At 38.7% G+C, this 57,671-nt stretch carries 54 protein-coding genes and 1 pseudogene (1 of these 55 running past the window's edge); 29 read left to right on the top strand and 26 right to left on the bottom strand.

Annotated features, from left to right (window positions below; translation table 11 throughout):
- A protein-coding gene (locus J0M15_13305; protein ID MBN8538026.1) for a hypothetical protein crosses the window boundary here: on the bottom strand, positions 1-268 show its 5' portion. It extends 176 nt beyond the left edge of the window; only the first 268 of its 444 coding nucleotides appear in the window; it begins with the start codon at positions 266-268; the stop codon falls past the left edge of the window.
- Positions 269-497: 229 nt separating this feature from the next.
- On the opposite strand from J0M15_13305, the gene J0M15_13300 reads away from it, so the two are divergent.
- Positions 498-1,559, top strand: coding sequence for a hypothetical protein (locus tag J0M15_13300; GenBank protein ID MBN8538025.1), 1,062 nt, complete (start codon positions 498-500; stop codon positions 1,557-1,559).
- 31 nt (positions 1,560-1,590) lie between these two features.
- Here the strand turns inward: J0M15_13300 and ttcA are convergent, their stop codons facing one another.
- From ttcA to sohB, 9 genes are all read right to left on the bottom strand, one after another.
- A complete protein-coding gene (gene ttcA, locus J0M15_13295; protein ID MBN8538024.1) occupies positions 1,591-2,406 on the bottom strand; it encodes a tRNA 2-thiocytidine(32) synthetase TtcA in 816 nt (271 codons plus the stop codon).
- The gene (locus tag J0M15_13290) at positions 2,390-3,445 is read right to left on the bottom strand and encodes a mechanosensitive ion channel family protein (GenBank protein ID MBN8538023.1); all 1,056 of its coding nucleotides are present in this window, start codon (positions 3,443-3,445) and stop codon (positions 2,390-2,392) included. The genes ttcA and J0M15_13290 overlap by 17 nt, the downstream gene beginning before the upstream one ends.
- Before the next feature lie 127 nt (positions 3,446-3,572).
- The gene (locus J0M15_13285; protein ID MBN8538022.1) at positions 3,573-4,274 is read right to left on the bottom strand and encodes a YebC/PmpR family DNA-binding transcriptional regulator; all 702 of its coding nucleotides are present in this window, start codon (positions 4,272-4,274) and stop codon (positions 3,573-3,575) included.
- A 54-nt stretch (positions 4,275-4,328) separates the two neighbouring features.
- Positions 4,329-5,450 carry an ABC transporter permease gene (locus J0M15_13280; GenBank protein MBN8538021.1) on the bottom strand — a complete coding sequence of 374 codons (1,122 nt, stop codon included), beginning with the start codon at positions 5,448-5,450 and terminating at the stop codon, positions 4,329-4,331.
- Positions 5,451-5,640: 190 nt separating this feature from the next.
- On the bottom strand, positions 5,641-6,612 hold the full coding sequence (locus tag J0M15_13275) for an ABC transporter permease (protein ID MBN8538020.1): 972 nt from the start codon (positions 6,610-6,612) through the stop codon (positions 5,641-5,643).
- A gap of 3 nt (positions 6,613-6,615) precedes the next feature.
- Complete coding sequence (locus J0M15_13270; protein ID MBN8538019.1) at positions 6,616-8,307, bottom strand: peptide ABC transporter substrate-binding protein; 1,692 nt, start codon at positions 8,305-8,307, stop codon at positions 6,616-6,618.
- A 9-nt stretch (positions 8,308-8,316) separates the two neighbouring features.
- Entirely contained in the window at positions 8,317-9,306 is a 990-nt protein-coding gene (locus J0M15_13265) for a dipeptide ABC transporter ATP-binding protein (GenBank protein ID MBN8538018.1), read from the bottom strand.
- Positions 9,307-9,320: 14 nt separating this feature from the next.
- Entirely contained in the window at positions 9,321-10,334 is a 1,014-nt protein-coding gene (locus J0M15_13260) for an ABC transporter ATP-binding protein (protein MBN8538017.1), read from the bottom strand.
- A 118-nt stretch (positions 10,335-10,452) separates the two neighbouring features.
- Positions 10,453-11,481, bottom strand: coding sequence for a protease SohB (sohB, locus tag J0M15_13255; GenBank protein MBN8538016.1), 1,029 nt, complete (start codon positions 11,479-11,481; stop codon positions 10,453-10,455).
- A 204-nt stretch (positions 11,482-11,685) separates the two neighbouring features.
- On the opposite strand from sohB, the gene J0M15_13250 reads away from it, so the two are divergent.
- Both J0M15_13250 and J0M15_13245 read left to right on the top strand, forming a co-directional pair.
- A complete protein-coding gene (locus J0M15_13250; GenBank protein ID MBN8538015.1) occupies positions 11,686-12,336 on the top strand; it encodes a hypothetical protein in 651 nt (216 codons plus the stop codon).
- Positions 12,337-12,579 carry a hypothetical protein gene (locus J0M15_13245; GenBank protein ID MBN8538014.1) on the top strand — a complete coding sequence of 81 codons (243 nt, stop codon included), beginning with the start codon at positions 12,337-12,339 and terminating at the stop codon, positions 12,577-12,579.
- Here J0M15_13245 and J0M15_13240 read toward each other — a convergent pair.
- On the bottom strand, positions 12,564-14,084 hold the full coding sequence (locus J0M15_13240; GenBank protein ID MBN8538013.1) for a hypothetical protein: 1,521 nt from the start codon (positions 14,082-14,084) through the stop codon (positions 12,564-12,566). The genes J0M15_13245 and J0M15_13240 overlap by 16 nt on opposite strands.
- 301 nt (positions 14,085-14,385) lie before the next feature.
- Here J0M15_13240 and J0M15_13235 point away from each other — a divergent pair, with 301 nt between their 5' ends.
- Together J0M15_13235 and J0M15_13230 are read left to right on the top strand one after the other, a co-directional pair.
- The gene (locus J0M15_13235) at positions 14,386-14,691 is read left to right on the top strand and encodes a hypothetical protein (GenBank protein ID MBN8538012.1); all 306 of its coding nucleotides are present in this window, start codon (positions 14,386-14,388) and stop codon (positions 14,689-14,691) included.
- Entirely contained in the window at positions 14,681-15,040 is a 360-nt protein-coding gene (locus J0M15_13230; protein ID MBN8538011.1) for a hypothetical protein, read from the top strand. The genes J0M15_13235 and J0M15_13230 overlap by 11 nt, the downstream gene beginning before the upstream one ends.
- A 400-nt stretch (positions 15,041-15,440) precedes the next feature.
- Here the strand turns inward: J0M15_13230 and J0M15_13225 are convergent, their stop codons facing one another.
- Together J0M15_13225 and J0M15_13220 are read right to left on the bottom strand one after the other, a co-directional pair.
- Positions 15,441-16,178: a hypothetical protein gene (locus J0M15_13225; GenBank protein ID MBN8538010.1), complete on the bottom strand. Its 738-nt coding sequence runs from the start codon at positions 16,176-16,178 to the stop codon at positions 15,441-15,443.
- Between the two features lie 17 nt (positions 16,179-16,195).
- On the bottom strand, positions 16,196-16,660 hold the full coding sequence (locus J0M15_13220) for a CBS domain-containing protein (protein ID MBN8538009.1): 465 nt from the start codon (positions 16,658-16,660) through the stop codon (positions 16,196-16,198).
- 199 nt (positions 16,661-16,859) lie between these two features.
- On the opposite strand from J0M15_13220, the gene J0M15_13215 reads away from it, so the two are divergent.
- Both J0M15_13215 and tsaE read left to right on the top strand, forming a co-directional pair.
- On the top strand, positions 16,860-18,212 hold the full coding sequence (locus J0M15_13215; protein MBN8538008.1) for a DEAD/DEAH box helicase: 1,353 nt from the start codon (positions 16,860-16,862) through the stop codon (positions 18,210-18,212).
- Positions 18,213-18,235: 23 nt separating this feature from the next.
- A complete protein-coding gene (tsaE, locus tag J0M15_13210; GenBank protein ID MBN8538007.1) occupies positions 18,236-18,658 on the top strand; it encodes a tRNA (adenosine(37)-N6)-threonylcarbamoyltransferase complex ATPase subunit type 1 TsaE in 423 nt (140 codons plus the stop codon).
- Here the strand turns inward: tsaE and J0M15_13205 are convergent.
- Positions 18,645-19,952, bottom strand: a complete 1,308-nt coding sequence (locus J0M15_13205; protein ID MBN8538006.1) for a hypothetical protein — start codon at positions 19,950-19,952, stop codon at positions 18,645-18,647. The two genes, tsaE and J0M15_13205, sit on opposite strands and share 14 nt — an antisense overlap.
- Before the next feature lie 144 nt (positions 19,953-20,096).
- Here J0M15_13205 and J0M15_13200 point away from each other — a divergent pair, with 144 nt between their 5' ends.
- The 9 genes from J0M15_13200 (at position 20,097) to J0M15_13160 (ending at position 28,543) form a co-directional block, all read left to right on the top strand.
- Positions 20,097-21,326 (top strand): cysteine desulfurase, encoded by a 1,230-nt coding sequence (locus J0M15_13200; protein ID MBN8538005.1) that lies wholly within the window; start codon positions 20,097-20,099, stop codon positions 21,324-21,326.
- Positions 21,262-22,380: a tRNA 2-thiouridine(34) synthase MnmA gene (mnmA, locus tag J0M15_13195; GenBank protein MBN8538004.1), complete on the top strand. Its 1,119-nt coding sequence runs from the start codon at positions 21,262-21,264 to the stop codon at positions 22,378-22,380. Before J0M15_13200 ends, mnmA begins: the two co-directional genes overlap by 65 nt.
- Complete coding sequence (gene mtaB / locus J0M15_13190) at positions 22,365-23,669, top strand: tRNA (N(6)-L-threonylcarbamoyladenosine(37)-C(2))-methylthiotransferase MtaB (GenBank protein MBN8538003.1); 1,305 nt, start codon at positions 22,365-22,367, stop codon at positions 23,667-23,669. Before mnmA ends, mtaB begins: the two co-directional genes overlap by 16 nt.
- Positions 23,670-23,706: 37 nt before the next feature.
- Positions 23,707-24,363: a ribonuclease III gene (rnc, locus tag J0M15_13185; GenBank protein ID MBN8538002.1), complete on the top strand. Its 657-nt coding sequence runs from the start codon at positions 23,707-23,709 to the stop codon at positions 24,361-24,363.
- A complete protein-coding gene (gene era / locus J0M15_13180) occupies positions 24,360-25,292 on the top strand; it encodes a GTPase Era (GenBank protein MBN8538001.1) in 933 nt (310 codons plus the stop codon). Before rnc ends, era begins: the two co-directional genes overlap by 4 nt.
- Positions 25,264-26,610, top strand: coding sequence for a ribosome biogenesis GTPase Der (der, locus tag J0M15_13175; GenBank protein ID MBN8538000.1), 1,347 nt, complete (start codon positions 25,264-25,266; stop codon positions 26,608-26,610). The genes era and der overlap by 29 nt, the downstream gene beginning before the upstream one ends.
- Positions 26,611-26,704: 94 nt before the next feature.
- Positions 26,705-27,085, top strand: a complete 381-nt coding sequence (locus J0M15_13170; GenBank protein MBN8537999.1) for a response regulator — start codon at positions 26,705-26,707, stop codon at positions 27,083-27,085.
- Between the two features lie 32 nt (positions 27,086-27,117).
- Positions 27,118-27,591 carry a hypothetical protein gene (locus tag J0M15_13165; protein ID MBN8537998.1) on the top strand — a complete coding sequence of 158 codons (474 nt, stop codon included), beginning with the start codon at positions 27,118-27,120 and terminating at the stop codon, positions 27,589-27,591.
- Between the two features lie 82 nt (positions 27,592-27,673).
- A complete protein-coding gene (locus tag J0M15_13160) occupies positions 27,674-28,543 on the top strand; it encodes a LysR family transcriptional regulator (GenBank protein ID MBN8537997.1) in 870 nt (289 codons plus the stop codon).
- Positions 28,544-28,685: 142 nt separating this feature from the next.
- Here J0M15_13160 and J0M15_13155 read toward each other — a convergent pair whose 3' ends face one another.
- Positions 28,686-31,943 carry a hypothetical protein gene (locus J0M15_13155; protein MBN8537996.1) on the bottom strand — a complete coding sequence of 1,086 codons (3,258 nt, stop codon included), beginning with the start codon at positions 31,941-31,943 and terminating at the stop codon, positions 28,686-28,688.
- Between the two features lie 201 nt (positions 31,944-32,144).
- On the opposite strand from J0M15_13155, the gene J0M15_13150 reads away from it, so the two are divergent.
- Entirely contained in the window at positions 32,145-33,341 is a 1,197-nt protein-coding gene (locus tag J0M15_13150; protein MBN8537995.1) for a hypothetical protein, read from the top strand.
- Between the two features lie 246 nt (positions 33,342-33,587).
- The gene (locus J0M15_13145; protein MBN8537994.1) at positions 33,588-33,995 is read left to right on the top strand and encodes a hypothetical protein; all 408 of its coding nucleotides are present in this window, start codon (positions 33,588-33,590) and stop codon (positions 33,993-33,995) included.
- A gap of 10 nt (positions 33,996-34,005) precedes the next feature.
- Here the strand turns inward: J0M15_13145 and J0M15_13140 are convergent, their stop codons facing one another.
- From J0M15_13140 to J0M15_13120, 5 genes are read right to left on the bottom strand one after another with little or no spacing between them, the layout of a single operon-like run.
- A complete protein-coding gene (locus J0M15_13140) occupies positions 34,006-34,557 on the bottom strand; it encodes a hypothetical protein (protein ID MBN8537993.1) in 552 nt (183 codons plus the stop codon).
- Positions 34,558-34,559: 2 nt separating this feature from the next.
- Entirely contained in the window at positions 34,560-36,275 is a 1,716-nt protein-coding gene (locus J0M15_13135) for a hypothetical protein (protein MBN8537992.1), read from the bottom strand.
- Entirely contained in the window at positions 36,272-36,997 is a 726-nt protein-coding gene (locus tag J0M15_13130) for a hypothetical protein (GenBank protein ID MBN8537991.1), read from the bottom strand. The genes J0M15_13135 and J0M15_13130 overlap by 4 nt, the downstream gene beginning before the upstream one ends.
- The gene (locus J0M15_13125) at positions 36,997-37,779 is read right to left on the bottom strand and encodes a MotA/TolQ/ExbB proton channel family protein (GenBank protein ID MBN8537990.1); all 783 of its coding nucleotides are present in this window, start codon (positions 37,777-37,779) and stop codon (positions 36,997-36,999) included. Before J0M15_13125 ends, J0M15_13130 begins: the two co-directional genes overlap by 1 nt.
- A complete protein-coding gene (locus tag J0M15_13120) occupies positions 37,779-38,402 on the bottom strand; it encodes a tetratricopeptide repeat protein (GenBank protein MBN8537989.1) in 624 nt (207 codons plus the stop codon). Before J0M15_13120 ends, J0M15_13125 begins: the two co-directional genes overlap by 1 nt.
- 145 nt (positions 38,403-38,547) lie before the next feature.
- Here J0M15_13120 and J0M15_13115 point away from each other — a divergent pair, with 145 nt between their 5' ends.
- Positions 38,548-45,537, top strand: a complete 6,990-nt coding sequence (locus tag J0M15_13115) for a hypothetical protein (GenBank protein MBN8537988.1) — start codon at positions 38,548-38,550, stop codon at positions 45,535-45,537.
- A complete protein-coding gene (locus tag J0M15_13110) occupies positions 45,528-46,124 on the top strand; it encodes a hypothetical protein (GenBank protein MBN8537987.1) in 597 nt (198 codons plus the stop codon). The genes J0M15_13115 and J0M15_13110 overlap by 10 nt, the downstream gene beginning before the upstream one ends.
- Before the next feature lie 132 nt (positions 46,125-46,256).
- Here the strand turns inward: J0M15_13110 and J0M15_13105 are convergent, their stop codons facing one another.
- Positions 46,257-46,781: a hypothetical protein gene (locus J0M15_13105; protein ID MBN8537986.1), complete on the bottom strand. Its 525-nt coding sequence runs from the start codon at positions 46,779-46,781 to the stop codon at positions 46,257-46,259.
- Positions 46,782-47,141: 360 nt separating this feature from the next.
- On the opposite strand from J0M15_13105, the gene J0M15_13100 reads away from it, so the two are divergent.
- Positions 47,142-48,335, top strand: coding sequence for a hypothetical protein (locus J0M15_13100; GenBank protein ID MBN8537985.1), 1,194 nt, complete (start codon positions 47,142-47,144; stop codon positions 48,333-48,335).
- A 249-nt stretch (positions 48,336-48,584) separates the two neighbouring features.
- Here J0M15_13100 and J0M15_13095 read toward each other — a convergent pair whose 3' ends face one another.
- Positions 48,585-49,061, bottom strand: coding sequence for a hypothetical protein (locus J0M15_13095; GenBank protein ID MBN8537984.1), 477 nt, complete (start codon positions 49,059-49,061; stop codon positions 48,585-48,587).
- 255 nt (positions 49,062-49,316) lie between these two features.
- Between J0M15_13095 and J0M15_13090 the strand changes: the two genes are divergently transcribed.
- Complete coding sequence (locus J0M15_13090) at positions 49,317-49,736, top strand: hypothetical protein (GenBank protein MBN8537983.1); 420 nt, start codon at positions 49,317-49,319, stop codon at positions 49,734-49,736.
- An 88-nt stretch (positions 49,737-49,824) separates the two neighbouring features.
- On the opposite strand, the gene J0M15_13085 is transcribed toward J0M15_13090, so the two are convergent.
- Both J0M15_13085 and J0M15_13080 read right to left on the bottom strand, forming a co-directional pair.
- Entirely contained in the window at positions 49,825-50,013 is a 189-nt protein-coding gene (locus J0M15_13085) for a hypothetical protein (protein ID MBN8537982.1), read from the bottom strand.
- A 60-nt stretch (positions 50,014-50,073) separates the two neighbouring features.
- Complete coding sequence (locus J0M15_13080; GenBank protein ID MBN8537981.1) at positions 50,074-51,207, bottom strand: hypothetical protein; 1,134 nt, start codon at positions 51,205-51,207, stop codon at positions 50,074-50,076.
- Positions 51,208-51,541: 334 nt separating this feature from the next.
- Here J0M15_13080 and J0M15_13075 point away from each other — a divergent pair, with 334 nt between their 5' ends.
- The 6 genes from J0M15_13075 (at position 51,542) to J0M15_13050 (ending at position 55,359) form a co-directional block, all read left to right on the top strand.
- Positions 51,542-51,739: a hypothetical protein gene (locus J0M15_13075; protein ID MBN8537980.1), complete on the top strand. Its 198-nt coding sequence runs from the start codon at positions 51,542-51,544 to the stop codon at positions 51,737-51,739.
- Between the two features lie 254 nt (positions 51,740-51,993).
- Positions 51,994-52,224 (top strand): hypothetical protein, encoded by a 231-nt coding sequence (locus J0M15_13070; protein MBN8537979.1) that lies wholly within the window; start codon positions 51,994-51,996, stop codon positions 52,222-52,224.
- 55 nt (positions 52,225-52,279) lie between these two features.
- On the top strand, positions 52,280-52,795 hold the full coding sequence (locus J0M15_13065; protein MBN8537978.1) for a helix-turn-helix domain-containing protein: 516 nt from the start codon (positions 52,280-52,282) through the stop codon (positions 52,793-52,795).
- Positions 52,771-53,121 carry an IS66 family insertion sequence element accessory protein TnpB gene (tnpB, locus tag J0M15_13060; protein MBN8537977.1) on the top strand — a complete coding sequence of 117 codons (351 nt, stop codon included), beginning with the start codon at positions 52,771-52,773 and terminating at the stop codon, positions 53,119-53,121. The genes J0M15_13065 and tnpB overlap by 25 nt, the downstream gene beginning before the upstream one ends.
- Before the next feature lie 42 nt (positions 53,122-53,163).
- Positions 53,164-54,681: an IS66 family transposase gene (locus J0M15_13055; protein ID MBN8537976.1), complete on the top strand. Its 1,518-nt coding sequence runs from the start codon at positions 53,164-53,166 to the stop codon at positions 54,679-54,681.
- 30 nt (positions 54,682-54,711) lie between these two features.
- Positions 54,712-55,359 carry a recombinase family protein gene (locus tag J0M15_13050; protein ID MBN8537975.1) on the top strand — a complete coding sequence of 216 codons (648 nt, stop codon included), beginning with the start codon at positions 54,712-54,714 and terminating at the stop codon, positions 55,357-55,359.
- Between the two features lie 149 nt (positions 55,360-55,508).
- Here J0M15_13050 and J0M15_13045 read toward each other — a convergent pair whose 3' ends face one another.
- Positions 55,509-56,672, bottom strand: coding sequence for a Fic family protein (locus tag J0M15_13045; protein ID MBN8537974.1), 1,164 nt, complete (start codon positions 56,670-56,672; stop codon positions 55,509-55,511).
- A 266-nt stretch (positions 56,673-56,938) separates the two neighbouring features.
- On the opposite strand from J0M15_13045, the gene J0M15_13040 reads away from it, so the two are divergent.
- Positions 56,939-57,238 (top strand): hypothetical protein, encoded by a 300-nt coding sequence (locus J0M15_13040; GenBank protein ID MBN8537973.1) that lies wholly within the window; start codon positions 56,939-56,941, stop codon positions 57,236-57,238.
- Positions 57,239-57,299: 61 nt separating this feature from the next.
- Here J0M15_13040 and J0M15_13035 read toward each other — a convergent pair.
- Positions 57,300-57,545 (bottom strand): annotated as a pseudogene (locus tag J0M15_13035) (transposase).
- Positions 57,546-57,671: the final 126 nt, after the last annotated feature.

Raw genomic sequence — 57,671 nt, 5'->3', positions numbered from 1 at the left:
TTCCTAATTGAACTCCTTGGCTTGAAATTTCAAAAAAACCGTTTGTTGATTCTTTAATTTGGAAATTCCACTCTTTAGTGGACCCATCCAGAAGTTGGTATATTGTTTTTATTTCATTTTTTTTAACAACCGATATGGTTTTATAGGTTCCAGTTGATTGAACCGAATGCCAAAGGCCATTTCCAGAATAAGATCCTTCTGTCAGGCTGTGGGCTTGACCCAATTGTGAAATTAAAATTGTCGTTAATAAAAATACTGTTGCTTTCATAAGATTCTCCTTTGTGAGTGCATTTGTTTGAACCCAACTTGGCAGAATGGCTTAAAAAAGAAAACAAGGTACTTCTGAACGGTCGAATGGGGCTACTGAACGGCAAAACTTATCATCCAGTCATTGGTATTTCTCACCGCAATGAACCGATTGCCCTTGGCGTTTTTGTGTATTAAATCAGAACTTCTACAAATCAAGAGCAGATTAAATTACAGCGAGTGGGGTTCGTTTGAGTTATAGGTCTACAGTCTTTATTTTATTTATGGGATTTCTTTTTTACTCTCCGAATCTTTATTCTGTTGTTCACTATTTCGATTTGGGAGATGTCACAGCTAAGGGCAAGGTCACTTCATTTCCTTCGGCATTAGGTTGGATTGAGCCAGGACTGAGTTTTTCAGCATCAGCTTCGGTTCTGGAACAAAAGTCATTTGATTTTAATAGCACAGCTTTTGGTACGAGCTCGGAACCTATGACTGTAAAACCATCCGTATTGGCATCGGGTTTGGGGCAATCTTGGGGTGGTTGGTCTATGGTTATTACGAATCAGTCTTCGCAAATAAATACCAGATCTGAAACCTTACTTTCAGGGAATCAATCGCAGACGAAACTTAATTTCAATTCAAATTTATTGAGCGTTTTCCTTGGAACAGGCATTAGAATTTCTGAAAATTGGTCATTAGGTATGAACTTAAATTTTTTCCAAAACGATAATATTGTGAATTCAACGGTTTGGTCCAATACGACCACGGGTAAGACTTTTCTGAATAATCAAAGTCATAGCAAACTTGTTGGTTCTTCTTTGGGGGTAGGGTTTACTTTTGATTATTCGGCCTTTACTTTTGGTTTGCATTTTGTATCGCCGATGATCGTGATAAAGAACACCGGGATATTAGAAAGTGAGTACATTGAAACGGCTTCAGATATATTTTTGATTTCAGAACAAGAGGAAAAAATAAAGTTAGAGCAAAATAATGGCATCACTGAATTTGGGATTCGCTTTGGGAAACAAGGATTTGTTTATATTTTAAGTGACCAGTATTCTTTCGTAGGATCTCATAAAATAAATCTTGGATTTGAATATGCAGCATCTTGGGGAATCATGGCTTCGGGCTTTTCCCATTATGAATACGGTCAAAGTGCCAAGGACAAATTGTTAGTTGGTTTTGCACGGACTAAAAGCAATTTCCATTGGGCTGTGGGACCCTATTTTGAATCAGAGCTCTTAAAAGGGGATTCTGGGTATAATGCCCGAAGCTTGGGTGTGTTGTATGCTTCTGAAATTCAGTATTGATTTTCTAGGAGCCATTGGTTTAACCCCTAATTTATTGTCTGGTAGTCCTTTCACTTAAAATGATTTTTTCTTCTAAATTTTTAAAGTCCCAAAGTGAATGGTCCATGAGTTGTGCTGGGTTTATTTTTCCCATTGCCGAAAGTAAGCTAGAAGAAATATTTGGAATATCTTTTTCCAAGGTTTGGATTAAGGCTTTCATTTTTTTTCTTTTCATGCCTTCTTGGGAACCGCAAAGATTGCAAGGAATAATCGGAAAATTCCAAATTTGACTTAGCTCTATAAGTTGTGATTCAGGAATATAACATAAGGGTCTGATGACTATATGGGATTTATCGTCATTGAGCAACTTGGGGGGCATGCTGGCAAGGCTTCCCGAATAAAACATATTTAAGAAGAGGGTCTCAATCAAATCATCACGATGATGGCCCAAGGCCATTTTATAGGAACCCTTAAGTTTTATTTGGTCATAGAGAATAGCTCTGCGGAATTTAGAGCAAAGAGTACAGTAGGTGGCCCCTTCGGGAGTTTTTTCTTTAACAATCGAGTAGGTATCTTTTTCAATGATGGTTAAAGGTAAGTCTTGAGATTTAAAAAAAGACTTAAATTCAGTGGCATCGAACCCGGGTTGTTTTTGATCAAGGCAAAGACATTCAAAAGTAAATGGAAAGGGAGCTCTTTTTTGAATTTCCTTAAACATCAAGGATAAAATTGTTGAATCTTTACCACCGGAAACGCCAATCACAATAGACTCATTCGGTTTTATCATATCAAAATCATGAAGGGCTCGAACGATCTCTTTTCTGATTTTAACAGCTAAGGGGTGATTAAAATCAATCGACGGCGGCATGTTGATTTTTTCTGGAGCCAATTTGTAAAAAAGGCCGTGCTAAATGAATATTTTTATTATTTAAGGCGCTGATGCCATTTCGATAAATTTTATCTCCGACTATAAATTGGGCCCCATAATTGTCTAAATAATAAACTAATTTGAAGCTGATAAAGAGCTCGGTGGTTTCATTGATATAGGCAAAAGGACTTGGAAATCCCTTAACTTCAGCGATTCCAGAAATGCTGGATTCAAGGGTTTGAATAACCAATTCATGATTGGCTCCATGCTCGACTTTGAATATGACACTTCGAACGATAGGGCTGTCGTCCGGGGAAAAATTAGAGATTTGAGCCTGGGCCATCCATCGATTGGGGAGAGTGATAATCTCATCATAAAAACCTTGGAAAACTGTCGATCGCCAAGTGATTTCCTTTACCTTGCCAATGACTTTTTGTGTGCCAGAAGTCATTTCTAGCCAGTCATCAATTTCATAGGATTTATCAATTTGCATGGAAATTCCTGCAAACAAATTTCCAAGGGTATCTTGTAAGGCAAGACCCAGAATAATAGAAAAAGCGGCGGAAGTCGCCAGCAAGGGTCCCAGTTGGATCGCAAAAATATGAGAGGCCGTCCAAAAAATAAGGACGATGGAAAGTAATAATGAAAAAATATTAACAATCAGTAAAGGAACTCCACTTTGCATCGAGCTCATAAATAAATATTGCAAGACGATTAAACGGCAAGTTTTGACAAAAACAATGATCCCCCAGGTAAAGGTAATTATCCCCACATAGGGAGTTAGTCTCCTCAGGGAGGGGATCTGGAGATCTGTTTGATTGAGAAGAAGAAAAATAAAAAACAACAAACTGAGAATGATAAAATGACGAGTGATATTTTTATAATGATTTTGGATACTTCGGTGACGTTCTTCCGAGGCTTCTTTAAGAAAAAAACGATAAAAAAGCCACGTTACAATGATTAAAACCCCAACTAATATGTAAGGTTCAATTTCAAGAAGAGCATACAGATTTTGAGTTTGAATAATTTTTTCGTTCATAGGGTCTATTTCTATCTATTTGTAATTAATTAATTTATCAATTTATCAATTTATCACTTATCTAAAGATTTATTATTTATAAAATATTACTTATAATTATTATTACTTACTTACTTAACTTACTTACTTACTTAATAGTCGCGTGAACTCGATGAGTGTCATCAAAATCGTCAAGCTCATTTAAAAATTCTTGGACGTCTTTCAACTGAGTCTCTGTGAGTTCGGTAATATTTTTTGGTTTGTAAGAGAGCTCAGCTTTGGTGATTTTCCAACCTCGCGCAGACAAGGCTTTGCGAATTTCATCTAAATTTTCCGGAGCTCCAAAAAATTCACAGCCTTCGGTGGAGGCATCAACTTCATTGGCACCGGCTTCGATAGCTTCTTCTTCAGGATCAAATTTTCCTGCCTTGACACCTTCAAGTAAGCAGATACGTTCAAACATCCAGGTGACAGAGCCAGATTCGCCCATGGCTCCTTGGTTGCTTTTAAAAATATTTCTAATTTCAGGTGCTGTTCGGTGTTTATTATTCGTTTGGCATTCCACAATAACCCCAATGCCATGGGGGCCGTAGCCTTCGTAGGTCAGTTCTTCGATAACTTCCCCATCATTCAGATGACCCAGTCCTTTTTTTATGGCTCGTTCAATAGTATCATTAGGGCAGGATTCTTTTTTAGCGGCTTCGATGGCTAGCCTCAGGCGTGAGTTCAAATCTTGATCAGCCCCACCAGCTTTCACCGCCACTTGAATTTCTCGCGCAAATTTAGTAAAAACAAGCCCTTTCTTTTGAGCATTGGCAACTTTGATTGAATTTTTCCAAGATTTTCCCATACGGATCCTCCATTTTATTCCTCGGTCTCTGGTTTCTTTTGTCTACTCGTTCTTCTATCTCTTAATGGCTTTAGGGTCCACGGCGTCCTGAAGGCCATCACCAATAAAATTAAAACTGACGGTGGTTATAAATATAAATAAGCCAGGAAGAATCGTGAGCCAGACATTTTTATAAATCACTTCTTGGGCATTATTCAGCATATTTCCCCAACTGGGAGTCGGTGGCATGATTCCTAAGCCCAAAAAACTTAAAGCAGATTCATAGATGATAGAGCTACCAATTCCTAAGGTAATAGCCACCAACATGGGGGCAATCACATTAGGAAACATATGACGTAGGATGATGGTTTTGTCACTGGCTCCAAGAGTTTTTGCAGCCAACACAAATTCACGTTCCTTAAGTGTCAAAATACTCCCGCGTACCAGTCGAGCGACCGTCATCCAAGAGAACAGGCACATGATCACAAACATTTTAAAAATACTTTCATAGCTGGGGTTAAAAAGACCTTTGATATAAGGAATTTTTTGTAAATCCACGGCAGAGAAAATAATCAAAATAGGAATGGTGGGTAAAGACAGCAGTGCGTCTGTTAGGCGCATTAAAAACATATCCACCTTGCCACCATAGTACCCAGAGATACTGCCAATAAGGAGTCCCAAAAGGGCGCTTGAGAAAGCGACCATAATACCGACTCCAATGGAAACCCTGGCGCCATAAATCAAACGAATAAAAATATCTCGACCCACTTCATCGGTACCAAAAAGATGATAACTTGAAAACCCAGAAATCATTTTCTGAAATTCCATATGGGGGGTGTTTTTCAATTGAGACAATAGACTTTTGATTTCCATTTTATCTTTGCTCACAAGGCTATAGAGAAGCTCTTCTGGAGGCAAATTAGTAGCCAAATTAGCAGCTAAATTAGGCGCTAAATTTCCAGAAGAACTCACAGCTGAATTCTCGGTTGGATTTTCGGCAGGAGCAGGAGTCGCCTCGACACCAAAGATTTTTTGTTCCTTTAAATTCACGGCGAGCTTTCGCGCTTCTTCAGGATACTTAGAAATATATTTCTCGACGGCATTTTCCTTGGTGTCCGAAGTGGCTTCGGCCCTGGAAAAAGGCTTTAAGTACCGAGCTGAAACATTTTGTCGATTTTGATCTTGATCCATGGCCATGGCAATCAGATCGGCACTTAAGGCAATGGCTAAAATGGCTAAAATCACCCAGGTACAAAAGTAAGCCATTCGGTGTTCGCGAAATTGGCGGTAAACAATTTTCCACATGGGGAGGGCTGATTCGAGCTCCTGTTTTTCTTTGTCAGTAAGAACACTTTGTGAGTTTTTCATTTGAGGGTCCTTATTGCCTTTAGGTGTAGGAAATTCTTGGGTCTGCAAATCCATATAGTATATCCGCCAGTAAATTCATTAATAATACCATGCTCACCGATATGATAAAGGAGATCATAGCAACGTTATAATCATTAGCCATAATAGAATCGTAAACAAGTTTACCAACGCCTTGATAGGCAAACACAGTCTCAGTTAAAATAGCTCCAGAAAACAAGCCAGAAAAACTTAAGGCAATAATCGTAATTAAAGGAATGAGGGCGTTGCGAAAGCCATGGCGCCAAATCACAATGCCTCTCTCTAGACCCTTGGCCTTAGCGGTTCTGATAAAGTCATTCCTCATGGCCTCCATCATGGAGGACCTAACAAAACGAACAAAGCCACCAATCTGCTGCACGCTTAAGGAAAGAGTTGGTAAAATCAAGTAAAACATGCGGTCCTTAAGAACCGCCCACAGATTCGAGGTATCGGCACCAATGGTTTCAGTTCCGCCAGCTGGCAAGACACCCAATTGAACAGCAAAGATAATGATCAGCATAAGCCCTAACCAGAAGGAAGGAATAGAAATCCCTCCAAAGGAAAAGAAATTGACCACATAATCTAATTTACTTCCAGGCTTCAGCGCCGAATAAATCCCCATGGGAATAGCAATCAGAATTGATAAGGCCAAGGAAAGAAAAGAAAGATAAAAGGTATTCCAAAGGCGGGGACCCATGAGCTCTTCCACTGGAACACGGTAAGTGCGGCTGTACCCAAGGTCTCCAGCTGCGATAGTCTTAACCCAATTAAAATATCTTTGATAAGCTGGTTGATCCAGTCCATAAAGATTTCGCAACCTAGCGATATCTTCCGAGGTGATTTTTGGATTGGATTGAATCATCAATTCAACGGGATCCCCAGGCATTAAAGTCATTAAGTAAAAGCAAACATAAGAAAGTAAAATAATGACGACCAAAGTTTGAACTAATCTTCTTAAAATATATGTCGTCACGGATTACTCCAAAGTCCATTTTTCAATATCATTGGTTTCATGAAACTGGTGACCTGTTAATTTGAAATTTTTTAAATTTTTGGGAATAACGGCCGTATCAGCACGGTAATATAAAGGGATTGTAGGTAAATCTTCAGTGTAGATTTTTTGCATCTCCCACGCTTTTTCTAAACGTTTTTTAGAATCCATTTCGGTATCCATCTCATTAATTAGTTGATCCATTCGAGGGTTTCTCCATGAGGTGTAATTCTGACCGGACCATCCATTTTTATCATTGGGAATGGATACACTGTGCAGGGTGGATCGAGGGGTGTTTTCTGGAGCGGAAACCCAGGCGAACATAGCCATATCAAATTTTCGTTTTTTAACGGTTTCTCCAAAAAAGACACGTCCGGGTTCATTTTTAGGCACAATTTCGATACCCACGGCTTTCCATTGGTTTTGTAAATAGACCTGAACCGCTTCTCTGGTTTTGTTTCCAGCGGTAGTCATAAATACAAGACTGAGCTTCTTTCCCTCTTTGTATCGGTAGCCGTCGGGACCTTCTTTCCAGCCAGCTTCTTCTAAAAGTTTGGCCGCATTTCTTTTCGAGAATTTGTAGGTCGTTACGTATTTGGGATCACTTGTGAACCAAGGATCGTTGGTCGTCATAAAATGCAAAGAAGCGGGCTGTCGGTTATCAAAAAAAGATTTCACCAACTGGTCCTTGTCAATGGCGGTAAGCATGGCTTTACGAATCCTGACATCTTTTAAAATGGGATTTTCTAAATTTAAGTCAATATGTTCATGGACAGAGCTAGGATCAATAATAACTTTGAAATCAAGATTTTCTTTTTTCACTTTGGCTTCAAATTCAAGTGCCTGATCAAACGTTAAACCCAGTATAGAAATCTTGTCGATGGTGCCGGATCTTAGATTTGCTTCCAGAGTTCCTGTATTGGGAATCAAACGAACAATTACTTTTTTTATTTTAGGAGCTTCGCCATAGAAATACTTATTTGGAGTCATGGTCACATGATCCGTCAATTTGAGCTCGCTAACGACATAGGGACCATTATACAATCCAGGATTGGTGGGAGTCTTGACATAGGCCGAATTTTTTTCGTAGCCTTCGGGTTTGCTGCCATGTTTTTTAAAAATGGGTTCTTCAATATGTTTAGGTAAAACATAAAAAGTACCTAACATGTAATGATCCCACTTTGCTTTTTCATAGGTAAAGGTACATTTTTTTTTATTTGCTGGATCAATATCAATTTTTTCAATTTGGGAATACGATTCTTTTTCACCAACACTCACATTTGGCGAAAGGGCCACGGTTCTGGCAAAGGCGATGTCTTCACAGGTCACGGGTTTTCCATCGCCCCAATTTACATTTTCTTTGATCTCCCATTGAGATTGAACTTTTTTCTTGCCATTTTCGGTGATGATTTTAGCTTGGCCATTTTCAAAGGAGGGGATGCTTTTGGTGATTTGAGGTTGCCATTTATTTTCAGCATCCATATTGACTAGTCTTCGGTTCACCATAAAGAAAATATAATGGGAGGCCACCATAGACATGATCAAGGGATTTAAAGATTCAAACTCTTGAGAAATTCCAATTTTGAGCTCGGCATTGGTTGGCTTGGCCTGAACAAAGGAGGTTAAGCTCAAACAGAGGAGGAAAGAAATCAGAAAGGAAATAAAATTTTTAAACATAAAAACTCCTTATTTAATTAAATTTAAATTTTCATCATAGAGCCAACAAGCCGCTTTTTGCTCTCCAGACCCTAAAAGGGATGGTGTTTTCTCTGAACAAACTTTCATGCAGGAATTACAGCGTGGGTGAAAGGTGCAGCCAGAAGGGGGATTGATCGGGCTAGGGACTTCACCGCTTAAAGACTTTTTCATTTGTTTTTTTCCTTCACCCACCCGTGGAATGGCTGAAAGCAAGGCTTGAGTGTAAGGGTGCTTAGGGGAGCTAAAAATTTGATCTCTGGTGCCAATCTCAACGATTTTACCCAAGTACATCACCGCCACGCGGTCACAAAAATATTCAATCACAGATAAATCATGGGAGATAAAAATATAGGTGAGGCCTAATTTTTCTTGCAGGTCTTTCAACAGATTAAGAATTTGCGCCTGAATGGACACATCTAAGGCCGAAACGGGCTCATCGCAAATCATGAGCCGTGGGTTGAGGGCAATGGCTCTGGCAATGCAAATCCGTTGTCTCTGGCCACCAGAAAATTCATGGGGGTAGCGATTGACATGAGAAGGCTTAAGACCCACAAGCTCTAATAGCTCCTTAACTCTATTTTCTCTTTCCTGAGAAGTCCCTACATTGTGAATGTCAAAGGGTTGGCGAAGAATTTGCCCTACCGTCATGCGTGGATCCAGGGAGGCAAAAGGGTCTTGGAAAATCATTTGGATATCGCGACGGAGTTGTCGTAATTCGCTTCCGCCTAAACTTAAAAAATCTTTATTCTCAAATTCAATTTCACCAGAAGTAGGTTCGTAAAGTCGGATGAGTGAGCGACCCAGCGTCGATTTTCCACATCCGCTTTCGCCAACAAGGCCCAGGGTTTCGCCTTTTCTTACCTCGAGGCTGACATCATCGACGGCTTTGACTTGTCCAACTGTTCTTAAAAAGAAGCCTTTTTTTATGGGAAAGAATTTTTTGATATTTTTTGCTTTTAAAATAAGTTCTTGGCTCATTTAAAATTCCTTCTTTAAAGTGGATTGAAACAGGCGACAAGGTGATCTTTGCCAACAGAAAGAGGTTGAGGTTTTTGATGGGCACACTCTGATTTCGCGCGCTGACAGCGATTCACAAAGGGACAACCTGCGGGCAATTCGTGGGGAGCGGGAACGCTGCCTTCAATGGTTTGTAAGCGCGACGGGCGCTGTCCTAGTTTTGGTCGTGATTGAATCAAGGCCGCGGTGTAGGGGTGACGAGGGTTAAGAAATAGCTCTAATGTGCTGGCCTGTTCGCACATTTGGCCACCATACATGACTAAAACTTTATCCGATATTTCTGAAATGACTCCCAAATCATGGGTAATAAATTGAACGCTCATATGAAATTGAGCTTGCAAGTTTTGAATGAGCTCTAAAATTTGCGCCTGAATCGTGACGTCCAGGGCAGTGGTTGGCTCATCCGCAATCAAAAATTTAGGATCACAGGACAAGGCCATGGCTATCATCGCGCGTTGGCGCATGCCACCGGATAACTGGTGGGGGTAATTGGTATACCTGGATTCGGGGGAAGGAATGCCGACCAGTTTTAGCATTTCAATGCTGCGGTCCTTAGCCTCGGCCTCGGAACATTTTTTATGGCGGAGGATTTGTTCATCAATTTGATAACCAATGGTCAATACGGGATTGAGTGCGGTCATGGGCTCTTGAAAGATAATGGCCATTTCTCCACCGCGGATATTTTCCATCTCTGGCTCAGGTAAGTCCAAGATACTTTTTCCTGAGAGAGTGAATTTTCCGTTGGTGATTTTTCCTGGTTTTTCAATCAGACGCATTAGAGAAAAAGAGGTGACAGACTTTCCGCAGCCGCTTTCGCCAACGATACCTAAAGTTTGACCTTTTTTAATGTCATAGGAAATATTATTGACGGCACGAAAAGGTCCTGAGTTAAGATAAAAAGTAGTTTCAAGGTTTTCGACAACGACTAAGGGATTTTCGGTTGCAAGCTGGTTTTGGTTACTTTTTTCTGATAAATTGTTAGATGTCAGCAATGTCAAACCCCCTCTAGTTTTTCAAATTTTTTGGTGTTTAAGTTGATCGCAAAGACCCCAAAAGTGCTTAAAAATTATATCAAGAGTGAAGGGGTGGCAACGATATTTTTTCCATTTATTTCAAAAAGTTAGGTGGTTCCATTTTGGCAAGTGCTTTATCGAGAGCTAAATCCAAAGTGGCACCAATAAACCCAGAAATTTTCTCGGAAAGACTTTGTTTTTTTTCAAACTTAACACTTAAAACCATTCGGGAAGTAGCTGCCTCGACAATATAATCATCACTTGTTTTGATAACATCAATAAGTCCAAGAGATAAGGCTTGCTGTCCATACCAGTACTCTCCCGTAGTGACTTTTTCGGTGTCAATTTGGGGTCGGTGAGTCTTTACAAAATCCTTAAAAAGAACGTGAGTCTGCTCTAGTTGCTCCTTAAATTTTTCTTCACCCTTTGGCGTTATTTCGCCAAGCATCGTGACAGTGCGTTTGTATTCCCCTGCGGTGTACTCTTTAAAATCCACATCCAGTTTTTTAAGCAAGCGGTTCAGGTTCGGAACTTGAGCGACCACGCCGATAGATCCTACAATTCCAAAGGGGGCGCAAATAATTTTATTTGCGGTGCAGGCCATCAGGTACCCACCGCTGGCAGCTATTTTATCAACTGCGATAGTTAAGGGGATATTTTTTTCCCTGATACGAAGTAACTCACTGGCTCCTAGGCCATAATGGGGGACCATTCCACCTGGGCTTTCGACACACACAAGAACTTCGTCGTCGGGAGTGGCTTTGGTTAAAACAGCGGTAATTTCTTCTCTGAGATTTTCGACCTGTGAAGCTTTGATGTCTCCATTAAAGTGCATGACATAAAGTTTGTTTTTTGGCTTTTCAGATTCCTTATTTTTTTTCTCATCTTTGAGCCGTTTTTTTTCTGCTTTTTTGGCTTCTTTGCTTAATTTAAGATCGTCGCTAAATTCTTTTATCGTTTTTCCATAGCCCTTCAGTCTATCGTTAATTTTTTCAATTTCTAAGTGGGTTTTAAATTGAGATTTCATTGCTAAAAGGCCAACGGTTAATATAATTCCTGCAATAAATAAAAAAATAACAAGGGCTTTTAAAGCAAAGAGGCCTATTTCTGATAAAAAATCCATTTAAGTTCCTTTATAAACACAAGGTTACTCCTACAAAAGTAGGATCTAATAAATTTTGAAGGTCGAGATTCTAAATAAAAAGATCCACAACATTTGCGGGTATGATAAAATAGAGGGGTGGTCCAGGTCTATCAAAAACTATCAATTTTTAAAAAAATCAAATGTGCTTTTATTCTAGGCACTCTTTTTTTTCTTAACTTGTCGATGGCACAACAATCTGAGGTTGAAAGGTTAAGAGGATTTAAAAGATTTAAAAACCAAAATAAAATGTTCGATGCCGAAAGAGAAGAAGGCTACACAGAGTATTTAGAAGATTTGGAAAAAGACTTACTTCGTCAACAAAGAGCCTTAGCTGAATTTAAGAAAAAAAGAAGGTTGGAAGTCCCCCTTGAAGAGACCAAGTATTATCAACAGTATTTAAATTCAAAAAAAGAAGAACAAGATGAATATGACGAGAGCCTTGAAGGCTATTTAAAAGAACAAAAAAAATGGGGATCAGAAAAATTCAAACGACCTTTCTCTGAAGAGTTTGAGTTGGATATCGTTTCAGATCGTCCTCGGTATGAAATTAAAAAGAGAGCTCTCTATGGTGGTAAGCCAAAATATGAAAAAAAATCAGCTGCCTCTGGTGTTCCTGGCATGTCTTCAGGAGCGAAGTCTTCAAATTCTGGCGGGGCTGGAAAGAGCGAGGGTTCTGTTCCTCCTCCTTTACCGCCACCAGGGGAGCCTTTTTATGACGACATTCCGCCGCCCCCACCTCCTCCCATGCCCATGGAAGGTATGGAAGATTTTGGTAACGATGGTTTCATACCCCCGCCACCGCCTCCACCACCCATGTTTGACGGAGAATTTTAAATGGAAAATCAGAAAAATTGGGCCACTTCGATTGCGGTATTGATATTCATTTTAGGATTGAGTTACCCTCCCCTAGGAAAAACTATGGAATCTACCCCTAATTGGGATATCAAGGACATCTTTCTTTATCCTTTTATTCCTCTCCTGCTTTTCAATGGTTGTATTTTAGGTCCCATAATCAAGAAGAAGATTACCAGTGCGGTGGTTATTTTTGTCTCAAATGAGCTCTATCGTTGGCCCTGAAACCTTTGGTTCTTTGATGGTACGGGAAAGATAACTCGAAAACCAGGTTCTAGAATTTGACCCCTTGGGTTTTTAGAAATCGCACTGTTAAAAACAGCATTTCGATTTTCAAGCAGCTGTACAAAAAAGGATTCCAAATCTCCAGCGAGCAATTTCTGGTTGGTTTGCTGATACCATTGGGTAATAGCTCTTTGGTAAGCCTGTGGTGTCAACGAAGGCTCCGTCATTTTTTGAAGCAAAGCTTTGGCTATAGGTAAATTTAGAGTTTTTAATTTTTCGATGAACCCAGGTTTCCAGTTAAATGTATTTGGAACAAGTTGGACTAAAGAGCATCGCTCTTTGTTCATTAAGGAACCAATTGGAGTTGAAAAATAAATATCAAGAATGGTTTTGTCATCAACAAGACCTTTGGATTTCAAGCTCTGAATAGCTAACAAATCGGAATATCCTTTTACGGGAGTCAGCCAAGCGTGGTCTGAATCCATAAGATTGGTTTCTGGAAAATGCAGTCCATGTTTTTGTAATAAATTTTGATATAAAGACTTGGGTATCATAAAGTTCAACGGGCCTGCAAATGAACCAGCTATGCTGGTTGAAGGAATCTTGATAGCACCTGACGACTCGGTGGGTACTATATCAGACTCTAAATTTATTTCCATCTCGCAAAATAGTGGCCTTAGTTGTGCCGGAATGCTTAGTGCTTGTATAACATTCTGATAACCTGGACTCATTTCTAATCGTTGAATCCCTAATTGTACTTGTTTTGATAAACTTTCAGCAGTGTCTAAGAGATTTAAATTCTTTAAAAAACTTGCAGATGGAGTATGTTGAAAAATCAAAGGTCGCGACTTTGTCCACCAGTCATTATGAGGAAAAGAAAGCTCTTTCATAATGGGTCCCCCTGAAATATGGCAACCTGAGCATCGCAGTCTTTGGCCGAACTGAGTGGGTTGAGTAAGATAAATGGCCTGATTATCAAGTAAAATATCTTTTGAATCGCCTCGATAAAACCATTGGCCCATTCCTCCCTGACCAATTAATTCATAAAAATTATAATAACCTTTTTTCGAATCCCATGCGATGAGTTCGATGATTAATTTTCCTTCGCTGGGTTCTTGATCTAGATCAAGCAGACTTTTCCCATTTAGAGATTTTAGATGAGTAAAGTGCCCAAGAAAAATGTCTGTAGGTCTATGTTGCGAAGAAGTCGAAAAGGATTCGAAGATGCTAAAACTTCCTAATAGGGGATTATTTCTTCCTCGATTTGCAACGAGGTATTTTTTATTTTGAAATTGAGCTTCTAAGATTTGCTGAACATTTTCTATATGTTGAGGACATTGGATTAAGTTGGTCAGGGTTTGAAAAAATGGATCACTCAATCCGTTAGCTATTTGTTTTTGTGAAGTTAATATGAGACACTTCTGTTGTCCTATGCTCGTTTCACAATATACTAACGAGAACAAGACTAAGATAATTTTTGAATTTAAAATTGACCAAAATTTCATTAGGCCTCCTGATGAGTGCTTTTAAGATTTTTATTTACATAAGTAAATTTAATTAATTTGATATAGCAATCGATAAAATTAATGCCTAATTGTAATTCTCGAGCCATTTGACAGATCGGAGTCGAGGGTAGATTCCCGAAAGTGGTAGAAATTAAAAAGGGAGTACTCCATAATGATTTAACTTAACAATCATAAATCATTGATAACAAAGGAGAACGCCAGAATGAGAAAACATTAATAAAAACTCATTTGTAATATATTTAGTCTAATGGTATAAAGACCATAGGAGCTAATTGATTTAATGAAGGCCGAGAGGATTTTTCATCAGAAAATGTTTCTTAAGCATTCCGAGGGTGCTCGGTTAGCTATTTTTGAATTCGCAATATTTAGCGTTGGAAAAAGTAAGAACTATATTTCTGGTTATAAATATAGGGCTTGGCTTTCGGAAGATGGTAAAACTATTTTCGGTTTTGATAATCATAGCCCAAAAGGTCCTCATTTACATATCGGAGAAAAGGAAGTTGGATATGTTTATAGGGGGCTAGTTGAATTAAAAAAAGATATTATTGAAATGATCCGCATGGAGGGATTTCTTTATGAAGACTAAAAAAGCAGTTTTAATTGTTGAACCCCCTAGTGTGGCAATGAATAGGGCGTTTAGTGTTTTAGCAAAACATTCAAAGCGTTTTTCTGGATTTACGATTATAAGCTTTCCTGATTTTGAAACTTTGGGGAAAGTGATCACGGGCGCTAGAGTTGAGCTTGTTAGCGTCATTCGTAGTAAAAAACCAAAGTCAATTCAAGAGCTAGCGCGTTTTGTAGAGCGAGATTTTAAAAACGTTTATCAGGACGTAAAACTTCTAGCGGAATTTGGACTTATTGAACTTAAGGAAACGGGAGCGCGAAAAGCGTCAACACCCATTTCTCTTTTTTCTGAATTTGTGATTGCTGCTTAAAATTAAATAGCTGAAAGAGTTAGACATGAGTAAATTTAAAAAACGACTCTTTGGAGTCAAATGAGATGTCAAAAATTACTACAGACAAGCCTCATTCTTGGAGAATTTGGCCATAATATTTGCGCGGGAATTCGGTGGTTATTTCGAAAATAAAACTTAATTTATTTTTTATATTTTGTTTTAGTTCTCTACTGCTAGCTAAAGAAGAATCAAAATCGCATTTAACTTTAAAAGGATGCGAATCCTATTTTGAGGGATACTTCGATCTAAAGTATTTTAAAAAACATAAAATGTGCAAACTGTAGAACCGTATTATCGAAAGAAAATGACCGCACGCTTTAATAAACCTGTGCTTCAAAACGATTTATTACTGAAACAATATTTGATCTCTTAAAGGCAGTTAAATTTTGTTATTAAAAATTTGTTCTTGGCTGAGGCCGGTAATGTGTTTGAGTTTATTTATAATAAAATACAATATTCCTAAAAGTGTCATCATCGAAGGGAGCATGATGATCAAAAAAGACCATTTGGTCATGTCAGCCATTTGCTCATTCAATACTTGGGCGCGTGTTTCTCCTAAGATATGGATGTCGATGGGCATAAATATCGTGTAGGCTAAGCCAAAATTTAAGATAGAGCTAAGAGCAAAAGACAATGAAAGTAATATAGTACCATTTCTGAGTAACTCTTCAAAATCATCCTCTTTTTTTAGAGTGGTGATGGAATGATAGATAAGCTCTAGATTTAGAATTTGCGGGTTTAAAAATAAAAGTTTAATAAAAGGTTTCTGGCTAAAGGCGGATATAAAAACAAAGGTTCCAATCAGAAGGGGAAACGCCGCCTCTTTGATGGCAAACCAAATTCCTTCAAGTTTAAGAAGCAGAAAGCCACCAGAAAAGACAATATGAATAAGTCCAAGTAAAGAAATAAAGTTGGTCTTCCTTTTTTTCCAATAGTCGTAGGTCCCATAGGCGAAGGGTAGGGAGAAGGCAAGAATCAGAGCAGGGGTTGGGCCCAAGAATTTCCCGCCCTTATTGAGAATAAAGATCGGCAGAAGAATATTGAAGAGAATATTTAAAAAGGGATTTTCTGCCTTTGTCGGCTCAACGACTTTGTTATTATTTTCAGTAGATTTCATAGGCATCGATTTCTGTCTTAAATTCCAGCTTGGTTAAGCATGTTTATGGATTGTTGGAAAAGAGGACTTGCCATGTACTGAGATAGAATCATTTCTGTTTTATGGCTTTCGGTAAGAACCTGAGACAGCAAAAGCAATAGGTCTTCTGAGGTCACGATGCCAATAATTTCTCCTTTTTGCGTAATCAAAAAAGCAGAAACCTTTGACTCAATCATGCTATGAACTATGGTCTTTACAGGGGTTTCAATATCATAGGTCTTAACGGGAGAGCTCATGAGGGAAGAAACGGTTTGGTTTTCTGAATGAGCGCGAAGAAGGTCTCGATCTGAAATCATTCCCAAGATGTATTCTCCGCCAGCGTCTTTGATAGGTAAATGCCGGAACCAGTTATTTTGCATTATTTTTTTTGCTTCGTGAACAGACATTTCTTGAGGAATACAAGTTAATTTTCTGGTAATTTGATTTTTCAGTAGAATTTTCATAAGACTCCCTTCAGTTTAGTTTCTTCTTTCTATCCCGCCTTGGCCTAGGATTTTATAGAAATGAGTATGAGTATTCTTTGTCAGGATTGTCATCATGTAAAGTGAATTTAATTCACTTAATGCGGTTAACATCATTTTTGTTAAAGTTTTTTGCTATAAAATAGATTTATTTCCAGAGCTGTGATAAGGATCTCTTCCTATGACCACAAAAATCGAAAATACAGATAAAAATATAGATAGAACAACAGATAGAACCGCAAATGAAAAAACAAGGAATTTTTCAGATTTAAATCTGGACCCCTTGTTATTAAAAGCAGTGAAAGAGCAGGGCTATGAGACTCCAACTCCCATTCAGGAGCAAGCCATTCCCTTTTTGCTTCAAGGCAAGGATTTACTTGGATGTGCCCAGACGGGCACAGGGAAAACAGCGGCCTTTGCTTTGCCCATTTTACAGCATTTACACGTGAACAAGGTCAAACTGGAACCCAAGCAGGTGAGAACATTAATCTTGAGCCCCACTCGAGAATTAGCCGTGCAGATACACGAGAGCTTTCTGAGTTATGGCAAACATCTGCGGCTCAAGTATGCGGTTGTCTTTGGCGGCGTTGGCCAGGGCCCGCAGGTTTCGTCCTTAGCCCATGGGGTTGATGTTTTAATTGCCACTCCTGGAAGGTTATTAGATTTACTGGGACAAAGATGTCTGTTTCTAAATAAAGTGGAAATTTTTGTTCTGGATGAAGCCGATCGGATGTTAGACATGGGATTTCTTCCTGATGTGAAACGCATATTGCCCATTCTATCAAAAAAACGACAAACTTTATTTTTTTCTGCTACCATGCCAAAGGACATCAAGGCCTTGGCTGATTCCATGTTGCAGGATCCAATTCATATAAAGGTAGCTCCCGTTTCATCCACTGTGGAGCTGATTCATCAGTCCGTGATGTACGTTGATAAAGCTAAGAAAAAAGATTTATTGATGCATTTGTTAGAGGATCATCAATTTCAAAAAGTGATCATTTTTACACGAACAAAGCATGGGGCGAATCGACTTTCAGATACTCTCATGAGCCTGCGAGTTAAGTCAGAGGCCATTCATGGAAACAAATCTCAAAATGCCAGACAAAGAGCCTTAGAAAACCTCAGATCAGGGAAGAATAGGGTCCTCGTCGCTACGGATATTGTTGCCAGGGGGATTGATATTGATAATATTTCCCATGTTATCAATTACGAGCTGCCTGCCGATTCAGAAAGTTATGTTCATCGAATTGGAAGGACAGCCAGGGCCGGTACTAAAGGCATCGCGATCTCTTTATGTGATTCCGAGGAAAGATCTTATTTGAGGGATATTGAAAAACTTATTGGTAAGGCCATTCCTTTGATTAAGGAGCAGCCTTTTCACTCACGGTATGTTGAAGATGCTAAAGTTCTTTCAAAAGGACAAGCGAAAGCCTTGATTGAGGGAAAAGGTCGAGGGGGCCGAAATGCAGGGAAACGGCCTTTTCAAAAAAATAGAAAGCCCACATCGGGTGGTCACCGAAGCAAACCATTTTAGTTTCATTGAGTGAGTCTCTCTATATGAACAGTCTTAAAGAAACTCTCGAATTATTAATTCCAGAAGTTCAAGAGAAAACCATCTTGGGTCTGATCGGAGACTTAGGGTTCGGTAAAACCACCTTGGTCAGCGAGTTGCTTGGTTCCTTTGGTTTGCAGATGACAAGTTCGCCCACTTTTTCTCTAATTAATCCTTATAGATTAGCTAATGGCCTTAAAGTCTATCATGTAGACCTATACAGGCTGAAAAATTTTGAAGAAATCGAGGCTTCAGGTTTTTGGGATTTATTTGCCGACGAGGAAGCTTTTTTTATTATAGAATGGATAGATCGATTGGATTTTCAAGAATTGCCTTTTAATTTTAAAAAAATAATTTTGACAATTTTCTTATCAAAGAATGATTCCTCTAAGGATCCGGTGAGGTCCTATCAACTTAACTGGCTTTAGGTTCCTTAGATTTTTTATTATAAAAATGGGTCATCTCATTGGTTAAAGATTCCATTTTTTTCAATGTGCTCCAGTTGTAAGAATTAGTTTCTCCAAGTCCCATCAGAAAACCTATGAGTTTATTATTGATGATTATCGGGCATAGGGTGATATTTCCAGGAACCTGCCCCAGATTCCAAAAGTCAAAAAACTTTTCATTTAGTTCATTTAAAACCACATAGCCATGATAGGACTTGATAGTTGAAGTGACAATTTTAAACACGCTGGGTTCAGAAAGAAGAATTCCATCGATGTTTTTGTTTCTTGGATTGATGGTGTCGGTCCAGGAAACAGGTATGGTAAAAGACTCCGAAGGGTCAATCGCAAACAAGATCATTTTATCGTATACTGATTTACCTTTATTGAAAATATCTTGAGAGTAGGTCTCAAAATCATGGGTATTTTGTTTTTTTAAAGAAGCCAAATAGGGCATGCCCTTCTTAAGATCATCTTGAATTTGAGAGGGAAGAACAACGTTTCTTGTCAGCGAGCTATCGGTAGCGATCGTCGTTACTGAGGTCCCGAGCTCTTTATGAACAAAGGATGTCGGTGAAATAGGAGCATTGGGTGCTTTGGGTATACTGGTTGCATTGAGAGAGTTGGGCATAGAAGGAATGGTGGGGATCGAGTTGATCGAAGGGATCGAGGGGGATAAATCCAAACCTTCAGGTGATTCTTCGGCCTCCGTATTTAAAATTAAATTGTTCTCATCACTGTCGGAGGATTCAAGGAGCTCAAAGCCTTCAGAAAGATCAATTTTTTCAGGCTCCACTGTTTGTAGATCCTTTTTAAGGATTTTTATAGGTGGCGCCGAGATATCTTTTATTTTTTCACGAGCCTGATTGGCTCCTTTTTCTGAATTAATATAGAACTGATATGTTTTTTCGATATTGGGTAAATCAGCAAGAACAAAAACAGGTCGCAGCGAATTGGGAAAAGAAAGAGGTATCTCTAGGCAAGCTACAAGAAGGTGCCCATCCCAGATGCTAAGTGGGACTATTTCGGGACTCCATTTGTATTCTGATTTCCAATCTTTCCAATTTGCGGTGGGGGGGAGCTGTGATTTGAAATAATCATCTTTGACATAGGGTAATTTAAAAAAGTTTTGTGCCCATTTCATGTACTCTTGGGATTGGATTTTCCCTGCGCTCAGAGCGTAACCTAAGGGAGAGTAGCCCGAGTGGCTTTGGTTATACTCAGATTCAAAATATGTTAATTTATGAGAAAAGGCTGCAAACCATTTTTGACTTTTCATGCTGAAGTCAGATCGGTTCTTTCATAGGAAACCTTAAAATTCTTTATTATTCAGGTCTTTTTACTTGTAAAAAATATGTTCAATAATTGGATATTTGGGTATCGCTTTGAATTATCTAAAAGCTGTGTTAAAAGTCCTGTTTCTATGAGCTTAAATTTACTTTGGTCCTATTTGGACCACAATGCAACAACTCCAGTGTGGGGTGAAATGATCCAAGAGATTCCTAAATGGCTAAATTCATTTGGAAATCCAAGCTCTATCCACCAATCCGGGAGGGCTCCTAAAAATATCATCCGTGAGGCTCGAAAAAGTATTGCTGAGTTCCTGGGGGTGTCTCCCCTTGAAATCATATTCAACTCAGGTGCGAGTGAGGGCAATAACACGGTTATCAAAGGGTTCTATGAATTACTCATTTCAGGGAGGATTCCTGCCGAACGGAATGAATTTATGTGTTCTCTTGTAGAGCATCCAAGTGTGATTAAATCCTACAAGTTTATAGAATCAAAGGGGCTTAAGGTTCATTGGATCCCGGTAAGTCAGAAGGGATCGATAGACCTAGCTTTTTTTAGAGAAAAGTTATCGTCGAAAATTGGTTTAGTGAGTGTCATGGGCGCTAATAATGAAACGGGAAATATTTTTCCGATAAAAAAAATGGCCCAGGAAACTCATGAGGTTGGAGCTTTTTTTCATTGCGATAGCGTGCAATTAATTGGAAAAACTCTGATTGAATTTTTGGATTTAAATGTCGATTATGCCACTTTCTCTGGACATAAATTCTATGCCCTCAAGGGAACAGGATTTTTGTATGTCAAAAAAAAATCTCCCTACCAGAATTTGATAGACGGTGGAGCTCAAGAGCGATCTCGAAGAGGGGGGACTGAAAACACCTTAGGGATTGCTTCTCTGGGGTATATGTTAAAAGTCATTTCAAGCAACCAAGTAAGAATAAAAGAAATCGAAAACTTAAGAAATCAATTAGAAGCGGCTATTTTAAACAGAATTGACGGAGTGAAAATCACTGGCATTGAAAACCCAAGACTGGTAAATACCTCTCATATGACTATTGAGGGCATCGACGGGGAAACCTTGCTTATGAATTTAGATCTAGAGGGTTTTCATGTTTCGACGGGAGCCGCCTGTAGTTCAGGAAATCCTGAGCCAAGCCCGGTCCTTTTAAATATGGGATTTACCAGAGATCAGGCGCAGTCAAGTTTGAGAGTCTCTTTGGGATGGGGCTCAAGTTATGAGGAAATAGAAAGATTTAGTTTAGCATTAGAAAAAATTATCAGCAGATTAAGAGAAATAAAACATGGACAAAAATATTTTAACGATCAAAAACAAACGAGTCTTAGTAGCTATGAGCGGGGGCGTTGATAGCTCCGTCGCTGCAGCTCTTTTGGTTGAGCAAGGTTATGAAGTTATCGGGGCAACCATGCAAGTTTGGGATTATTCCGCCTGTGAAATTCAAGGAGGAAATGAAATTCAGGAGGGGCATGGCACCTGCTGTTCCAGCCTAGATGTGGACGACGCTCGAAGTGTGGCCGATAAATTAAATATTCCCTTTTATGTTATTAACTGTGAAACCAAGTTTAAAGAGAAAGTGATTGATCCCTTTATTGCGGGTTATTTGTCTGGACAGACACCTTTGCCCTGTGTGAATTGCAATACGTATTTAAAATTCGATCATTTAATCCAAAAAATGAAAGAACTAGATTGTTCTTATTTGGCAACGGGACATTATGCCCAAATTGTGGAACGAAACGGTCAGTCCTTTATTCAAACCTCAGAAGATGATTGGAAAGATCAAACTTATTTTCTCTTTACGATCCAGCCAGAAATTATACCCCACTTGCTTTTTCCAGTGGGGGAATACAAAAAACCTCAAGTCAGAGACTTAGCAAAAAAATGGGGCTTAACCGTAGCGGCAAAAAAAGACTCTCAAGGAATCTGCTTTGTTGGGAACCAGGGTTATGATCATTTTATTGAATCCCAAGTGAGTGCGGAAAAATTAAATGCGAAAAAAGGACTCTTAAAACGGTACCCCTCGGGAGTAGTTATGGGAGAGCATCAAGGGATCCATCACTACACCTATGGACAAAGCAAAGGCATAGGGTTAAACCATCATGAAAAATTATTCGTGATCAAAGTGGATGCTGTCGATAATACCGTTTGGGTGGGCGATGAAGAATATCTTTTTGGCGATAAAGTGGAAATCAGAAAAATGCATTTACTTTCAGAACTGGAAGATAACAAAGAGTACTTAGTTAAAATCAGGTATCAGCATAAGGGTTCCTTGGCTAAGATAGTTAAGAATGCAGATGGTTACCAGGCTCAATTCCTTGAAAAGCAAAGGGCGATAACGCCGGGACAAGCCGCCGTCATTTATGATGAAAACAGGTTGATGGGTGGGGGATGGATACAAATTTAAATTTTCAATACCACACTTTTGGTTGCAAGGTGAATACCTACGATACAGGCTTGATACAAAAGAAAATGATTTTAAAAACCAATGGATATCCCGTTCATATATTAAACACCTGTGCTGTGACTCAAGAAGCTACCAAGCAAGCGGTTAAGTTGATTCGTAAGTTGAAGGCCAAGGATCCCATTTCAACTATTGTCGTCACTGGTTGCGCCGCTCAAGTCGACACTCAGCAGTTTGAGGCCATTCCAGCAGTGGACCTTGTGGTTGCCAATTCCCATAAACATGAGCTGCCAGAAATCATGAATTTATTCTTCAAAAAAGAAATTAAAAATAAAGTTTTTAAAGGGAATATCTTCAGAAAAGAGGATCTGGGAGTGGGTGGTGGAGAAGAAAAAGAACACACCCGGTCTTTTTTAAAAATACAAGATGGCTGCAATAGTTTTTGTTCCTATTGTATCATACCCTATGCTCGAGGGACTTCTCGTTCCTTGGCAGCATCGCATTTGGTTTCTAAAATAAATGAAATTCACAACCATGGTGTTTTAGAGGTGGTGTTAACCGGAGTTCATATTGGAGATTACTACGATGCCAAATCAAATTTAAATCTGGATGGGTTATTGTCAGAGATCTTAAAAAAAACTAAGATCCCTCGGATTCGACTCACTAGTCTGGAGCCCGTTGAGATAACTGAAGCCTTAATTGAAATTTTTAAAAGCCCACGAATTTGTCCTCACTTTCATATGAGCATTCAAAGTGCAAACACTGAAGTTTTAAAAGAAATGAAAAGAAATTACACTCAAAACGAAGTTAAAAACACCTTACTTAAAATTAAGGAATTCTTTCCTGAGTCTTTTGTTGGAATGGATGTGATCGTCGGTTTTCCAAACGAAAACAAGGAACGCTTTCAGGACACGTTTCAGGTGCTTAAGAACTTACCTTGGAACCGGCTGCATGTCTTTCCCTACTCCGAAAGAACGGGGACAAAGGCCGCAGTCATGACTGAAATCGTTCCTATGGCAGAAAGAAAGCAAAGGGCTGAAGCTCTGCGTGAGTTAAGTTATGAAAGATTGTTGGCCTCGGCCCATCAGCAAGTTCATAAGGAGAAAAAGGTTTTGATTATGAAGAACAAAGTAGGACTGAGTCCCGATTACTGGAACGTTCAAATTCCAGAAGCCAGTGAGTTTCTAGATTCCTGGGTTGGAGAAGAGGTAAAAGTTAAAATCATTGGTTTTGACGAGAAAAAAAACCAACAGGATGTTGTTTTGATCGGAGAACTGATTGAATCAGCATGAACGGGAGCAGCAGGAACAGGATCAGCTCGAGCATAAAATGGATTACAGCTTTAACGATAAGAGCCTTTTATCCTTGGCCCTCACACATAAAAGTTTTGCTGTCGAAACAAAGAAAAAAACTCAGCATAATGAGAAGCTCGAGTTTTTAGGCGATGCCGTTTTAGATTTTATCTTAAGTGAAGTCCTTTACCGGATGTTTCCCAATGATGACGAAGGGGTCTTATCGAAAAAAAGAGCCTCCTTGGTGAATGAGGAATCCCTGGCGCAATTAGCTTGTTCTATGGGCCTGGATAAATTTTTGAAACTAGGCAAAGGCGAGATGCAGGCCGGTGGTGAAAAAAACCCAAGACTTCAGGCCTCGGTACTGGAAGCCCTCACCGGGGCGATTTTTTTAGACGGTGGCTATGAGGCTGTTAAAAAGTTTTTGCTTACTTATTTTCAAGAAGAGTTAAGAAATTTGAATCTAGAGGTTCATTATGCTAAAGACTACAAAACAAGGCTTCAGGAAGTGATTCAGAAAACAAATAAAGCTCCTCCTCAGTATATTTTGGTTTCAGAGACGGGACTCTCCCATGAGAAGGAATTTTATGTGAAAGTGATTTTAGGGGACAAGACATTGGGTCATGGAAAAGGAAAGTCAAAAAAAGAAGCTGAACAAGTGGCGGCAGAAAAAGCCTTAAAGGAATTACAATGAAAAATTACAAAGCCGGTTTTATTGGACTTATCGGTGAACCTAATGCGGGAAAGTCAACCTTGATGAATTTTTTAGTTCAAGAAAAGGTATCTATTGTCACTTCGAAACCGCAAACAACAAGACGTCGCATTCACGGTATTTACACAGATAAATCGGGACAAATTGTTTTTGTCGATTCACCTGGGCTCATTCATGCCACCGCTGGGCTGAATGCCTTTTTGGCCTATGAAGCCCTGGAAGTTATCAGGGAGAGTGATGTTTTAATTGCCGTTTTAAGTGTGGACACGCAAAAAAAAGAAACCATTGAAGAGATCTTGTCTTTAATTACAAAAAGTAAAAAACCTTGGTTTGTTGTGATTACGAAAACGGATTTGAGTGAAAAATCCCATCGGGTCTTAATCATGAAAGATTTATTACAATCCTATGGAGTCAGGGTATTTACCCTCTCCTTGAAAGAATCTGAACTAGAGGAATATAAATCAGAACGACCTTTGATCCTCGAACACGGAATTTCACTTTTACCAAGCTCTGAAAAACCACTTTATGAAGAAGATGAGTACACTACCGAGTCGGTACGGCAGTTAGCTTGTGAGATTGTCAGGGAAAAATGTTTTGAGTTTTGTCATCAAGAAATTCCCTATAACATGGCTGTTCGATCTATTCTCTATGATGAGCATTCAAAAAAAGTCCCTCACGTTTCCCTTGAAATTGTTGTTGCTAAAGAAAATCATAAGGGTATGGTGATTGGAAAAGGCGGCGAAAATCTTAAAAAAATTGGTTCCGAAGCGCGAAAGTCGATTGAAAAAATACTCAATGAAAAAATATTTTTGGATTTGAAAGTATCCTATCGGGAAAATTGGTTCAAAAACGATCACATAATGAAAGAATTAGGTTATTTCCATGAAAAACGTAGAACTCCTCACAAATGATATTCCGAAGGTGGCCATTGTCGGTAGGCCTAATGTTGGAAAATCCACGCTCTTTAATATTTTAACCGATTCTAGAAAGTCGATCGTTAAAAATCAACCAGGAGTGACTCGAGATTTAGTTATTGAGCCTGTTGAGATTTGGGGTAAAACCTTTGATCTGATTGATACGGGAGGGGTAACTGAAGCTCAGGATTTATTTTCAAAATTAATTAAAGAACAAGTTACCGAATTTTTAGAAACAACGGATTTGATCATTGCCGTCATGGACGGAAGATCGGGACTGGTTCCCGAGGATCGGGACATCTTAAAGCTCGTAAAAAAATCGGGAAAAGACTGCCTCATCGTCGTGAATAAAGTAGACAAGGTTCTTGAAGACGAAACGGCAAAAGCTGATTTTTATGAATTTGGTCAGGATCTTGTCAGTTGTTCCTTTGAACAAAGAAAAGGAATTGCGGAAATTTTAGAATGGATCACTCAAAGAATTCCAGAAAAAATAATTACAAAGGATAGGGGTATCACTTTTTCCATTGTTGGAAAACCCAATGTGGGAAAAAGTTCCCTCTGCAATGCGATTTTGGGAATGCCAAGAATGATGGTCAGTGCGGTTGCGGGAACAACCATCGATTCCATTGATTCCCAATTTGAGTATAAGGAGAAACTGTATACTTTAGTTGATACGGCAGGCTTACGAAGGCCCTCCAAAAGAGAAGATCATGTCGAGATCATTAGCGCCTTTAAATCCCATGAAGCGATTCGAAGATCACAAATTGTGCTTTTAGTCATTGATGCCTTAGAGGGACCAACGGAGCAAGATGCCAAGATCTTAAATTCCATTCTTGAGGATCATCGGGGTGCGATAATTGTGGCCAATAAGTCTGATTTGGCTAAAAAAGAAAGTGCAGATTATAAGGAAATCTTTTTAGAAAAAATCAAAAGAGAGTTTCATTTTTTTACTGACGTGCGAGTCGTTTTTACCTCAGCAAAAAACAAAAATGGTTTGGAAGATTTGTTAAGAGAAATTGAAGTGGTTGAGGGCTTGATTAGTTTTAGAGTCTCAACAAGGGACCTGAATGATTTCTTTTTTTCGGCGATCCGAAGAGCTCCATCTCCCGTTTATGGGAATTCAAATGTTAAGTTTTTTTATTTGACCCAGACCTATCAAAAGCCACCGGCCTTTATTGCCTTCGCAAATCATCCGGACGGAGTGACGGTAGGGTACCGACGGTTTTTAATTAATCAAATCAAAGAACATTATAAACTCCATGGAATACCCATTCGCATATTTTGTATGAAATCAAGACAGAGGGATGGATCTTAGCGCCTTTTAAAAAAGTCTAGTATTTTTTTTATTCCCATTAAATTATTCTCAATAATACCGATTGGAAGTTATATAATCCACTGGTGGGAGAGTTATGGCATATAAGATCTTAATTGTTGAAGATGAAGAGGAATTAAGAGAATTAATTTTTCTCCAATTAGAAGAAGCAGATCGAGAGTTTTTATTCGCTGCCAATGGGGAAGAAGCAATGAAAATTCTTGAAAATAATAAAATTGATTTTTTGATCACAGATTTAGCCATGCCTAAAATGAATGGTTTTGAACTTCTGAGATCCATTAAAAAAAGTAACTGGGTTTTTCCAACCCTCGTATTGACGGGCCATGCAGATAGCTTGGTCGCGAATCAACTCAGACCCTATGGAGTAGGACATTTTTTAAATAAGCCTTGGAGAAAAGATGAACTGATGGAAATTGTCAGCTCCACTTTAACCAAAAAAGATAAGCTAACGGGTTGACATAGCCTTGAATAAGGTCAAAAATTCTTCCTATGAATCTGTCGTCTTTTTGTTCGCAATGTCAGAAGCCGAAAGCAACTCTTTCCTGTGAAACTTGTTCCGAGGTTCTTTGTAAGAGTTGCGCCGAGTTTATCCCTGAAAATGCTTTTCCACTTCTGACCAAGCGTCCGGTTGAAATTGCTCATTCCACCTATTGTACTGCTTGCTATTCAAATTATGTCCTTCCTTTTATCGAAAAATATAAAGAAATTGAAAGCCGAGCCAAAGACATTAAAGTTTTTGATAAGACTCAAGGTAAAGAAACTCGGTTAATTAAAAAAACTGAAGATCCTTTAACCGTAGACGATTGCAGTGAATACCAAGAGGCACTCATGAAATTAGCCTACTTGGCCGCTGAAAAAAATTTTAATACCCTTGTCGACGTCGATATCAAATCTAAAAAAATCCGCATCGATTCTTATCAAACTTCTCTTTTTTTTGGATCAGGAATTCCAGCAAAAACATAAATCTAGATCCTAACTAGATTTAGATCATAAAATAAGTAATAAAATAAAATGAGTTGTGTAATAAAAAGACTTGAGGTGTGAAATGATTCAATGGGATGACTATAGGTATTTTTTGGCGCTTTATCGAAGTAAAACTCTTAAGGCTTCCGCTCGCGAGCTAAAGGTGGACCAAGCAACAGTGGGAAGAAGAATACTAAGTCTAGAGGAAGAGATAGGAACTCAGTTATTTGAGAAACGGTCCGACGGGTACTTTGTGACCCTGGCAGGTGAAAGAATATTGCCGACCTTGCAGGCCTCAGAGGAGGGGATTCTTGCGGTGGAAAGAATTATCGCAGGTCAAGATGAGCGTGTTCAGGGAATCGTTAAAATAGCCATGCCCGGGGCCCTGGCAAATCATTGGTTAATTCCCAAGCTTCGACCCTTTATTCAAAAACACAGACAAATTGAGTTTGAATTTTTGACAGGGGCCGAGGTGGTTAATCTCTCTCGAAGAGAAGCTGACTTAGCCATTCGGCTTGTCAGACCACAGCAAAGTGACCTGATTGTTAAAAAAATTGGAGAGATTGAATTGGCTATTTATGGCCATGCTTCATTATTTACCCCTAAGAGAAAACCAACAACAAGAGGGGAACTGAAAAATTTCCCTTTTATTGGACTTTTTCCCAACGCCTCAAGTGATCTTGAAAAGCAAATATTAAAAAAAATAGAATCATCTATCCAGTGTACGATTCGATCTTCAGCCTGGAGCTCTGTTTTTTATTCAATACAAGCTGGATTAGGAATTGGAATTTTACCCGGGTTTGTGGCTGCGAGGGATTCTCAACTTGTCCAGCTCCAGATTGAGGATCCAGTTCGTGCTCCCTTATGGTTGGTGGCTCATCCTGATATTGTAAATAGCGCAAGAGTCCGTGCTGTCATAGATTATTTAGTAGAACTATTTAGGAAGGAATAACTAATAATCTTTTTTTATTTTACAAACTCATTATTTTACATAATTCACTAAGCAGGAATTTGAATTATAGCTAAGATTTTTTGAATTTTGTGATTTATTTCGTTGATACTTATCGGTATAAAAAGGGACGATAATTGTCATTTTAATAGAGTCCCTTACATCTTTTTGATGTGGTAGACAGATTATTCATGATGACGGGGATCGTTCCAAGACCTAAACCACCGCCAAGAGATCCATTATTTGTAAAGCTACTAGTAAAAATATAGCTTCCATTATCTGAACAGGCGACATTGCCTCCTCCTGGAGGATCAGATATTCCTGTCCAGAATTTAAAAGTACTTCCAGATGTGACTTCGACAAACCCAATGGAATTATTGGCACTAGAAGTTGAAACAAATGAGTTATCCAAAAAATCAATGATGTCTGTGTTATTATTCCCTGTACTCTTCATGGTGGCCTGAGCACTAGATCCCTGACTCAAAATATTTGTCCTCACAGAAATACTTAAATCATTAGCAGCTCCACTAAAAAAAGACATAAGTCCATTGTTGGTAGCTCCTGATTCTGCCTCAACGAGGTTGTTTTCAAAAATTCCATTGATTATTTTATTAGTAAATGACACTACAGATTTTGCGGCGGATCCTGGCATTTTCATTATAAATTTTGAATTAACAATTTCAATTCCTGATCCAGAAGTCGCTGCTGAATTGTCCCATTTTAAGGCTTCTCCCCCTGTAGTCATAATTTCTGTATTCAGAATTTTAATATTTTGACCATTGATTGAAGCCGAATTCATGATATTGATTCCAAAATCACTAGCAGTTTCAATTTTTAAGTTTTCAATCGTAACATTATTAACTCCCACTAAAGATATTCCTGAATTATAACTTCCAGACGTTTTTATTTTAGAATTTTTTAGTTTAATAGTTACATTGGGACTGCTATTCGAAATGCTGATCATGCTTGTCGTTGTAGAGATTCCCATATCGTCAATATCAATATTATTAAACTCGGCCGTTACTGAAGAACCTGGAGTAGGATTCGAAATTGATATCCTAGAAGAATCTGTCACACCTCTAAATTTAAGATTGGCGACATAAAAGCTACTACTTGGGAAATTTGTTGAACCATGCAAAAACAACACGAGAGTGCTATTGACGCTATTGGCGTCAATGATAGAAGTCCCAGATGAATGACCAATAATGCCGACTCGGGATGAGGTGTTTAATGTCAAGGCGACAGAACTCCTGGCATGGTTGGAGTTTTCAGGAAGACACAAAACCCCAGAATTATGTGTGTTTAGACTTTCTATAGTTTCATTAACGCTAGCAATGCTTCCACAGTTAACCACTTTGAATCCATTCCCATACAATTTGTCGCCGGATATGGTCAGTTCTCTGTGGCCCGACATTCCACTATCCGTATAATTAAATTGAATAATTCTTGAAGTCCCTGAGCTTGCATCTGAGCTAGCCCATTTGTATTTATAAGGAATGGTCGATGTATCTAGTTCTGAAGGGCTGCAATTAACAAAGCTAGATCCATCATAGCATTTTACTGAATCCAGATGATCGTAATCCCCTTGCAGTTCAACTAATTTATAAGTATTTGGAGTTCCTCCATCGTCATTAAATTCATGAGAGCCAACGACAGTGGCTCCATGAAAGTGAGGTGGAACGGCGCTCAGAAACCAAGGATCCATCGGATCAAATACATCAAACATGGAAATACTTGGAAGTTGAGAAGGTATGTCTTTTATTCGTATCGATCCAAAATGAAACTCCATGGGTATCTGTCCAGAGGTCAATAGAGCCTCTGGAAGCGCATTCGCTTTAAAACCAATGTTGAGTTCCGAACCTCCTGCAACTAAGGGGATGGAACCGATAGGCGCCCCACTGCAGTCACTCAGAGTGTAGAAGCTCCCTGCACCTTGAGGGACATTAAAGTAGAGGTTCATTAAATTTTTAGCACTAGCGGCACCACCGTCAAAATTAACCAGGCGAATCGTAATCGCATTGCATTCCCCTCGAACTATAGCATTGTCCCTTGCGTAAACAGTCATGGCATCGACATGATTATGATAAGCACTTGTTTCAACAATGAATGGGGAAACAACATAATTAACTCCAGCTGCTGATGCCGTCATATAATCTTGCAAATCTATAGCTGTCGAGGGTGAATATATTTTTAGGTAAAATTGCTGACTTTCTGTTGCCGTTGCCATATGAACCGTCGTGCCTGTCAAACAATCATTTGAAGCACGAAGGTAAAAACTGGCATTATCAGACAAGGCAAAATTGATTCCTCCAGAAGGGGCCATGAGAGACCCTCCTTCAAAGAGTTCACTTTTAAGTTGATAACGACTGCAAAGATTCACTGGAAGCTTGTCTGATCCAAAAAAAGTTATTTTCGGATATCCAAAATCAACCACTTGGCTCACACTTTGCAATGTTTGGCTATTACCAGTAATTGTCCACCCAGTTAAAGGAACATCGTTAAGAACACTCGTCGATTTGAAATAATATCCAGCTGCGCTTCGATAGGCCCCTACAGGAATCGATAAGCTCGTGACGGGACTACTGCATCCTGAGTCCGAATAGAACTGACCTGCGACAAAACTGGAAACGTCAATTGAAAGAGGGGCAAATGAGGGTTCCACCCATGGCTGCCCATTTTGATATAAAGAAGGCGTCACTAAATAGCACTGTCCAATGGTTCCCAACTCTTTGTTGGTCATAGAATCCCAACGTCCCAGACCTTCAAATCGGAGGTAGGGTTCATTACTACCGTCTCCGGGAGTCTCACCAGGATCTTCTGCGTCATCACCTTCCTCATCGGGAAGGTCAGGCCCAGAACACTTTGAAAAACCATTTGCTGAATTGAAAGTCATGGCAATGGGAATTTCAATTGTTTTTGCAGCTTCAAGAAAAACATTATCAGCAGTTCCTAAAAGATAAGGCTTACTTGATTCCTGTTTGCTAGGAAAACCTTGAGTCTTAAAATCTCTACAAATCTCTTTAGATTTTACACTCATTCCCACGAGATGGATCACTCTGCTATTTCCAGAAGGAACTTCAAATGAGATTTCAGAACCAGGATTGTAACCACCAAAATAAAGCCCAAATTTGACAGTTTTTGAAGGAATTCCAAGAGCTAAATCACCTTTAGTAGGACAGATATTTTTTTGCAAATCCTCTTCGGGACCCGAGATAAAAACCATATAACAGTTCATGTCAGACAGGCTCGTTGGATCGCCGGATAGGCTCAGTTTATCGCTGTGACTAGAGGAAAACTCTGGCATCTTAATCAGAATTTTAGAATTGAGATTGGCGCCCAGCCGCGTACATGAAATCGACAAGACCGTTGTTAGGAAAAATAAAAATTTGAATAAATTTTTCATGCCCGACCTATCGGTAAATAGTGAGATCTTATTAATAGTTAAATCATAATAAAAAAATAAATTTTAGTCTCTTTATGAGAATCATTTTGTATCAAATAAGAACTTAGAACTGAAACCTGCTGCCATCGGCTTATTTCTTCAAAATTGATGATGACAATTCAGTATCGAATTTGTAGTTTGTAATCAAACTTAGGAGGAACAATGAGTTTTATTAAAACAATCCTCATATTGGTTCTGTTTTCACACTTTTCTTGGTCTCAAAATCTAGATATGAATGATGTCACTATTTTACTTCCGGTTCCTAAACCTGGTGAAGAAAATCTATTGATTAAAACATTAGATGTGACTCGAACTGGGGAGCTATTGTTTCCTGCCGAACAGTTATTTGTCGGATTCGAGTTAGATGTTCAAGAGCGGAGAACAAGATCACATCAAACTGATGACTTTCGTGTGATTGGCATTCGCCTAGATCATTTTATCAGACAATTGTATATTAATCTTGTTTGGCAAAAACCTGAGAACGGCAGAATTACGAAGCTCGCTTCAATTCACTCTACCCATACCATTTTTGATTTACCTATTTTCTTAAGTAAACTAGAAGAGCTCAATCATAAAAATCGTCGCAGGTTCCCGCAAGGTCGATTGCCTTTACAAGTCAATCCTACGATAAAAGCCGAAGGGTTTAATGGTCCTTACTTTCAAGAATTAAAAAAAATAGTCTTGTCCCATATCGGCCCTGCATTTAAAGTGACTTTTCGATCTTCCCGTCATAGTGACGGCATGAGTGGCTTTGCAGGGTGGGAACTGCCAATTCATTTAAATCAGCCGTCAGTCAATCAGTTCGCGATGATTCCTGAATACCAACCAGGTCAGGAACCTTTTAATAACTGGCAAACCTATTTACCATTCACTTATCTCGAAGTTAAAAATAGGCTTTATTCCAACATTAAGACTGTCGGAGGTTTTCCTCCCTTTGCGACTAAGAACTTTCAACCGCTGATTGAAGATGTGGATGTTTCTAACACTCTTTCTGAACGTGAAATTTTAGAAATGATTGGTCGTGTTTATATGGTAGAAAATCCAAGAATTATTCCAGGACTTGTTCAAACAGAGTGCTTGAGTTGTCATTTTGCTCAACAAGTTAGAATAGTGACATCTAGAATACGTCCTCATTTGCCCTTTGAAAAATTTGCTGATCGTATGGTATTTAGTTCAACTCAGTATAACACGCAAAATTTGAATCCTGTTCAAAGTAGCAATTTCACAATCGCCCTCGGATATGCTTTAAATACACCTATGTGGAGTCAAAGAGTCATCAATGAAACCGCTGACACTCTTGAAACGATCTATGGAAACAGAGGGGTGCTGACTTCAGTGCGAACTCGTGGCGCCCATTAATGAAATTAACCAAATTAATTCTTTACACAAGTTACTTTTTTAGGATCACAAAAAGAGATGAGGGTTCTGTCGTGACATTTGCTGATGACCTCTTTACGAGCATCTTCAAAGCCATTTGTTTGTTGCAAAATGGGACATGATCTTAGTCTAAAATGAATTAAACTAACTTGAGGAAAATGATTTTAGATAAAAGTTTTTTGATTAAACCAATGCAACTTTGAACCGAAGAGGTGAGCAGAGGTGATTATGCCATTAAAAGTTGCGATCTTTGAGGACGATATTGAAATTGCAGACTTATTAAAAGAAATGATGGAGAGTAGGGAATACACGGCCGCAAGTTATTACAACTTTAAGGATAAATCATGGATAGACTCTGATGTTGTATTAGGTGACTTTAGGAATAATATTATCCCCTTTCTGACTCTTAAACAGGAATGTTTGAAAAATGGAATTCCCCTCATTGCCATTTCGGGTGCAGAGACAACTCATACCCCTCAATTGTTAAAACCATTTTCCATTGAGGATTTGCAAATGATCATACAAGAAACTCTAATAGAATATCAGAAAAATAATTCAAATAAGAAAACTGAAAAAACAAATAAAACTGAGAAGAAGGAGAGCTCCTTTTTCTCTTTTCTAAAAAAAGGCAGCTAAAATAGATTGTTTATAAATGGAATGTGAGTCCTGAGAAAATGTCCATTTCATTTGATATAGCGTTATCAGGACCACCTAAGGGGAGATATCTAAACTCCACCTTGATAGACGTGTTGCTCTTCCAATAGATTTCGAGTCCAAAACCAAATCCAAAACCTGCATAGGAAGATTGAATAGATTGATATTGTCTTTGATGGAAACTGGCACTTAAGTAAGGCTTATAAATTTCATAGCTTTTATAACTGGTAGATTCACTTTGTGCTTCTATGACATTGGCAGTAGAAAATGGAAAATAGGCAAATCCAATATCTGGTCCAAATCCAAAATCACCTGTAAAAGTTTTCGAAGCGATTAAGGAATAACCTATGGAAAGTTCCGTGTTAGATGCAAAAGCATATCGATAATTCAGCTGGTAAGATCCTATATTGGAAACATTTCCTTTTTTTTCTTTGGTGGTCGCCTCCAAAGAAAAAAAACCAAATAAAAGATCTACTTTTGACTTAGTTAAGCCAGACTCAAAAATAAATAAAAATATAAAAAGTGCTTTTAAATAAAGTTTCATATTTAAGCCGCTTTCGACCCTTCCTTGTCATCATCCAGTGAAAAATTCAATAAGGCCTGCTCGGCTTCATATTGGGCGTGTATCGTATGAACCGATTTTCCAATCAATTCACGAAGTTCACCAATTCTTACTTTAGAAGGAGGCTTCATATCGTAGCTTTTTAAAAGCTCGAAATACCTAAATTTTTGCTTATCAGTCATCCGCTTTTCTACTTCTCTTCTTTCGGGTCTTCCTACATTGAACATCACTAAGGCCCATTCCTCTATTCGATGCAAGGGTACGATCTTTTCATACTCTGGAGCGCTCAGTTCAAAAATTCTATAAAAGGGGGGGCGAATGGACCACAATAACGAGCTATCACCCGCAGCGAGGTAAATTTCCTTCTCGGCAATAGGATCTGAATTTTTCAAGAAAATAAGCAACTCTTTTTCATTTTTATAGGTTTCAATTACAGAAAGATCTCTGAAGGGTAAAATTTTAATCGCTTTTTCTGTAAACTCAGAAATTTTTTCTGCTGGCAACCGCTTGGCACTAAAAGAGGGATCAAGTAACTGTCCCCAAGCACCAGGAAATACTTCTCGTGCGGCCTCAATAGCAAAAGACTTAGGTAAAAAGCCTAGGATATTAAAAGCATCTGCCGAAGAAAGACCCGTAAAAAAATCTTTCTTCTTTACACTTAGTCTCCAAACGCAAATCAAAAGTAATTGCCATTCTTTGTTAAACTCATTCCTTGGATTCTTTATGCATTTGTTTAAAATTTCAATTGATACAGAGGAAACGTCTGAGGGATCGATCATTGCCTCCATCCATTTATCACCATAACTATAGCTGAACAGAGTTTTTCTCATCTCGATGGGAAACTCTCCAAGAAGGGCTCCCAAATCACTTGGATTTTCTTCAGCAGCCTTTTGAAAAACGATCATATCTTCAAGGCTAGGAAAATGGGAATGACTTAACAAAATCTTTAGACCACCAGCAATGATTTCTCTGTTCTTGATAGGGTCTTGCAACCTTAAATCCGCACTTCCAAAAAGGTTCCCCTTGGACGACTCTTGACTGGGGCTGGAACTCGAAGCGGCAACAGGAGCTGACACCATTCCTCCGCCCTTTCCATTAGAGCCTGATTCTTGAATGGCAGCTGTGAGCTTTTTGACAGATGACCAAATAATTAAAAAGAGCCCTGTTAAAATGATAACCAAACTTGTTGTTCCAAATCCAAACCAATCCCATCTAAAGTTTTTATTATTGTCACCCTGGTTATTCCAGGACCTCTTGTTAACTTCAACGGTATCTCTTGCTTCTAAAAGTCCTAAACTATAGATGACTGAGGATTTCAACTCTGCAATTTCATCATCAGATAATTGGTTTGGTACAGACATATTGACGTGAATTTTTTTAACTCGATTGACCAAAGACATCAAAGAAAATGAAGGATCGTCCCATTCGTCAATAATTTCTTCTTCAGAGATTTCAAAATAGGGCAATCTTTCTTTATTTTTCACTCCAGCTTCTTTTCTTTCTCGCATCATGGGGTCTATTCTCACATTGACTAAAAAAGGCTTGTCAGGGAATCGTCCCTTCAAAACTTCTAAGGCTTCTCTAGAGAGAGTTTTTTCAAGATCTAACACTCTTGGATGTTTGGTCGTTTGAGCCAGTAGACTCTGACTAAGAGAAAGAAAAATCCAAACAAAGAATAGAGAGAAAATATTTTTTTTCATTTTTCGGCCTCCGGCTCAATAACCAAAACAACTTTTCTAGCGAGATCCAGTTCCATGGTTGGAAATCTTTTTTCTTTAGGAACCTCTTCAAGCTCCCTTGCCGTGATCATGAGTTCACCATAACCACCGGTTTTTATTCTATTCAAGGGGATGCCTGCTTTTTGTAAAACTCTCATCGTCGCCACTGATCTCAGCGCCGTGAGTTCTAAATTGTCAGAAAATTTTAATAGTTTAGAATTTCTGACTTGTTTGTTATCAGCAAAAGCACGGATACTTAGGGTGTAATTGCCAGCGTAAGGTTCGTAAACTTTCACGAAATTTACAAGTGCTGCAATTCCCGCTTTCGTCAGATCTATTTTTCCTGAATCAAAAAATGAGATTTGAGGAAATTCAATTAAAATGTGATTTCCTTTATCATGGGCAACTCCATCCCATTTTTTTAGAATTTCTTTGTCAATTCCTTCTTCCTTCTTATTACCAACACTCACTTTGTTTGAATTTCCAAGTTCTGAATTGCTTTTTGATTTTGTTTTTAAGGATTCAATGAGAGAGACTTTTAACTCTAATCTTTGTTTCGTGCCTTGTTTAGGATCCGTGGAGAAGAAGATGATGAAAAATGTCAACAACAAGGTAACCATATCCCCGTAACTTACGGCCCAGCTACCCTCTGTATCTAATTCTTCGTGTTCTTCGAACCTCGTTCGTCCTAAAAGTTTTTCCATTAAGCGGCACCTGGTTCTGTGCTTTCAAATAGGTTGACCCTTTGATCTGGAGGAACATAGGAATTCAAGAGTTCAACCGATTCTAACAATGATGACTTTTCTGCAAGTAATTGAATTGTAGAGATAGCAATTTCTCCAAAGCCTTCTTCATGGCTGATATTTTTAAGTATTAATTCTCCAGCTGGGTTTAAAACCAAATTTGATACAATAAGTCCATACATTGTAGCCACAAGAGCTAAGGCCATTTCCATTGCTGTTTGTTTTCCATCGATTCCGTTGGACACACCTTTCATTACATTGACAAGCCCAAGTACCGTTCCCATGAGTCCAAAAGCGGGAGGGTATTTAGCTAAACTTCGTATGGCATTTGCCATTTTCTTTCTTCTTTTAGATGAATGATGTAATCGTTCTTGAAGAATCAAGTGTATTTTTGAAGGTTCAATATTTAGCTGGATCATCTCGAGGCCATCTTTTAATATTTGTTGGTACAAGTAAATAACAGAGCCCTCATAATTGACGGGTGTTCTTTTTAAAACATCAATGCAATCATTTAATACTAATTTAAAATTTGATTTGTCACCCTTAAGTAAATCTTTAAGACCATGGACGACATCTTTTTTAATATCCCAAGGAATAAGAACAACAGCCACAGATGTTGTTCCACCAAAAACAATAAACAGAGCCACCAAATCAAAGTAGCTTGTCACACTCTGATTCAAGTGAATAATTGCAGAAATAAAGGCCGTTAGTGCTATAAGTAGACCAATTGGAAAGAGACTCATCAGATGCCTCCATTCGATGCTGGTGACCTCAGATCAGATCTGATACTTTCAATTTTTTGGATCATTCTGTTGGTGTCCACGTTGTTAGGATTTAAATCGAGAGCTCTTTTATAATATCCGTGGGCTTTGGAGAGGTCTTTTTTCAAATAAAAGACATTGCCCAGTAGTTCATAAACGGTGGATACCGAGGGAAATTGAGTCTGAAGATTGACAAGATTTTTCTCTGCTAAATCATATTCTTTGTTTTTAATATGATCGACGATTTGAGCTATTGAAGAACTTATTTTTTGCAAGTTATCATCACTCTGGCCCACTTTTTTAGCTGCGGTGATTTCTTTGAGTTTAACTTGCACCGCAGAGGAGCGCGGAAAAATGGACGCTGGGGCAAGAATGTTTTCACTTAAAAAGCCTTCTTTAACAAGTGATATTTGAAAGGACTCGTTTCCTGAATTAACTTGGGACTCTTGAACAACCAAAGGAGTGATCCCAATTTTACGCGGCATTTGCCCGTTGACTGAAATAAATATTTCAGCACCTTCCGGCAAGCTTTCAACCTTGATAGTTCCACTGGAACATGAATTCATTGCAATTAAAACCCACAAATAAAAAAAACATTTTTTCATTTTTTCCTCATTTGAGACATCGGTGTGGGTGTTGGAGTTCATTATGCAACTAAAGTCTAGAAATGATATATCTGAATAAAAATCATTTCATTAAAGTCGAATGCCCAATCTTCCGAGAAGTCTTAAGATGAGATCGTTTACTTTTATGAACCTTAAATTTAAATTTTTTATCTACTCCTTGTTTGTTATCTATCTGTCGTCGTGTAATAGAAATAGTGGGGGAAGTGATTTCGCATTGCTCGAGGCGGGCGGTAAAGGAACAGATCCTGCGTGTAAGATTATATCTAAAAGGCCTGAAAAGGATACTTTTAAAGTCGCTTCAACGGCAGGTGTACTGAATCAATTCATAGTTCAAACAAATGCAGAAAGCTGTAAAGCTGAATATTTAATTAATGATGTGGCTGTAACGTCAACAGGACTTATTGCCGATATAGACTCTGCCAACTTTAAACCAGGTTCGAACGTCGTTAAAGTCAATGTGAAGAATGACACTGGGACTGAATCGTTTGAATGGACGGTGACCAAAAATAACCCACCTACATGTAACTCACAAAGCCCTACCAACTTATCTCCTTCGGTTGCCGCTGGTTCTGAATTACAACTTACTGTCCAGGGTCAAGATATGGACGGGGAATCTTTACAATTTGCTTGGAAATACAACGGTTCAAAAAATGATACGTTGTTAGTGCCAATTATTTCTTCTCCAACCGCTTCTCAAATCAGTTTTAGACCTCAGCCTGAGAACGGGGGAACACAAAATGTAAAGGCCGAGATCAGTGATGGTTATGATACGGTATCTTGTTCTTGGACTCCAAAGGTTTCTGGGGACTGTTCAATAACTACAAAAGTTCCAGATGTCGCTGGAAATAATATCCGAATATTATCAACTGGTAGTGCGCAGAATGGTTTTTCCGTTTCGACGGTGACTGCTGGGTGTGAAGTTTCTTGGACTCTTAATGGAGTTCCTTTGACGGGGAAGGAATCTTCTAAAATTTTAAATTCTTCAATTTTTGCTATCGGAAATAATATTTTGTCAGCCTCCGTAACGGGTGCAACAGGTCAAAGCTCTCAAACTTGGACGGTAGTAAAGAACTCGCCTCCATCTTGTGGAGTGATGACACCAAGTAATCTTTCCACACAAACCATAGGTATCAGTCAAAATTTATCTTTGAGTTTAACATCCGCAGATTTAAATAGTGATCCCTTAACTTTTTCATGGAAATTAAATGGTCAAAGCGTCGCCACTTCAATATTGTCACCTGCTAACTCAGGAAATACGGCAAATGCTTCTTTTATTCCCACGTCTCCGCAGGTGGGAGCCAATAGCATTGGAGTGGAAATTTCAGATGGATACGAAAGCACAACTTGCAGTTGGCCAGTTCAAGTACTTCCTGCTTGCGATATTTCTTCTTCATCTCCGGACCATCTGACAAATCGAAGATTTGCGGGATCGACGGCTCAAACAATTTCCTTTAGTCTGACTCCGAATTTCCCAGGTTATTGTACTGTTAATTGGGCCATTGATGGAACTAATGTGGGAACAGGCACACTTTATAATTTAGTCTCAACGAACGCTCTTCTGTCTAGCGGAACCAATCATACTTTGGTTGCCACCGTTTCAAATGGATTAGGAAGCACCGTTACTAGAACTTGGAATTTGGTCAAAAATTCCCCTCCGGCTTGTGGAGTTTTAAATCCCTCAAGCACCACTTTGTCTATGACCCAGGGAAGTGGTTCTCAGGTTTTTCAATCTACAGTGGTTGATAGTGATGTTGGGGATACCTTTAATTTTTCATGGAAGCTAAATGGAGCGGCAAGTGCTTCCTTACTAAATTTAGGAAATACCTCCTCATTGAGTTCTTCCCAGTTTACCCCGACTATTGGGAACGTGGGAAATAACATTGTTTCCCTCTATGTAGACGACGGCTATGATAGTATCGCTTGTTCTTGGGCTGTTACCGTCACTGGAGATTGTACGTTAACAAGTTTCGCACCTTCAAATGCAACGACTATTAAAATAAAGGCCAACGATGTTGTCGGAAGCTTGTATAGTATTACAACAAGTACGGCAGGTTGTCCGGTATCCTGGAGTATCAATGGGACACCTATCAGTGGTACGACTTCCTTTAAATCATTTGCATCCGGTGATTTTTCAACAGGTAACAATATTTTACAAGCCTCAGTGAGTAATGGTGCCACGACAACGACGACGACATGGTCTATTAAGAGAAATAGTTTGCCTACGGCAGTTCAAGCCCCGTCAGCTTCGGGGATCTTAAATCTTTCGATTAATACAGACTACAATTTTTCAGCGAATACGACAGATGTTGATTCGGATCCTTTAACAATAACTTGGAAAATTAACGGGACGGATTTAGCATCTCTTTCACCACCCATCACCCATACCACGCTATCTTCAGTGAATCCTTTTCAAGAAAGATTTAATTTTAGTAATAGTTATACTGGTTCTAGAACGGTGACTGCCTCTATCAATGATGGAACGGATACAGTAGATTTTAACTGGGATTCAATGGTATTTAATAACTGTCTTGTTTCTTCCTCATTTCCTTCGGGCGCAACACAACGGGTTTCAGTTCAAAACAATATCACTACAACCTATGGTGTGATTCCCAACGATTCAGGTTGTCTTATCTCTTGGCAACTGAATGGGACGCCCGTTGGTTCAGGTAATTTGTATGATTTAGCGTCTTTAAATGGTGCTTTAGGAGCCACGAACACCCTAGAAGCCACATTAAGCAATGGCGTTGGAGTATCAGCAACTAGAACATGGAGTATTGTTAAGAACACACCTCCTTCTTGTCTTTCGGGACAAACTCCAGCGGCAACAGGAAATGAATTGTTATACACCTCTTCTTTAGCTTTATCTTGCTCGGCTACAGATGCAGAAAATGATGTGGTCAGCTTTTCTTGGAAATTAAATAACGCCTATCCTGAATTATTTTCTGGTATTTCTAGTTCTGGGTATACTTCCTCTGCAACCTTGAATCCAACGATAGGGGTTCTTGGATCTGGACAATCAGTAACCTCAAATTTTTATGATGGATGGGACACAGGATTTTGCCAGTGGAATGTAAATATCAAAGATCCGGCAACAGTGCAAATTCAAGCTTGTACCCCAGTTCAGGGAACCGTCACCTTGCTATCTCAGTATTCCAGTACGCCAACTTACGATATTAAAACCTTTACTGTTTCTGCGACTGGACCAGATATCACTTACCGATGGAAGGAAAACGGAACCATTCTTTCAGGGCTTACGGCGGCTCAAGCTAAAGTATCAACGAACTCTACGGATACTTATACCTCTGAGATTCCAGACCATGTTTGGGCTATTGGCACCCGAAGCCTTGTTGTGGAAGTCATAGATAAATATAGCAATATTCAAACTTGCACTTGGAGTTTAAAACGAAATCGTCCTCCTCAAATTAATACAGCGGCTGCAGGAACGAGCGGAACAGGCATCCAAATGTGGCTTGATACCGCTTCTTTTACACCCAGCGGAAATATCAAAATGAATTATGCTTCTTCACTTCAGGTTAAAATATATGGAACGGATCAGGATTCTGGTGACCCAGCCAACTTACAATATTATTGGAAATTAAATGGTCAGCAATTGCCTTCTGGAGGAGATTCATTCATTGGATACACCGTGGCTGGAGATAAATCTTATTCCACAGCAACCATTTCACCTAATTACGATGAAACGAGATTAGGCAATCTCACCTTAACGGCCGTCATATCTGATGGAGCTGAAACCGTAGAGCAAACTTGGACTATCAATATCAACATGTTTTCTACAGAATGTAATACTTTGTTTAGTGCTTCGGTTTCTGCCAAGGGCGGGCAAGTGTGCACCCTTGTCGGCCAAGCAGGAGTCGGTGCGGACCGACTTCCAGAAGATGATATGACCAAGATGAGGTTTCAACCTTGGGATTTTGCTTTGGATGGAAATAATATTTTATTTACAGATTACAATTCAAACGCTGTGTTTTATTACAATCGAGGAACAACATCCGGTGACGATGTGACTCGCTTTGGAAAGATCATTCCTCATGGAAAAATCGGCACCATTTCTGGAGCTGGGGCCTCTGGTCTGACTCCGAACATGCTGCTTTCGACGGATCCTTTTAAACTCAATGGGCCACGACAAATAGCTTATTATGGAGGACGTGCCTATGTCGCCGACATTACAAACCACCGTGTTGTCGTGATTAAAGAAGATGGAGTTTCAGAAAGTTTTGTCGGCAGGGTCAGTGATAATGCGATCGCGAGCAATGTGACGGCTGCGAACTCTACGACGGGTTCCGTAGGAACTTCACAGATGTGCTACGATGCTTCAGGGCTAAAAGTGGTAAATGAAAGTGGAACGATTTATCTTTATATGGGCTGTCGCCATAGTATTAAAAAAGTGAATATTACAAATCCATCTGATTTGGTAAATTACGGCAAAACCTATTTGGTTGTTGGGAAGCTAGGGCCTGGGGGTGTTCTTGGTGATGGTTGGGAAAATGGAGATCCTATCCAAGAAGCACGGACTTCAAGACCACGGGCCATAGATATAGATAATAACAATAATATCTATTGGACTGAGCATGAAGGTCGTCTCAGAGTTTTCAATCGGGGTGCCACTTCCTTATCTTTCTTTAGCGGCAGAAGCACTTCAAGTTCAACCACTTTCGTCGCAACTGATTATGTCAATAGTGGTGGAAGCATTACAGGACTTTCAACTTCAGGAAAGCTTCAAGCCGTTAATGCCTCCTTAAATGTAGCAACAAAAGTGGTTATTAATGGACCAAGTAATGGAGCCACTTCTTATGTTGGAAATGGCCATTGTATCCCATTACGAATTCAACTTCAAAATGCAGGAAATCTGGCTTCGATATTTGGTTCAGATGTTGGAATTACCATGTCTGCAGCTCCTGCCAATGTCAATTTCTATGCTAATGAGGCTACTTGTCTGGCCAGTGGTGCCTTAACAACAAACTACACCCTAACGACAGGGCAAAGAGAAATTGAAGTTTGGGCTAAGTCAACCACCAACAGTACCTACACTCTAACAGCTACAGCAACGGGCGTGACGTCGGGAACTCTTTCGAATTACACAGTGGCTACTCCAACTGCGACGACTCAAAAAATTTTAGTTGCCTCTTCAACCAATTCTTTTCACTTTCAAGATTGCACTCGTGTTTGGATAACACCTGCTAATGCTTCAAACGCTCCAGCCAGTCCTACAGCTGGGACTCAAATCCGATTTTATGCTCAAAATGGCGGAAATTTTTATGCAAAGTCAGATACGACCTGTTCAGGAACTCCGATTGATAGCTTAACTTATAGCGGAGGGGCCACTTCCTATTCCGAAGGATTTGTTAATTTCGCTAGAACTACGATTGTGCCTGCGGGAAAGGTAGGAACTCTCTACGGAAATCCTGCAACCATAGGTGGAAATTCACAAGCCTACCTTGCGGGATCCGCAGGAATAGCTCAGTTTAGGATTGGCTATGGTTTAGCCGTTAATTATTCAGGAAGTAATATCCTAGGATTTTTTATCTCTGGTTGGGATTATCATATCACTACTTATATCAATAATAATGACAGCTCTGGAGGAACGACACTCACTCAGTCTATAGGTGGCACAAGTCTAGGCGCAAATGCGGCTTCCACAGGCCTTTATCATGAACAAAAAGCGATCGCTGGTGTGAGTGGTTCTGGTACTTTTAATGGTGATTCTAAGACGGGTGTGAATTCGAGATTTTATAATGTAGCAGGAGTTATGTTTGATAGCACGAAAGACTATTTGCTGTTTGGTGATGTCTCTAACTGGAGAATGAGAAAAATGCGCGTCACTAGCGGGGCTGATAATTCCATTTTAGGAACGTTGGTTGGTTCTGGACGAGCGAAGTTTGGTTGGTACGGCGATGCTCCTGTTCCAGCGACAGATGCCGTTTTTGAGCAACCAACGGATATTATTTTTGAATCCTCTTCAAGTTCACTATTTATTTCTGACATGAGAAATGGACGAATTAGAAAGGTAAATCTATTGAAGGGGAGCTTTGAAACTTATCTGGGAAGAGGTCGAGGCGACATGACGGTTCCAAGTGAAGATCAGTTTGCCATGCTCCTAGGTGGGCCTCAACAAATGACTTTATATAAAAAGACAGGTGCTACTCCAATGGATTTCCTATTATTTGCGGATTCGACCGTTTCTGGTAACAATGTTGGAGCCGGTGCCAATATTACCTGTGCCATCCGAGCGTTCAACAGAGATCCCTCTTTGACTAAAACCATATTTGGAGAAGACGTTCAATCGCAAAAAATAAATAACATTGTTGGTGATTATTCTTTGGGTTGTCAAGGCTCCATCACCCTCAATCAGACGGGATTAAATTCAGCTCTTAATAATCCAGTAGGTTTAGTCAATGACGGAACTAATTTGTATGTTTCAGACTTTTCAAATCACTGCATTGTTAAAATAGATCCTACAAATACGGTTTCCAATTTTATTGGACGTTGTGGGACAGCAGGTTCGGCTGATGGAGTCAGCAATGGTGACAACACTACGAATTCTACTTTGCTGACCTATCCTATGCAAATGGTCATGGACCCTATGAATGCAGGTAACTTTTTCTTTACGGAAGGACATAATCAATCCATTGGAAAAATACATTACGCCAATACAGGTGCTGCTCAGGTAAGTTTTGCTGCAGGTAATGCCATTGGGAAAGGAGCTGGCATCGTTGGAACATCCACTCTTTGGTCTATTGCGCCCGCCAGCACAACGGCAAGGATCAACGGAATAGCCGCTTTTAGCAGCAAATGGGTTTGTGTTACCAGTGGAGGAACCATCAGCAATTCACATTGGTTGGATCCAAATACAGGTGGACATGGGGTTTATTGTTTTGACAGGGGAGATTCTCTTGGAAATATGAATCGCATTGTAGGGTCTAACCCATCAAATGCAAACCGTGGAGGTTCTTCATTAGGTCTTGAGCACGAATTAAAACCAGGAACTTCAGTTCAACTCAATCAACCACATGGAATTGCCTTTGATGATGATGGAAACTTGTATATTTCTGAAAGAGGCTCACACGTGATAAGAATGGTCAGAAGATGGTGGTAAGAAAAATAACTATTTTGATTCTAATTGTTGGATTGGGGCTTGGTTATTTTTTCGTTAGCCAAAACAAAAAATTAAATCATCTCATGCAAATCTCACAGAATTATGCAAGTGAGCAAAAAAAGAACTTGGAAGATTTAAAAGCCGCGTATCAAGTAAAGTATACTTTCCTACGAGAATTATTTTTTGCCAAACCTGGAGAGAAAGAAAACCTTCAAATATTAAAAGATATTAATGCCAGCATAGCCTATTTGGAAAAACTAAAAGTTTTAGAACAATCTGATTTAGATAATTTTGAATTTCAAAATAACAAATTAAATGAACTTTTATCAAAAGAAGTCATTAGTTTTAATCAGAATAAGAAAAGTTTGATAAAAAACAGTTCCCAGCTGCGAGCTCTCGAGCGAATCGATAGGTTTGTCGATACAGCAAGAAACAAATACAGTCATTGGAGTTATCAGTTTTCCAAAATTAATAAAGAAATGAGTCAACTTTATCTTAAAGCAAAAATCAATACCCAAGTACTTTATTATAAAATGGATCATCTCATTTTTTCTGTGAATGAAAAAAACGCTATTTCTAGATTATGACCATAGAACCATAGAATCCTATTTTCTTTACCAGAAAGCATAAAACTTCTGCCTTGAATTTATTTTTCCAACTCCTAGGTAAACTTAATTATCGTCATCATCGTCACTCTTGGAGCTTCGCTTTAGTTCAATTTAATGTTGTGTCAAAAATCCATCAGAAAAACCGACGCTCTCTAATCTTTCGATTTCTTTTTCTTCCTGGGATATGAAGTATTTTAGCATCTCAATGTCATCGTTATTCGTGACTTGAGACATTTTTCTCTTAAACTGCTCTATGTTGGTTTTCAGGAGTTCTATCTTTTTCGTTTTGGCGACCTCCGACCTTTTAATGTTTTCCTTCTGAATAATATAGGGTCTATATATTGAGGTGGCGATATCGCTGAGGAAAATTCCTATTCCCATTTTGCCAGCAGAGAGTTTCCATATTATAGGCTTTCTCATCTGCAAATCCCAAAGAATTTTAAACCATTCTTTCGGTATTGCTAATCTCGAAGAGGCGATTTCGGGGGCTGTTTTTATAGCCGTATAAATCGCTTTAATATAAGAAATTTCTAAAGCCCAAGTCATCATTTTACCGGAAATGTCTAAGGCTAATAAAGAGGTGAAAAAAACAAGTTTTTGATTTTCATTTTCGCCAAAGCAAAGTGTAAGAGCCATATCAAATCCTAAAGACGAAACCAGAATCTTTATGATTCCGAGTGAAACTGAATTAAAGTTATACTTTAATTATTTTTTAGTTGATATTTTTCTGGAAACTGTGATTGGCGAAATTTACCTGTGTTCAGGGAAATCCTTTGGGTCCACAGTTAAGCAATGCTGTTCCCCATTGCCTTTACATGTCTTCGTGACCTATCTAGGTCACATCTTTGTAAACCTTTGTCTGCACTAAGACTAGTCCTGCTTCGACTTAGGTAAAGATAACGATGATATTTATTTTGCATTTTTGAATTGGAGTCATGACAATAAGAAAATCTTTGATAATTTTTATTTTAGAAATAACAAAAAAAGGGAGTTCGAATGAAATTTAGTTCACTTTTTGTCGTGCTATTATCAGTGACTTGTATGATGGTTGCCTGCAGTAAAAAATCAGATGATGTCGCTGCAGCTGCTGGAAGTACTTACTCTGCTGAAAAACCGTCTGCAATTATGACGGGGATTTCAAATGCGATAGTTGCTACGGGTACTGGTCTAACAACCGCATCAACAGCAGGTGTTCAGCACCAGGAATTAAAACCAATGCTGGTTGCTTCTGCCTGTGATAGCAATGGTGAACCAAATAGTCCTTTAAATTATGGCAGCTCTGCTTACCCAGGAACTTTGACTTATTGTAAAATGGTCATTAATAGTCAATCACCTGATACGGTTCAAGGTGGTTTTGCGCTCGTAAAAAATATCTCTTGTGCATTGGAAAAGGCAGGGCTCGTATTTGACGGACAGGCTCATAGTACTAGCATCACCATTGATTCAACCTGCTTTTCTGCAAAACAAATCAGCGAAATGGGTGGCACTATGACCATCAGTGTAACAGCTTCAAAACCAGCGGCCTTCAACACTTATTTTGATGCTGGAGTTGTGCTCGATGTAACTGGGCAAAATATGATTTTTAAAATTGCAACAAAAGTCTCTGGGACTAAAGTAGAATTTGCTACGATGGAAGATCAAGGTACTAACAAAAAAGGCCTTTCCTATGGCTCGCTAGATACTGCTGATGGTTCGCTAAGATATGAAACTAGAATGGAAAGAATTGATTGCACCGAATCTGGTTCATGTGGCTGGAATCGTCATATTAAATTATTTGCAGATTTAACTATGAATGGAAACACTCCTGGTGATGTGGAATCGGTTTCCTTTGGATATTCCAATATTCAATCAACACCAGGTCAGTCTGGATTGGGAGGTCTTCTTGTAACGGCATCTGGAAATTTAACAACGGGAATCAAAGCCCGCTTATGGCAGGCCAGCAATGGGACGGTAAACCAACTTCCGGCGGCAACCAGTGATTACAACACTCCTGGAAACTGGAAAGAAGTATCAAATACAAGTTGTTATACAAAATCTTCTGATTCTGCGGGAACTTGTGGATCAGGAGCTGCGGGTTTTACCTCTAATGTTAATTTTTTACTTTTTGGACCATCATACACAGCTGTAAGTACTTGGTTTACAAATTTTGCCGGCGCGACATGGAATGCCGTGGATGTTAGTGCTGATTAAATCATATTGATTTTTAACATTTGCTAATATTTGCAATTCTATTCGTAATATTTGTTATAGCAATATACTCGTTTTTTAAAAAGCTACCCATTTTGGGTGGCTTTGCCAAATTAATTCCGACACCTTTGCAACGTTCTGAGGAGCTTGCCATTCCGAACGAGCCTATGAAGCCTACTCAATTTGCTAAAATTGAAGGTCCAGTATAGCTGTGCATTGCTGAGCCTATTTCAAACTACAACCAAGTATTTTTTAATCAGAAATTATTGGGTACATCCACCAGATCCACGAATCCTTATTTCTTCCTGCTCTAAATATTTCTTCCAAAGATGCACATCTGTTAGATCCTTTCATGCTAATAACCAACCGCTCTCGGTCATAATGAAAAGTATACTGAGAATCTGGAATGGCTGCTCCGTTGAAACCGAAGGCAGGAACATGGACGGAAATATCAGATGTTTTTGATCTTGAGCTGCCATAGGGAACAATGACTTTACTTATGATGTAGATGGCATCGGTGACATGATCATAGGTGATCTTGATGGTCGAATCTTTTATTTCCTCAAATGGATGGCTGGTTATCTTAACAACAAATGGCTCTTCAAGCGCCAACTGACCAAAGAAACCATGGTATTTCTTTTTGCGAACCTCCCAGTCATTTTCTGTATTTTCAATTTTCTTATAAGTATACAGATCAGAATATCTATCCCAGATTTGTTTGTCTCGCATAGTTCAGCTTCAATTGCTAGTCATTTGGTGAACTAAGGTAAAATGGATCAGGTAGTTAAAACTCTTTCTCGACAAAATGGCGTCAACAATAGAAACAATATTTGTTATTTAGATTTATACTTTTTACAGTTCCATTTTATTTATTTGCATTGTTTTTTTAGTCTGTTTATAAAGGCCCCATTGAATTCAGAGGCTTTAAAAAACTGAGCTAAGAAAAAACAAATAATTTATGCCTTACTATTTTATGGAGATCTAATGATTAAAATCCGATTTACAAGAAATATTCTATCTGCTGGAATCATTTTTTTTGCACTCATTTCAGGTGCCAGTAATCAACTCAATTGTTGGAATCCCTCAACAGGATTTGCATTAGAGGTTAAATACTATGGCGCTGCTTCAAACTACAATAAAATCAGCCAAGTGAATCTAAGTAGAGCTTTAGCTACATTCTTAAGAAATAGCAGTGGAAATAGCGTAGTTCCAGAAATTTTTGAAGGAGATACGAATTGGAGTTCTAATACATTTTCTTTCTCAGCAGGTGCTGCGAAATCATTTTCTTTAAATCTAGCTTCAGACTCAGGCGGAATAAAACTTTATTATGTTTATTATGCAACCTCCAGCCTCAGACCACCTACTACTTTTTTCTTTAACCCTGGCGAATGTAGATTTAATTAGTTGAAATTTGACGTACCAACCGAACTTGATTTCAAAGTGCCATACCATTAATGAAGCCGTTACCACATGGTTACTGGCAGGTAATTTCTTAAAGTTCTTCTTTAACTTTTTCTTTCATATCTTTTAGCTCTGAATTTTGCTTATGCTTTTCATTATGATGGGGCGGTTGCCTGGAAATCCAAGAAGTCACCGTGCTCTTTGGAAATCCGTGCTTTTCAGCTGCCAATGTCAAGTTACCAAAAAGTGCAGAACTCGCTTCAAGAAGATGCAAAATCAAAGGTCACTCAGATCCAAGGGGAATACTATGAAACCTACGACTGATTACAAAGGTTTCCTACTAGTCACACCAAGATCCTATTTGGGTGACAATGCTTGCGGCGATGTCCTCATCAATAGGTCCATAAAGAGGATCCTTACTAAGGCCATGTCCTTTGCCTTGATGAATTACAAAACTCGGCCAAGATTTCATCTTGAGAGAACTTGCTTGATGGATCGCTTTCTCTCTCTCTCTCAACCCCGGAGTCTGAGTGTCGATATCGCCATTGTGATACTCAATAGGACCGACGAAATTCTTAAGATTTTCTAGGACGCTGGTGTTGTTGGTAAACCAGCTCTGCCACCACTTATAGGCCGAGAAAACGACGCCATTTTGCATATAGGGATCTGAAGGCTTGTGCGACTGAGCATCAATTATTGCAGCCTTATAGTTCTCTTCAAAACTTGCAGTAACCTCCGCAGATGTCCAACTGCCCTTGGGACTTAAAAGGACCTCCAGTGGAAAGGAGCCATTCAACCGCGATGTTCCCAAACCTGCTTTGATCTCCTCATTTGTCAGGATTCCATCTTGATTTGAGTCCATCGCCATTGTCCAGGCCGCCATTCGATCTGAAATTTGCCAGTGCAAAATGCTTTGTGCACTTTCTGTGATGCCACCGATAAACATGATAGCCTTGGTCTCCACGCTTTTCCTGGCAATCAATCTAGAAATATACAAAGTGCCTTCACTGTGCCCTAGAAAGATCAATTTGCTTTTATCCAGCAAACCTAGGTTTGCAGCAAAATCGTAAACGACCTGAATATCGTCCAGATTGGTCTGTTCCGTCACTTGTCCACGAATACTTTGATCAACGCATTTAGCAATCACAGCTTTGGACATCAAATCACATAAAACACCGCGAGAATCAAAGCGAACCGTGGCCACACAGTCCTGATTGAGTTTTTGCGAAAGATCTGCAAACAACAGATCTCGGTCTGTATGACTGCGCCCAAAATAAGTATTACGGGTAAAAAGACCGGTTCCCGCAACCATAAGCACCACTGGAAAAGGGGCTTTACCACATTGAGGGATGTCGACTTGACCGTGAATATGACTAAGGCCATCCGTGGTATTCAAGGTAAACTCAAGGCTATCCGCCTTGGCAGCAAAAGGAGCCGTTAAAAGAAAAGTTAGAATGAATAGATTCTTCTTCATAGATTTAGGGTGGTACCATAAGGTCCGCGGATTTGCCAGTTAAGGGTCAAGGTTAGGTACTTTCTTCATGCCAACTTCTGGGCCCAGTATTGCAAGCAGACAACCGACCTGTCCTCAAAAACAATACCGGCCTTAAAAACCCTAAGCACCATCCTCAGCCGGTTTTTACGGTGAATTCCAGGGAGCAGCCGAGGCGCTTAGAAAAATTTTAGTGTACGTGAAATTGGTTGAGACAAACAAATAAAAGATTCCGTAGGCATCTAGAACTTCTGGTATCTTATTTAATTTTTCTAAAACCAACTGTCTGTCATTGGTATTTTTAAGATAAATACCAATGATTGCGCTTACAGTGAAAATCGATGTAGATTTCACATCCCATGAACAGCAAGGTTTAAAAATGGAGGGTTTGGCTTTTAATTATAAAATTGAATTGTTCTTGGATTCCCAAAGAGTTTTATTCACTTTAACAACTCATGATGGAACCACAAACTGGAAAGAGCTTCCACTAAAGGAAAAGAACTACCAAAAATAGAATTCACCAGAATGTATTGGACTTCAAAGTGGTGAAAATTTAGGGGTCAGGGGATTTGAACCCACGAACGCTTTTTTAAAAAGGATACCTCATGAAATATATTTGTATGCGCAGACATGATGATGAGCACTCTGCCTGTAAGTCCACTCATCACACAAGGATTTACATTAAGTAGTTTTTATATGTGAAAATTTTCAACAGTGGCAAAACAGTTATTTATGTGTACGATGCGACTTTCAAACAAGGATTAACCTATGAGAATTTCATTTTTCGTCTATCTTTTAGTTTCCGCAATCACTCTTCAAGCTTTCGCGGAATTACCAAAAAGTTTTGATGCTACGACACGGTCTGAACATGTAGTCGCGTATTTTCGTAATGACGAAACAAAAATAGACGAAGCAAAAAATATCGTTTTAACAGCCGAAAAACATTTTGCAAAAATAAGCAATTTCTTGGGAAAAGATAAAACGCCTAGTGAAATGTAACCACTCTTTAGGTAGCGTTATTTACAGTTGAAATAAATTCTGTAATTTTTATTCTATGAAAAAATCAAGTGACCAGAAATTAGTTCATGAAGCTATTGAGTTTTCAAAGATATTGAAGTCGGATTTAGATAACCATGTTTTTAAACAAATCTCTGATCAAAATAAAATTCGTTGTGTAGAGTTTGTTCAGCGAGGTTTATCCCTAACTGAGGTAGCAGTCATATTTGGGATTCCAAAATCAACATTGAGTGGTTGGAAATTCAGAGTTGAGAGCTCTTATTGCGATATACCCTTGAAAGCAACACCTACTCAGGGCTTCGCAACAAAGACTGCCGCACCATCAAATTGGATTTCAAAAGGAGATCCAAAACTTAACAAAACCCTAGATGAAAATAAACTTATTGAGGTTCGTCTTGCTAAGTCTTCAGCAGAGCAGATGACTTCAGAACCTCAAATTGAATTTACTGTTTCAAGTGTTAACTTAAATCTATCAATTAAAAATTTAAATTTGCTATCAGCAAAAGAATTAATGAAGGATTATTTAAATTGTTTATCGATGAAAGAAATTTAAAAATATATATTTATGGTGAAGAGATTGACATGCGAGGAGGCTTTGAACGATTAATGTACTTTATTCGCGAGAAGTTTCGTCATGATGTGGATCAAGGGTATTTGTGTTTATTTTTTGGCCGCAATAGAAAAAGAATAAAGGCTCTGTACTATGATGGCAGCGGTCTGGTATTAGTAGCAAAAAGACTAGAGACTGGAAGATTTATGAGTGGGAATAATTTATCAGATTTGAAAGTTATTAGCACAATTGAATTTCAATCATTATTTCATGGTGGTCATATTGTCAGACCACAAATAAAAAGAGATCTAACACTTCAAGCAGATTAAAAAAATACTTGTCAATTAAGCCTTATATAGTAGAAATAATTCATGCGCTTTCTTGAGAATGAAACTAATCCCGACATATTACGAGAACTTGTAAAACTCTCGGTAGCAGAGGTTAACAGGCTCAATCAAGTTATCGTAAAAATTCAAGAGGAAAAAGAAAAAGCAAGAGCTCAAGTTTTAAATATTGAAGAAAGTTATTCTCTTTTAAAGAAAAGATTTTTTGGAAAATCTAGCGAAAAAAGATCCAGACCCAAAAGTTCAGATAGTGAAGAGCTCACCTTACATGGTCAAACGGTGTTACCACCAGTTAAGGAAAAGAAAGTAAATAATTTACCAGTAGATTTGGTTATCTACAGGGCTAGTGCGGAAGAGCTTATCAGCATGAGTTCTGATTTAGGTTTAGAAAAACCAAGTCAAGACCAATGGGAAGAAGTTCCTGGCATGTTTGAAGAATCTTTTGAAATCACAATTGTTGAGCGTACTTATAGAAAAACCAAAATAAGAAAACAAAAATATAGACTTAAAAAGCAATTTGCTGTGAAAGAAAAGAATCAGTTTTATACATGTCAGGGTCCAGAGACGAAGCTTTTACCAGGCTCTACTTATTCTGTAGACTTTGCAGTGAGTGTGGTTACGGATAAATATGTGAACCATCTCCCCCTGGAGCGTCAAACTCGAATCATGGAATCAAATGGATTAAATAATATCAAGACAAATACTTTGTATCAACTTTGTCGCGTTGTAAGTACGCATCTAGAACCACTGATCCGTAGAATTAAAGATGAAATATTGTCAACAACACTCATCCATGGTGATGAAACTCCGTGGCCCATTACCAATGAAAAAGATAGTCATGGATATATGTGGGTATTGTCTAACAATACGGGTTCCTTTTATCAATTTGAATCCACACGAAGTGGTCAAGTTCCAGAACAAAATTTAAAAAACTACAAAGGGTTTTTAATGACTGATGGTTATAGTGGGTACACGCGATTTAAAGACTCCCTAACAGTTAGATTAACGCATTGTCATTCCCATGCTAGGCGAGAGTTTATAGATATCCAAAAAGATTATCCAGAGGTAGAAGACTATTTGAAATATTATGACGATCTTTTTAAAATAGAGAAGCTTGCAAGTAATTTTGATCAATTAAAAAAACTCAGAGAAGAGCGATCAAAGCCAATTATTGAAAGTATGAAAATCTGGCTAGAAAAAAGTTATTTAAAAGCCCGCGGGGAATCCACTTTTCTAAAAGCTATAAAATACAGTTTAAAAAGATGGAAAGAATTAACTGTTTTTCTAGAGTATCCAGAAGTGCCGTTAACAAACAATGAAGCTGAAAGAACTATACGTCATGCTGTCATGGGCAGAAAGAATTTTTATGGCTCACGTTCAATTGATGGAGCCGATATTACCGCCGTTTTTTATACCATTATAGAAACCTGTAAAAAAGTAGAGGTAGATCCACGAACCTATTTACTTCAAACGGTAAAAGAAATTATCAAAGGCCATACTCCACTAACTCCATTGGAATACGCAAAATTTAATACTTTGCAATAACGCGAAGTAAAGAGTGGTTACGATGAGGGAATATCAGGAGCTAAAGAAGACCGCCCTGCTTTAAACCGTCTGATGAAAATGGTTGATAACAATGAAGTTGAACAAGTCATTGTGTTTTCTTTTTCAAGATTTGCAAGGTCAACCAGCCATCTTTTAAAAGGTCTGAAAATTTTCAAAGAGAAAAACACAAGATTTATTTCAACGACTGAATCCATTGACACAAATTCACCTTTAGGTGTGGCACTCTATACGATACTTGGAGCGTTGGCGCAGCTCGAGCGTGAAATGATCATTGAAAGAGTTCGCGCCGGAATGGCAAATGCAAAAGCCAAGGGCAAGCGAATTGGCAGAGTTAAAAAAAGAAATTCAATTTTGATAAGATCACTTCTTGAAGCCAAGTTATCTTATCGCGAAGTAGCCCGTATAGCAAAATGTTCGCATGGTTCCGTACACGCTGAACTGGTTGCTTACCGTAAAGAAAAAGAAGCCGCAGAAAAACAAAAGATGCAGGAAATTCAAGACTCAATCAAATCAACATCAAACACCCAACCCCTTGATGAACTTAAAAAAATGGATTTGGATTCTGAAACAATTCAGAAAGTACAGAATTCACTTCAAGAAGATGCAAAATCAAAGGTTACTCAGATTCAGGGAGAATACTATGAAACCTTTGACTGATTAAAAGTATCGCCTTTATAGGGTCCATCAAAATTTAGCTGGTTATAAAAAGAAGCGGCTCCGCCAATGATGGTTGAGCCGTTTTTGTTTTTTGCGCCTTGGAACCAAGCGGTTTTGGCGTAATTTAGTATTTTAATAAGATTTCGATTTCATGGTAAATTGTAGAATTCGCGATAAAATTGTTCAATCTCATATATGGATTTATAGAATGAATGTGAAGGAAATAAGTTATGCGGAAAAGGTGGAGCCCCTATTTTTCTAAGAGCATAGTCGACTAAAATCCGAGCGGTGCGTTTGTTCCCGTCTGCGAAGGGTTGTAAAATCATAATTTCCTGAAAAATTGAAAGAACTTCGGTTAAACTACTCTCATCCTTAAAAGAATTAATTTTATGGACTATGTCTTGAAGTTTCGCAGAAACCTGATCGGCAGGAGTATATTCAAATATTATTTTACCATTTCTCCATCCAAATACATTATAATCTGTTAAATCGACTATTGTACCATCACTATATTGTTTTTTTGTGCCCCTAGTTATTCCAGCATACAAAGAATAATCATGAATAAGATTTCCTAAATTAACTAGTCTGTTAACCTCTTCAATATCTTGTAGGGAAATACTTCGCTTTAGTGTAAGTACATATTTATAAGCGGCAGTAATATTTTCCATAATTTTCGAATCAGTACGGTCACTGTTGATCTGATTCAACATCATGGTTTCGGCTAGCTGGTCAATACTCACCTCAATGGGTTTGGCAGCGTCAGTTATTTTTCTTATTTCTTGACCCTTCAAAATAGGTTTGGTTTTCACAATGAACGGTATTAATGATTGATGGGAATTTACTACCTGAATCATATCCATTTTATAAGAATACAACAAATATACCCTCTTACCTTTAGGATCTACCAATCGCAAATGAACATATTCTCCGACTTCTCTTACCGCCTCAATTTCTAATGGTTCGGGTCGAGGACTGAATGTTAATGTTTGCCCTTCTTTAGGAAAATTTGATTTTAACAATCCAACTTGAGTGAAAGTATCTAATGGTTTTAGCTCTCCGTGTGATGATTGAAGTGCATAAGTGACTGGAAAATGGTGAGGCTTTATCACCTTTGGAGTCTTTTCGGCAGCGATGTGGTTTGATCCCAATCCAAATACTGGAGTGCCTACACCGGCTCGTAACGTTTCATTTTGAGAATAAAAATCATCACATCGAGTTGCGTTGCAAAGTACAGGCAAAAAAAGTAAGCAACTGACTAATAATTCTTTAGCAATTGATAATAGTGTCCTATTTAATTTGAGAACATCTTTCATATGTAATGATGTATGGAAGATTCATGCCGAACAAAATCAAATCAAACGTTGCCACCTGCGATATATTGGACCTGAGGTATTTGAGGCCGAAAGCTGTTATAAAATTTTGACCTGGAAGCGGCCATTGACCAAAAGGACCGCTATATTGAATCTGACGCCAAAATCAATCCCATGGGCACCGAGCGCCTAGACTATCCATAGACTTCTTTGCTATCTACTCAGAAATGAAAAATGCTCCAACAATTCCGACTTTACCAAAAAACTTAATGAACACTTTTTTCCAAAAGGCAGCCGAGTTTTATGACATGGCCCCCTGGGATCAATTCGGTGACTCTGAATATTTTGGTGTTCTGATTCCTGAAACAAATGAAATTCAATTTGTCTCTATTTTGGGTGGCGGTGGCCAGTGTTTTGGGCTTGCTACCTATCGCGGAATTATGGGACTGGCATTTCTGCAAGAGCTTTTGACTGGTGAAGAGGTTGAAGATCCCTTTTTCATGCGATTAAATCAGGATGGACTACTGCTTGAATTCACAACAAAAAAATATGTAGAAGTTGGGATTTAATCTGACAGTTGCCCTTTTGTTCATCAATTTATTTTTAACTTTTTTAAAAAAATCTGTACTGTCAGTTCAAGTTTTGATTGATGGTTTTTTCTCTTGCTATTCTTAATCCGTCAAGAAAAGTTTCCATTGGTGTTTTGCCATTGCAATTTTTTCCCTGATGAGTCCTCCTTTCATTGTATTCTCTGAGCCACTGATCTAGATCTTCCTGTAGCTCTTCAATCGTATTGAATATTTTTTTTCTAAAAGCTATTTGATAAAATTCATTTAAAATTGTTTTATGAAATCTCTCACATATTCCATTTGTTTGGTACATCAACAAACCTCCCCACATTTTAAAAGTAAATTAAATCTAGTAAATTGATATCACAACAATACATGGAGGTATGTTATGGATTTAGAAGTATTAAAGAAAAAGATCAGCACTTTTCGTAGT

It is taken from the genome of Deltaproteobacteria bacterium (assembly GCA_017302835.1).
GTDB lineage: Bacteria > Bdellovibrionota > Bdellovibrionia > Bdellovibrionales > Bdellovibrionaceae > UBA2316.
This window is presented reverse-complemented; position numbering and strand designations above follow the sequence as displayed.

What these genes read in the sequence shown, in the direction of transcription:
- J0M15_13150 (MBN8537995.1), top strand. Translation starts at nt 32,145, where the DNA reads ATGAGTTTTATTAAAACAATCCTCATATTGGTTCTGTTTTCACACTTT.
- J0M15_13225 (MBN8538010.1), bottom strand. Translation starts at nt 16,178, where the DNA reads ATGAAATCTACTGAAAATAATAACAAAGTCGTTGAGCCGACAAAGGCA.
- J0M15_13105 (MBN8537986.1), bottom strand. Translation starts at nt 46,781, where the DNA reads ATGGCTCTTACACTTTGCTTTGGCGAAAATGAAAATCAAAAACTTGTT.
- ttcA (MBN8538024.1), bottom strand. Translation starts at nt 2,406, where the DNA reads ATGCCGCCGTCGATTGATTTTAATCACCCCTTAGCTGTTAAAATCAGA.
- J0M15_13155 (MBN8537996.1), bottom strand. Translation starts at nt 31,943, where the DNA reads ATGAAAAATTTATTCAAATTTTTATTTTTCCTAACAACGGTCTTGTCG.
- J0M15_13040 (MBN8537973.1), top strand. Translation starts at nt 56,939, where the DNA reads ATGAACACTTTTTTCCAAAAGGCAGCCGAGTTTTATGACATGGCCCCC.
- J0M15_13120 (MBN8537989.1), bottom strand. Translation starts at nt 38,402, where the DNA reads ATGAAAAAATGTTTTTTTTATTTGTGGGTTTTAATTGCAATGAATTCA.
- J0M15_13250 (MBN8538015.1), top strand. Translation starts at nt 11,686, where the DNA reads ATGGCACAACAATCTGAGGTTGAAAGGTTAAGAGGATTTAAAAGATTT.
- J0M15_13285 (MBN8538022.1), bottom strand. Translation starts at nt 4,274, where the DNA reads ATGGGAAAATCTTGGAAAAATTCAATCAAAGTTGCCAATGCTCAAAAG.
- J0M15_13205 (MBN8538006.1), bottom strand. Translation starts at nt 19,952, where the DNA reads ATGAAAAGTCAAAAATGGTTTGCAGCCTTTTCTCATAAATTAACATAT.
- J0M15_13145 (MBN8537994.1), top strand. Translation starts at nt 33,588, where the DNA reads ATGCCATTAAAAGTTGCGATCTTTGAGGACGATATTGAAATTGCAGAC.
- mnmA (MBN8538004.1), top strand. Translation starts at nt 21,262, where the DNA reads ATGGACAAAAATATTTTAACGATCAAAAACAAACGAGTCTTAGTAGCT.
- J0M15_13160 (MBN8537997.1), top strand. Translation starts at nt 27,674, where the DNA reads ATGATTCAATGGGATGACTATAGGTATTTTTTGGCGCTTTATCGAAGT.
- J0M15_13230 (MBN8538011.1), top strand. Translation starts at nt 14,681, where the DNA reads ATGAAGACTAAAAAAGCAGTTTTAATTGTTGAACCCCCTAGTGTGGCA.
- J0M15_13070 (MBN8537979.1), top strand. Translation starts at nt 51,994, where the DNA reads ATGAGAATTTCATTTTTCGTCTATCTTTTAGTTTCCGCAATCACTCTT.
- J0M15_13240 (MBN8538013.1), bottom strand. Translation starts at nt 14,084, where the DNA reads ATGAAATTTTGGTCAATTTTAAATTCAAAAATTATCTTAGTCTTGTTC.
- J0M15_13055 (MBN8537976.1), top strand. Translation starts at nt 53,164, where the DNA reads ATGCGCTTTCTTGAGAATGAAACTAATCCCGACATATTACGAGAACTT.
- J0M15_13100 (MBN8537985.1), top strand. Translation starts at nt 47,142, where the DNA reads ATGAAATTTAGTTCACTTTTTGTCGTGCTATTATCAGTGACTTGTATG.
- J0M15_13090 (MBN8537983.1), top strand. Translation starts at nt 49,317, where the DNA reads ATGATTAAAATCCGATTTACAAGAAATATTCTATCTGCTGGAATCATT.
- J0M15_13045 (MBN8537974.1), bottom strand. Translation starts at nt 56,672, where the DNA reads ATGAAAGATGTTCTCAAATTAAATAGGACACTATTATCAATTGCTAAA.
- rnc (MBN8538002.1), top strand. Translation starts at nt 23,707, where the DNA reads ATGGATTACAGCTTTAACGATAAGAGCCTTTTATCCTTGGCCCTCACA.
- J0M15_13265 (MBN8538018.1), bottom strand. Translation starts at nt 9,306, where the DNA reads ATGAGCCAAGAACTTATTTTAAAAGCAAAAAATATCAAAAAATTCTTT.
- J0M15_13140 (MBN8537993.1), bottom strand. Translation starts at nt 34,557, where the DNA reads ATGAAACTTTATTTAAAAGCACTTTTTATATTTTTATTTATTTTTGAG.
- tsaE (MBN8538007.1), top strand. Translation starts at nt 18,236, where the DNA reads ATGAACAGTCTTAAAGAAACTCTCGAATTATTAATTCCAGAAGTTCAA.
- J0M15_13095 (MBN8537984.1), bottom strand. Translation starts at nt 49,061, where the DNA reads ATGCGAGACAAACAAATCTGGGATAGATATTCTGATCTGTATACTTAT.
- J0M15_13165 (MBN8537998.1), top strand. Translation starts at nt 27,118, where the DNA reads ATGAATCTGTCGTCTTTTTGTTCGCAATGTCAGAAGCCGAAAGCAACT.
- der (MBN8538000.1), top strand. Translation starts at nt 25,264, where the DNA reads ATGAAAAACGTAGAACTCCTCACAAATGATATTCCGAAGGTGGCCATT.
- J0M15_13065 (MBN8537978.1), top strand. Translation starts at nt 52,280, where the DNA reads ATGAAAAAATCAAGTGACCAGAAATTAGTTCATGAAGCTATTGAGTTT.
- J0M15_13280 (MBN8538021.1), bottom strand. Translation starts at nt 5,450, where the DNA reads ATGGCCATGGATCAAGATCAAAATCGACAAAATGTTTCAGCTCGGTAC.
- J0M15_13110 (MBN8537987.1), top strand. Translation starts at nt 45,528, where the DNA reads ATGGTGGTAAGAAAAATAACTATTTTGATTCTAATTGTTGGATTGGGG.
- J0M15_13080 (MBN8537981.1), bottom strand. Translation starts at nt 51,207, where the DNA reads ATGAAGAAGAATCTATTCATTCTAACTTTTCTTTTAACGGCTCCTTTT.
- J0M15_13270 (MBN8538019.1), bottom strand. Translation starts at nt 8,307, where the DNA reads ATGTTTAAAAATTTTATTTCCTTTCTGATTTCTTTCCTCCTCTGTTTG.
- sohB (MBN8538016.1), bottom strand. Translation starts at nt 11,481, where the DNA reads ATGGATTTTTTATCAGAAATAGGCCTCTTTGCTTTAAAAGCCCTTGTT.
- J0M15_13130 (MBN8537991.1), bottom strand. Translation starts at nt 36,997, where the DNA reads ATGGAAAAACTTTTAGGACGAACGAGGTTCGAAGAACACGAAGAATTA.
- J0M15_13215 (MBN8538008.1), top strand. Translation starts at nt 16,860, where the DNA reads ATGACCACAAAAATCGAAAATACAGATAAAAATATAGATAGAACAACA.
- J0M15_13220 (MBN8538009.1), bottom strand. Translation starts at nt 16,660, where the DNA reads ATGAAAATTCTACTGAAAAATCAAATTACCAGAAAATTAACTTGTATT.
- J0M15_13125 (MBN8537990.1), bottom strand. Translation starts at nt 37,779, where the DNA reads ATGAGTCTCTTTCCAATTGGTCTACTTATAGCACTAACGGCCTTTATT.
- J0M15_13290 (MBN8538023.1), bottom strand. Translation starts at nt 3,445, where the DNA reads ATGAACGAAAAAATTATTCAAACTCAAAATCTGTATGCTCTTCTTGAA.
- J0M15_13235 (MBN8538012.1), top strand. Translation starts at nt 14,386, where the DNA reads ATGAAGGCCGAGAGGATTTTTCATCAGAAAATGTTTCTTAAGCATTCC.
- J0M15_13170 (MBN8537999.1), top strand. Translation starts at nt 26,705, where the DNA reads ATGGCATATAAGATCTTAATTGTTGAAGATGAAGAGGAATTAAGAGAA.
- mtaB (MBN8538003.1), top strand. Translation starts at nt 22,365, where the DNA reads ATGGATACAAATTTAAATTTTCAATACCACACTTTTGGTTGCAAGGTG.
- J0M15_13115 (MBN8537988.1), top strand. Translation starts at nt 38,548, where the DNA reads ATGAACCTTAAATTTAAATTTTTTATCTACTCCTTGTTTGTTATCTAT.
- era (MBN8538001.1), top strand. Translation starts at nt 24,360, where the DNA reads ATGAAAAATTACAAAGCCGGTTTTATTGGACTTATCGGTGAACCTAAT.
- J0M15_13075 (MBN8537980.1), top strand. Translation starts at nt 51,542, where the DNA reads ATGATTGCGCTTACAGTGAAAATCGATGTAGATTTCACATCCCATGAA.
- J0M15_13245 (MBN8538014.1), top strand. Translation starts at nt 12,337, where the DNA reads ATGGAAAATCAGAAAAATTGGGCCACTTCGATTGCGGTATTGATATTC.
- J0M15_13200 (MBN8538005.1), top strand. Translation starts at nt 20,097, where the DNA reads ATGAGCTTAAATTTACTTTGGTCCTATTTGGACCACAATGCAACAACT.
- J0M15_13135 (MBN8537992.1), bottom strand. Translation starts at nt 36,275, where the DNA reads ATGAAAAAAAATATTTTCTCTCTATTCTTTGTTTGGATTTTTCTTTCT.